This window comes from Harryflintia acetispora (assembly GCA_004340125.1).
In the GTDB taxonomy this organism is placed as follows: Bacteria; Bacillota; Clostridia; order Oscillospirales; family Ruminococcaceae; genus Harryflintia; species Harryflintia acetispora.
Genome location: SLUK01000008.1, coordinates 115,344 through 170,897 on the forward strand (window position 1 = coordinate 115,344; position 55,554 = coordinate 170,897).

General features: G+C 60.5%; 54 protein-coding genes and 2 riboswitches (1 of these 56 cut by a window edge). Of the genes, 31 read left to right on the forward strand and 23 right to left on the reverse strand.

The window, feature by feature from the left end; all coding sequences use genetic code 11:
• Positions 1-89, forward strand: partial view of a hypothetical protein gene (locus EDD78_RS09845; protein WP_132084820.1) — the 3' end only. 1,138 nt of this gene lie to the left of the window's left edge; 89 of the gene's 1,227 nt are visible here — the last part of the coding sequence; the start codon falls outside the window, past its left edge; it ends in the stop codon at positions 87-89.
• Between the two features lie 84 nt (positions 90-173).
• On the opposite strand, the gene EDD78_RS09850 is transcribed toward EDD78_RS09845, so the two are convergent.
• From EDD78_RS09850 to EDD78_RS09865, 4 genes are all read right to left on the reverse strand, one after another.
• Positions 174-434, reverse strand: coding sequence for a stage V sporulation protein S (locus EDD78_RS09850; RefSeq protein WP_079699813.1), 261 nt, complete (start codon positions 432-434; stop codon positions 174-176).
• 134 nt (positions 435-568) lie between these two features.
• Positions 569-1,333, reverse strand: a complete 765-nt coding sequence (locus tag EDD78_RS09855) for a TIGR00282 family metallophosphoesterase (protein ID WP_079699814.1) — start codon at positions 1,331-1,333, stop codon at positions 569-571.
• Between the two features lie 73 nt (positions 1,334-1,406).
• Positions 1,407-2,285 carry an RluA family pseudouridine synthase gene (locus EDD78_RS09860; RefSeq protein ID WP_165873182.1) on the reverse strand — a complete coding sequence of 293 codons (879 nt, stop codon included), beginning with the start codon at positions 2,283-2,285 and terminating at the stop codon, positions 1,407-1,409.
• On the reverse strand, positions 2,282-3,520 hold the full coding sequence (locus EDD78_RS09865) for a peptidase U32 family protein (RefSeq protein WP_132084822.1): 1,239 nt from the start codon (positions 3,518-3,520) through the stop codon (positions 2,282-2,284). The genes EDD78_RS09860 and EDD78_RS09865 overlap by 4 nt, the downstream gene beginning before the upstream one ends.
• Before the next feature lie 287 nt (positions 3,521-3,807).
• On the opposite strand from EDD78_RS09865, the gene EDD78_RS09870 reads away from it, so the two are divergent.
• Both EDD78_RS09870 and EDD78_RS09875 read left to right on the forward strand, forming a co-directional pair.
• Complete coding sequence (locus EDD78_RS09870; protein ID WP_132084823.1) at positions 3,808-4,110, forward strand: hypothetical protein; 303 nt, start codon at positions 3,808-3,810, stop codon at positions 4,108-4,110.
• Entirely contained in the window at positions 4,107-6,539 is a 2,433-nt protein-coding gene (locus EDD78_RS09875) for an Ig-like domain-containing protein (RefSeq protein WP_132084824.1), read from the forward strand. Before EDD78_RS09870 ends, EDD78_RS09875 begins: the two co-directional genes overlap by 4 nt.
• A 44-nt stretch (positions 6,540-6,583) precedes the next feature.
• Here EDD78_RS09875 and mltG read toward each other — a convergent pair whose 3' ends face one another.
• Complete coding sequence (gene mltG, locus EDD78_RS09880; protein ID WP_132084825.1) at positions 6,584-8,368, reverse strand: endolytic transglycosylase MltG; 1,785 nt, start codon at positions 8,366-8,368, stop codon at positions 6,584-6,586.
• Positions 8,369-8,604: 236 nt separating this feature from the next.
• Between mltG and EDD78_RS09885 the strand changes: the two genes are divergently transcribed.
• Entirely contained in the window at positions 8,605-8,745 is a 141-nt protein-coding gene (locus EDD78_RS09885) for a sporulation protein YjcZ (protein ID WP_117508026.1), read from the forward strand.
• 62 nt (positions 8,746-8,807) lie between these two features.
• Here EDD78_RS09885 and EDD78_RS09890 read toward each other — a convergent pair whose 3' ends face one another.
• From EDD78_RS09890 to EDD78_RS09915, 6 genes are read right to left on the reverse strand one after another with little or no spacing between them, the layout of a single operon-like run.
• On the reverse strand, positions 8,808-9,437 hold the full coding sequence (locus EDD78_RS09890) for a 5-formyltetrahydrofolate cyclo-ligase (protein WP_132084826.1): 630 nt from the start codon (positions 9,435-9,437) through the stop codon (positions 8,808-8,810).
• Positions 9,434-9,973: a DJ-1 family glyoxalase III gene (locus EDD78_RS09895; RefSeq protein WP_079699820.1), complete on the reverse strand. Its 540-nt coding sequence runs from the start codon at positions 9,971-9,973 to the stop codon at positions 9,434-9,436. Before EDD78_RS09895 ends, EDD78_RS09890 begins: the two co-directional genes overlap by 4 nt.
• A 33-nt stretch (positions 9,974-10,006) precedes the next feature.
• Positions 10,007-10,900, reverse strand: coding sequence for a DUF2156 domain-containing protein (locus tag EDD78_RS09900; RefSeq protein WP_079699821.1), 894 nt, complete (start codon positions 10,898-10,900; stop codon positions 10,007-10,009).
• Positions 10,901-10,932: 32 nt separating this feature from the next.
• Positions 10,933-11,604: a dTMP kinase gene (locus tag EDD78_RS09905; protein WP_079699822.1), complete on the reverse strand. Its 672-nt coding sequence runs from the start codon at positions 11,602-11,604 to the stop codon at positions 10,933-10,935.
• Positions 11,605-11,608: 4 nt separating this feature from the next.
• Positions 11,609-12,391, reverse strand: coding sequence for an FAD-dependent thymidylate synthase (gene thyX / locus EDD78_RS09910; RefSeq protein ID WP_132084827.1), 783 nt, complete (start codon positions 12,389-12,391; stop codon positions 11,609-11,611).
• Positions 12,392-12,420: 29 nt separating this feature from the next.
• The gene (locus EDD78_RS09915) at positions 12,421-13,560 is read right to left on the reverse strand and encodes an aldo/keto reductase (protein ID WP_165873183.1); all 1,140 of its coding nucleotides are present in this window, start codon (positions 13,558-13,560) and stop codon (positions 12,421-12,423) included.
• 320 nt (positions 13,561-13,880) lie between these two features.
• Here EDD78_RS09915 and rpe point away from each other — a divergent pair, with 320 nt between their 5' ends.
• The gene (gene rpe, locus EDD78_RS09920) at positions 13,881-14,561 is read left to right on the forward strand and encodes a ribulose-phosphate 3-epimerase (protein ID WP_132084829.1); all 681 of its coding nucleotides are present in this window, start codon (positions 13,881-13,883) and stop codon (positions 14,559-14,561) included.
• Here the strand turns inward: rpe and EDD78_RS09925 are convergent.
• Positions 14,556-15,119, reverse strand: coding sequence for a hypothetical protein (locus EDD78_RS09925; protein WP_132084830.1), 564 nt, complete (start codon positions 15,117-15,119; stop codon positions 14,556-14,558). The genes rpe and EDD78_RS09925 overlap by 6 nt on opposite strands.
• Positions 15,120-15,196: 77 nt before the next feature.
• On the opposite strand from EDD78_RS09925, the gene EDD78_RS09930 reads away from it, so the two are divergent.
• From EDD78_RS09930 to EDD78_RS09975, 10 genes are all read left to right on the forward strand, one after another.
• Positions 15,197-16,303, forward strand: coding sequence for a 4Fe-4S dicluster domain-containing protein (locus EDD78_RS09930; protein ID WP_132084831.1), 1,107 nt, complete (start codon positions 15,197-15,199; stop codon positions 16,301-16,303).
• Positions 16,284-17,279 (forward strand): RnfABCDGE type electron transport complex subunit D, encoded by a 996-nt coding sequence (locus tag EDD78_RS09935; RefSeq protein ID WP_079699828.1) that lies wholly within the window; start codon positions 16,284-16,286, stop codon positions 17,277-17,279. Before EDD78_RS09930 ends, EDD78_RS09935 begins: the two co-directional genes overlap by 20 nt.
• Positions 17,251-17,955, forward strand: coding sequence for an Rnf-Nqr domain containing protein (locus EDD78_RS09940; protein WP_132084832.1), 705 nt, complete (start codon positions 17,251-17,253; stop codon positions 17,953-17,955). Before EDD78_RS09935 ends, EDD78_RS09940 begins: the two co-directional genes overlap by 29 nt.
• Before the next feature lie 14 nt (positions 17,956-17,969).
• Positions 17,970-18,560 carry an Rnf-Nqr domain containing protein gene (locus tag EDD78_RS09945; RefSeq protein WP_165873184.1) on the forward strand — a complete coding sequence of 197 codons (591 nt, stop codon included), beginning with the start codon at positions 17,970-17,972 and terminating at the stop codon, positions 18,558-18,560.
• A 35-nt stretch (positions 18,561-18,595) separates the two neighbouring features.
• Positions 18,596-19,852: a putative glycoside hydrolase gene (locus tag EDD78_RS09950; RefSeq protein WP_132084834.1), complete on the forward strand. Its 1,257-nt coding sequence runs from the start codon at positions 18,596-18,598 to the stop codon at positions 19,850-19,852.
• Positions 19,853-19,972: 120 nt separating this feature from the next.
• Positions 19,973-22,342 (forward strand): ATP-dependent helicase, encoded by a 2,370-nt coding sequence (locus EDD78_RS09955; protein WP_079699832.1) that lies wholly within the window; start codon positions 19,973-19,975, stop codon positions 22,340-22,342.
• A gap of 12 nt (positions 22,343-22,354) precedes the next feature.
• Complete coding sequence (locus EDD78_RS09960; protein WP_132084835.1) at positions 22,355-22,933, forward strand: HD domain-containing protein; 579 nt, start codon at positions 22,355-22,357, stop codon at positions 22,931-22,933.
• A 49-nt stretch (positions 22,934-22,982) separates the two neighbouring features.
• Positions 22,983-23,459 carry a YbaK/EbsC family protein gene (locus EDD78_RS09965; RefSeq protein ID WP_132084836.1) on the forward strand — a complete coding sequence of 159 codons (477 nt, stop codon included), beginning with the start codon at positions 22,983-22,985 and terminating at the stop codon, positions 23,457-23,459.
• The gene (locus EDD78_RS09970; RefSeq protein ID WP_132084837.1) at positions 23,456-24,247 is read left to right on the forward strand and encodes a hypothetical protein; all 792 of its coding nucleotides are present in this window, start codon (positions 23,456-23,458) and stop codon (positions 24,245-24,247) included. The genes EDD78_RS09965 and EDD78_RS09970 overlap by 4 nt, the downstream gene beginning before the upstream one ends.
• A gap of 210 nt (positions 24,248-24,457) precedes the next feature.
• Positions 24,458-25,681, forward strand: a complete 1,224-nt coding sequence (locus EDD78_RS09975) for a hypothetical protein (protein ID WP_132084838.1) — start codon at positions 24,458-24,460, stop codon at positions 25,679-25,681.
• A gap of 67 nt (positions 25,682-25,748) precedes the next feature.
• Here EDD78_RS09975 and EDD78_RS09980 read toward each other — a convergent pair whose 3' ends face one another.
• Together EDD78_RS09980 and eno are read right to left on the reverse strand one after the other, a co-directional pair.
• Positions 25,749-27,533: a Na/Pi cotransporter family protein gene (locus EDD78_RS09980; protein ID WP_079699837.1), complete on the reverse strand. Its 1,785-nt coding sequence runs from the start codon at positions 27,531-27,533 to the stop codon at positions 25,749-25,751.
• Positions 27,534-27,997: 464 nt separating this feature from the next.
• The gene (gene eno, locus EDD78_RS09985) at positions 27,998-29,266 is read right to left on the reverse strand and encodes a phosphopyruvate hydratase (RefSeq protein WP_132084839.1); all 1,269 of its coding nucleotides are present in this window, start codon (positions 29,264-29,266) and stop codon (positions 27,998-28,000) included.
• A gap of 274 nt (positions 29,267-29,540) precedes the next feature.
• Here eno and EDD78_RS09990 point away from each other — a divergent pair, with 274 nt between their 5' ends.
• From EDD78_RS09990 to guaB, 4 genes are all read left to right on the forward strand, one after another.
• Complete coding sequence (locus EDD78_RS09990; protein ID WP_159449024.1) at positions 29,541-30,485, forward strand: polysaccharide deacetylase family protein; 945 nt, start codon at positions 29,541-29,543, stop codon at positions 30,483-30,485.
• 155 nt (positions 30,486-30,640) lie between these two features.
• Positions 30,641-31,180: a Chromate resistance protein ChrB gene (locus EDD78_RS09995; protein ID WP_079699840.1), complete on the forward strand. Its 540-nt coding sequence runs from the start codon at positions 30,641-30,643 to the stop codon at positions 31,178-31,180.
• A 13-nt stretch (positions 31,181-31,193) separates the two neighbouring features.
• Complete coding sequence (locus EDD78_RS10000) at positions 31,194-32,477, forward strand: carboxypeptidase-like regulatory domain-containing protein (RefSeq protein ID WP_132084840.1); 1,284 nt, start codon at positions 31,194-31,196, stop codon at positions 32,475-32,477.
• Positions 32,478-32,676: 199 nt separating this feature from the next.
• Positions 32,677-34,152, forward strand: coding sequence for an IMP dehydrogenase (gene guaB / locus EDD78_RS10005; RefSeq protein WP_181966733.1), 1,476 nt, complete (start codon positions 32,677-32,679; stop codon positions 34,150-34,152).
• A gap of 113 nt (positions 34,153-34,265) precedes the next feature.
• Here guaB and metK read toward each other — a convergent pair whose 3' ends face one another.
• The 3 genes from metK to EDD78_RS10020 all read right to left on the reverse strand — a co-directional run bounded on the left by metK (position 34,266) and on the right by EDD78_RS10020 (position 37,101).
• Complete coding sequence (gene metK, locus EDD78_RS10010; RefSeq protein ID WP_132084841.1) at positions 34,266-35,420, reverse strand: methionine adenosyltransferase; 1,155 nt, start codon at positions 35,418-35,420, stop codon at positions 34,266-34,268.
• Between the two features lie 98 nt (positions 35,421-35,518).
• Positions 35,519-35,619: riboswitch (SAM riboswitch) on the reverse strand.
• A gap of 43 nt (positions 35,620-35,662) precedes the next feature.
• On the reverse strand, positions 35,663-36,232 hold the full coding sequence (locus tag EDD78_RS10015) for an ECF transporter S component (protein ID WP_132084842.1): 570 nt from the start codon (positions 36,230-36,232) through the stop codon (positions 35,663-35,665).
• Positions 36,233-36,358: 126 nt separating this feature from the next.
• Positions 36,359-36,483, reverse strand: a riboswitch (FMN riboswitch).
• A gap of 42 nt (positions 36,484-36,525) precedes the next feature.
• The gene (locus tag EDD78_RS10020; RefSeq protein WP_132084843.1) at positions 36,526-37,101 is read right to left on the reverse strand and encodes a hypothetical protein; all 576 of its coding nucleotides are present in this window, start codon (positions 37,099-37,101) and stop codon (positions 36,526-36,528) included.
• A gap of 141 nt (positions 37,102-37,242) precedes the next feature.
• Here EDD78_RS10020 and EDD78_RS10025 point away from each other — a divergent pair, with 141 nt between their 5' ends.
• The 3 genes from EDD78_RS10025 to EDD78_RS10035 are packed head-to-tail and all read left to right on the forward strand — an operon-like array spanning position 37,243 to position 40,637.
• On the forward strand, positions 37,243-38,073 hold the full coding sequence (locus EDD78_RS10025; RefSeq protein ID WP_132084844.1) for a GNAT family N-acetyltransferase: 831 nt from the start codon (positions 37,243-37,245) through the stop codon (positions 38,071-38,073).
• A 37-nt stretch (positions 38,074-38,110) separates the two neighbouring features.
• Positions 38,111-39,826 (forward strand): ABC transporter ATP-binding protein, encoded by a 1,716-nt coding sequence (locus tag EDD78_RS10030; RefSeq protein WP_132084845.1) that lies wholly within the window; start codon positions 38,111-38,113, stop codon positions 39,824-39,826.
• Between the two features lie 4 nt (positions 39,827-39,830).
• Positions 39,831-40,637, forward strand: coding sequence for a TraX family protein (locus tag EDD78_RS10035; RefSeq protein WP_165873185.1), 807 nt, complete (start codon positions 39,831-39,833; stop codon positions 40,635-40,637).
• Positions 40,638-41,228: 591 nt separating this feature from the next.
• On the opposite strand, the gene EDD78_RS10040 is transcribed toward EDD78_RS10035, so the two are convergent.
• Together EDD78_RS10040 and EDD78_RS10045 are read right to left on the reverse strand one after the other, a co-directional pair.
• Positions 41,229-41,627: a hypothetical protein gene (locus tag EDD78_RS10040; protein ID WP_132084847.1), complete on the reverse strand. Its 399-nt coding sequence runs from the start codon at positions 41,625-41,627 to the stop codon at positions 41,229-41,231.
• A 60-nt stretch (positions 41,628-41,687) separates the two neighbouring features.
• Positions 41,688-43,025 carry a radical SAM protein gene (locus EDD78_RS10045; RefSeq protein WP_165873186.1) on the reverse strand — a complete coding sequence of 446 codons (1,338 nt, stop codon included), beginning with the start codon at positions 43,023-43,025 and terminating at the stop codon, positions 41,688-41,690.
• 340 nt (positions 43,026-43,365) lie between these two features.
• Between EDD78_RS10045 and EDD78_RS10050 the strand changes: the two genes are divergently transcribed.
• Positions 43,366-44,745, forward strand: coding sequence for a glycine--tRNA ligase (locus EDD78_RS10050; RefSeq protein ID WP_079699849.1), 1,380 nt, complete (start codon positions 43,366-43,368; stop codon positions 44,743-44,745).
• A gap of 93 nt (positions 44,746-44,838) precedes the next feature.
• Positions 44,839-45,636 (forward strand): TatD family hydrolase, encoded by a 798-nt coding sequence (locus tag EDD78_RS10055; protein ID WP_132084849.1) that lies wholly within the window; start codon positions 44,839-44,841, stop codon positions 45,634-45,636.
• On the opposite strand, the gene EDD78_RS10060 is transcribed toward EDD78_RS10055, so the two are convergent.
• Positions 45,633-46,154, reverse strand: coding sequence for a DUF4358 domain-containing protein (locus EDD78_RS10060; protein ID WP_132084850.1), 522 nt, complete (start codon positions 46,152-46,154; stop codon positions 45,633-45,635). The genes EDD78_RS10055 and EDD78_RS10060 overlap by 4 nt on opposite strands.
• Before the next feature lie 345 nt (positions 46,155-46,499).
• Here EDD78_RS10060 and EDD78_RS10065 point away from each other — a divergent pair, with 345 nt between their 5' ends.
• The 3 genes from EDD78_RS10065 to EDD78_RS10075 all read left to right on the forward strand — a co-directional run bounded on the left by EDD78_RS10065 (position 46,500) and on the right by EDD78_RS10075 (position 49,635).
• Entirely contained in the window at positions 46,500-47,096 is a 597-nt protein-coding gene (locus EDD78_RS10065; RefSeq protein WP_159449027.1) for a nuclease-related domain-containing protein, read from the forward strand.
• Positions 47,097-47,355: 259 nt separating this feature from the next.
• Positions 47,356-48,438, forward strand: coding sequence for a 3-phosphoserine/phosphohydroxythreonine transaminase (gene serC, locus EDD78_RS10070; RefSeq protein ID WP_079699853.1), 1,083 nt, complete (start codon positions 47,356-47,358; stop codon positions 48,436-48,438).
• 33 nt (positions 48,439-48,471) lie between these two features.
• Entirely contained in the window at positions 48,472-49,635 is a 1,164-nt protein-coding gene (locus EDD78_RS10075; protein ID WP_079699854.1) for a phosphoglycerate dehydrogenase, read from the forward strand.
• Positions 49,636-49,857: 222 nt separating this feature from the next.
• On the opposite strand, the gene pepT is transcribed toward EDD78_RS10075, so the two are convergent.
• Positions 49,858-51,078, reverse strand: a complete 1,221-nt coding sequence (gene pepT / locus EDD78_RS10080; protein WP_079699855.1) for a peptidase T — start codon at positions 51,076-51,078, stop codon at positions 49,858-49,860.
• A gap of 22 nt (positions 51,079-51,100) precedes the next feature.
• Entirely contained in the window at positions 51,101-51,706 is a 606-nt protein-coding gene (gene lexA, locus EDD78_RS10085; protein WP_079699856.1) for a transcriptional repressor LexA, read from the reverse strand.
• Positions 51,707-52,171: 465 nt separating this feature from the next.
• On the opposite strand from lexA, the gene EDD78_RS10090 reads away from it, so the two are divergent.
• Positions 52,172-52,717, forward strand: a complete 546-nt coding sequence (locus EDD78_RS10090; protein WP_132084851.1) for an NUDIX domain-containing protein — start codon at positions 52,172-52,174, stop codon at positions 52,715-52,717.
• Positions 52,718-53,011: 294 nt separating this feature from the next.
• On the opposite strand, the gene EDD78_RS10095 is transcribed toward EDD78_RS10090, so the two are convergent.
• Positions 53,012-53,359 carry a hypothetical protein gene (locus EDD78_RS10095; RefSeq protein ID WP_079699857.1) on the reverse strand — a complete coding sequence of 116 codons (348 nt, stop codon included), beginning with the start codon at positions 53,357-53,359 and terminating at the stop codon, positions 53,012-53,014.
• 250 nt (positions 53,360-53,609) lie between these two features.
• Here EDD78_RS10095 and EDD78_RS10100 point away from each other — a divergent pair, with 250 nt between their 5' ends.
• From EDD78_RS10100 to EDD78_RS10110, 3 genes are all read left to right on the forward strand, one after another.
• Entirely contained in the window at positions 53,610-54,353 is a 744-nt protein-coding gene (locus EDD78_RS10100) for a heparan-alpha-glucosaminide N-acetyltransferase (RefSeq protein ID WP_165873187.1), read from the forward strand.
• A 17-nt stretch (positions 54,354-54,370) separates the two neighbouring features.
• Positions 54,371-55,063 (forward strand): hypothetical protein, encoded by a 693-nt coding sequence (locus EDD78_RS10105; protein ID WP_079699859.1) that lies wholly within the window; start codon positions 54,371-54,373, stop codon positions 55,061-55,063.
• 260 nt (positions 55,064-55,323) lie between these two features.
• On the forward strand, positions 55,324-55,554 hold a 231-nt coding region (locus EDD78_RS10110), incomplete at its 3' end, for a hypothetical protein (RefSeq protein WP_132084853.1).

Consider the following 55,554-nt stretch of genomic DNA (forward strand, 5'->3'; position numbering starts at 1 on the left):
CCTCGTATCTTTCCGGCTTCGACTTCACGGGCGTTTGGGAAATGAAAGACGGCCTGCCCCGCCTGCAAGTGGAGCAGCCCCTTTCTTAAAAACCAGGGCCCCGGCCGGCCCCAAACGACAAAAAACCGGCGCCGTCAAACAATCCGGCGCCGGGTTTTATTTTGCTCCACCTGTTATCGGGGCTCCACGATCAGCTTAATGGCAGTGCGCTCCTCGTTGTCGATCACCACGTTGGCGAAGGCCGGGATGCAAATCAGGTCAATCCCGGACGGGGCGAGATATCCCCGCGCGATGGCCACCGCCTTGACCGCCTGGTTGGAGGCGCCTGCGCCCACCGCCTGCACCTCGACCGCGCCCTTTTCCCGGATGACCCCGGCAATGGCGCCCGCGACAGAATTCGGAACCGATCTTGCTGAAACCTTTAGAATCTCCACAATAAACGCTCCTCTACAAAACAACTGTCATGTATTTTGTCATGCTCTTTCTGAAACGATTGCCGCATTTCATGATCATATTGTATAACAAATACATGGGGTTTTCAAGCGTTTAAGGGAATTTAATACAATAATTATATATCTACACGATAAATTTTAGTTGTTTTGCCGGAATTATTGTCAATCTCAGCCACGATCGCGTTGATAACGACGTCCTCCGGGTCGTTCTCGAACCGGGTGGGCAGATGGGTGCGCATGCGGTGCAGCGCCAGCTCCTTCTTGACGCCGAGCACCGAGTTGCGCCCGCCGCACATCCCGAGGTCGGTGACGTACCCCGTCCCGCCGGGCAGGATGCGCGCGTCCGCGGTGGGCACATGGGTATGGGTGCCCGCGACCAGCGAGACCCGCCCGTCGAGATAATGCCCCATGCAGAGCTTTTCGCTGGTGGCCTCGGCGTGGAAGTCCAGGATGATGTGCGGGGTGCGGACTCCCTCGAGCGCCTCGTCGACCGCGTCGAAGGGGTTGCGGATGCCGTCGAGGTAGACCGTCCCCTGCAGGTTGATCACGCAGACCGAAAACGGGGGATGGTCAATGAAATACATGCCGCCCCCCGGCGCGCCCTTGTCGTAGTTATAGGGCCGGATCACGCAGGGGGTGCTCTCGAGATAGTCATAAATCTCCCGGCGGCGCAAGGCGTGGTTGCCGGTGGTCAGCACGTCGCACCCGCTGTCCAGCAGCTCCTTGGCCGAGTGGGGCAGGATCCCGTTGCCCTCGGCGCTGTTTTCGCCGTTGGCGATCACAAAGTCGATCCCCTCCTTGCGCTTAAAGGAGGGCAGGTACTGCCGCACCCGCTCGCATCCAGCGCGCCCGACCACGTCCCCGATCATCATTACCCGCATTCTGTCGCTCCCCGCCGCGCAAAGGCGCGGCCGCCGCTCTTGTGGCCAGCGGCCGGCCAGATTTTGTCCTTCGTTATTTTGCCCCGACAGAGCGCGCATACGCCTCCCGCATATCCTCCGGCAGCGGGGCGGTGACGCAGAGACGCTCCCCGCTCACCGGATGGGTGAGGCGCAGCTGCCAGCAGTGCAGCGCCTGCCGCCCGATCAGTTCGCTCCCGCTGCCATACATCGGGTCGCCCAGCACCGGGTGGCCGATATAAGCCATGTGCACCCGGATCTGGTGGGTGCGCCCGGTGAGCAGGCGAAACTGCAAAAAGCTATAGCCGTTCCCCGTCTGGAGCACGCCGTATTCGGTGATGGAAACCTGCCCGCGCTCATCCACCGTCCGGCGGATGTCCACCGGGTCGGGGCGGTATATTTTCGCCTCAACCCGCCCGTCGCCGCGCAGCTCGCCGCAGACCAGCGCGCGGTAGCTCTTCTCGAAATTCCCGGTGAGCCGGGAGGCGGCATACTGGTTCTTGGCCACCAGAACGCAGCCGCTGGTATCCCGGTCCAGGCGGTTTAAGGCCCGCAGCCGCCCGGGCGCGCCCGCGCGAAGGCAGTGGGCGGCATAGACGTTTTCCAGCGTGTCGCTTGCGTGCCCGCAGCTGGTGTGCACCGGCATGCCGGGGGGCTTGTTATAAACCATCAAATCCTCGTCCTCGTAAAGGATCTCCACCTTGCGGTTGCTGCAGAGCACCGCGCGCTCCTCCTCGCAGAAGGCGACGCTCAGGGTGTCCCCCGAGCGCAGCAGGTCCACGGTGCGCACGTGCTCCCCGTTTCGCCGCAGGCCCAGGGGATGCTGCTTGAGCTTCGTGACGGTGCGGTTGGAGAAGCCGAGCTGCCGCCGCAGATAGGTCTTAACCTGGGCGCCGTCGTACCCGGGCTCGATGGTAAAGTGCAGCTCCCTCATTCGTTCTCCTTGCATTTGCGCAGCAGCGAGCCGGGCGGGAAGGCGTTTTTGCTCGGGATGCTAAGCTCCATGGTGGCGTGGGGGCAGGCCTCGATTGCATTCCCCTCCCCGTCGCGCATGGCCGTCACCCGCAGGGATACCGGGCGCTGACCGGGCTCGAGGACCTCCAGCTCGTCCCCCACCGCGAAGCGGTTGCGCTGGGAAAGCGAGAGCCAGCCGTCCCGCCAGCCGGTGACGACGGCGGCCACCTCCCATCTGCTCACATAGCCGCCCGACTCATAATACTGCCCCTGCTGCGGCACGCCGAAATAAAAGCCGGTGCAGTAGTCCCGGTGCCGCACCCGCCTCGTCTCCTCCACGATCCACTGCGGCAGCTCGTAGTGCCCGGGATCCTTTCCCAGCACCCCCAGCGCCGCGCGGTAGGCGGCGGTGATCACCGCGACATAGTAGGCGCTCTTGTTGCGCCCCTCGATCTTAAAGGAGGACACCCCCGCCGCCGCGAGCTTGTCCAGATGCTCGATCATGCACAGGTCCCGGGCGTTGAGGATGTAGCTGCCGCTCTCGTCCTCAAAGATGGGGAAATATTCCCCCGGCCGCTTCTCCTCCATCAGACGGTAGCTCCAGCGGCAGGGCTGCGCGCATTGGCCGCGGTTGCCGTCCCGCCCGGTCATATAATTGGAGAGCAGGCACCGCCCGGAAAAGGACATGCACATCGCCCCGTGCACGAAGCATTCGAGCTCGAGCTCTTGCGGAGTCTTCTCCCGGATGACCCGGATCTCCTCGAGCGAGAGCTCCCGGGCCAGGACCACCCGCTTGGCGCCCAGCGCATGCAGCTCGCAGGCCGCGCGCCAGTTGACGATCCCGGTCTGGGTAGATATGTGCAGCTCCACCTGCGGGATCAGCCGGCGCGCCGCCATCATCACCCCGATGTCGGCGACGATCAGCCCGTCGGCCCCGCTCTCCCCCACAAAGCGCAGGTAGTCCCCGATCCCGTCCGCTTCATCATTACGCGGTAAGGTGTTGCAGGTGAGGTAGACTTGCACGCCGTTCTGGTGGCAATACGCCACCGCCTCGGCCACCTGCGTGTGGCTGAAGTTCTTTGGCGCCGAGCGCATGGTATATTCGCTGCTCCCCAGATAGACGGCGTCCGCGCCGAAGCGCACCGCCGCCTCGAGCCGCTCACGGTCCCCCGCCGGGGAAAGCAGCTCGGGAAGGGAAAGGGTTCGTTCCCGCATGGCGACCTCCCAAGTTTTGATTGATACCCATTATTATAGCAGATCGCCCGGCGGATGGAAAGCGCGCCGGACATGAAAAAGACCGCAAGCAAGGCCTGCTTGCGGTCATATTATGATGTAAACTCATATAAAGGCGGAGGAAAATCCCCAGACCCTTCCAGTTCTTTCTAAGTATATCCTGTTCTGGCGAAAAATGCAAGGGAATTTGGTGGTTTTCGGCGGGTTCCCGCGAAGAAAACGACCCCAAGAAGGCCTTGCTAACGGTCTTTCTTAAAAGGGGGATTTTCATGAAAACGAAACTGTTTGCCATCATCCTGTCCGCGCTGACGTTGTGCGTCCTGGGCGGATTTTCGTCGGGGGGAAACGGCGGCAGCCCGGAACATCCGGTTTCGGATGTTCCGGGCCTGATCGCCGCCGGGGACCGCGAGGCCCTGGGGAGAATCTACACCGTGATGTTTGAGCGCGGGGAGCTCAGCGAGGAGGAATACGCCCTCGCTGAAAAATGGGACTGGATCATCCCGGACGAAGAAAAGATACCGCTCGATGATTTCTCGATCGGGGAGGTCAGCACCGGGGTGGTGGTACCGTGAAGGAGCTCGTTTCCCGCAGGGCGGTTTGCCTCTCGTTGGCCCTGTCTTTGACCCTCGGGCTCTGCCTGCCCGCCGGGGCCACCCTCGGCGAGAGCGGCGGGGAGCGGGTGTCCCAGGGCGCCGCGCCGCGCAACACCCCGGCGGCGGCCCTCGCGCTTGCGCGCGGCGCGGCCGCCTCGGCCGGGCCGGAGAAGATCTTCATCCCGCTCTCTTCAGGTGATTCGCAGATCGCAAGTTTTCTGGTGACCGCCAAAACCGGGGATGAGCCGCCCATCGCCGGCAGCTACGACCCCGCGAAGGGCCGGGCCGAAATCCCGCTCGTTCCGCCGCCGCAGAGAGATACCGACTACGAGATCACCGTGACCTCGGTTTCCGACCAGCCCGGCCTGCGGGCCCCGGCGACAAAAACGGTGCGCCACACCTACCCGGCTGTGAAGTCGATCGCCCTCTCGGGCCCCGCGGCCCTGCGGGCGGGAGAGAGCGCCACGGTGGGCGCGGCGCTCTCTCCCCACCAGGACTATGTTTCCCCGGTGCGCTGGGCAAGCGGCAATGAGGCGGTATTGTCCATCACCCCCGGGGCGAATGACCGCAGCGTTACCATCAGCGCCCTCAAGGGCGGGACGGCGACCGTCACGGCCAGCATTTACGAGGGCGCCGACACGGTCACCGGCTCGATGAGCGTGACGGTGGTGCCCGCCGGGGGCGGGGGGAGCGAGGGGTCGGCCTTCTGGGTCACCCCCGAGAGCTACACCCTCTTCACCTCCGGGACGGCGGACGAGACCGCCTTCACCGTGGCGGCCCTCTTCTCGCCCGGGGACGAGGCCACCCCGGTGAGCTGGAGCACGGATAAAACCGGGATCGTGGAATTGCAGGAGGTCCCCGGCCAGCCGAATCAGAAACGGGTGGTGGCCAAGGCCCCCGGCAGGGCGACCATCACCGCCGCCACGGCGGGGGGCTTGCTCTCGGACAGCTGCGTTGTTACCGTCTACCAGATCGGGGACGGCAGCGGGAGCGGGGAGGACATCACGGTGAAGCCCCCGGACAACCCCGCCGACGGGAGCTACCAGTACATCGTGAACGGCAGGCTGGTGCTCTATACCAACGGCACGCCGAATAGCGCCAACCTGAGCGGGAGCATATCGGTCACCCCGTCGCCGCCCAGTCCCCCGCAGCCCGCCTGGGCGAGCGGGAATCCGGGCGTTGCGGCGGTGGACCAAAATGGGAACGTCAGGGCAGTGGCGGCGGGGGAAACGACCGTCACCGCCACGCTGGCGGGGAAGACGGGGAGCATCCCGGTGACGGTCTACACCATCGCAAACGGCAGTCTGAGTATTACCGGGGCGAAGAACCTCGTTCACGACGGCAGTCCGGCGAGCGCGGCGCTCAGCGCCGTCTATTCCGGCCTGCCCAGCGGCGCGCGGCCGCTGACGAGCTGGCAGTCGAGCAACAACGGGGTACTCTCCCTCTCGCCGGCGGCGGGGGGTTCCACCACCGCGGCGGCGCAAGGTAAGGGGACGGCGACGGTCACGGCCAGCGGGGGCGGGCAGAGCGCGACGGCGAACATCAGCGTCGGGCAGGCGGTGACGGGGATCACGGTCAGCGCCGCCACGGCAACCGTCAAGGCCGGGGAAGCGACCACGGTGAGCGCGGCGGCCAGTCCCGCGAACGCCGACAACCGGACAATCAACTGGACGAGCAGCAATCCGGCGGTAGCCACGGTAAGCCCCGGCAGCAGCGGCAGCGGGGCGGCCGTTACCATCACCGGCGTGGCAGTGGGGACGGCCACCATCACGGCGACCGCCGCCGGGAACGCCGGACTCTCCAAAACCGTGGCCGTGACGGTGCTACCCAACGCTCCCGCTCCCAGCGACCTTGGCAAAATGGTGGAGTGGGCCGGCAGAAGCTGGTGGGTGGTTGACGACCACGGTGAGGATTTCGGCGGCAACACCGGCTCGGTCGTGCTGCTGGCGAATTTCAACTATACAACCTGTGCGTATGGCTCCTCCCACGTGTACAGCAGTAGTACGGCGCGGACACAGTGCGTTAATTTCTATAACAGCTTGTCGGCGGAACAGAAAGCAAAGCTATCACCCAACAAGCTTGATAAGACATACGCATGGTTGCCGAGTTTCTTTGAAATTTACGGAAATGCTCTTTCATCCAGCGGGACATATATTGATCCCCTTTCCTCTACAAAGCAGTTCAGCTATTTTGCGAAGAACGGAGTAACAAACAGCAATTATGGTTTACTGGCTACCATATACGGCAACGCAGGCGTCAATTCATGGTTACGGTCATATTTCAATATTACTAATCCCCTCACCTCCAAATACGCTCCTTCGGTAGTCTATTCCAATGGAAGGCTTGGTTCTAGCACTGATCTAAAATCAATTTTTGCAATACGCCCCTGCGTCATCCTCAATCCCTGACAAAACGAAAGCCCCGGCTGTAAAGCCGGGGCTTTCCTTTATCCTTATTGCTGCGAGGACGACCCGTCGTCGCTGTGGTCGATGGTGGTGCCGTAGGCCTCCCCCGCGCTCTGCAGATTGAGGTTGTGCTCCTGCAGGGTGGTGGCGAAGTGGTACTCGTGCTTTTGATCGCTCAGGAAGTAGAAGTAGTTCGTTTCGGCCGGGGCGAGCGCCGCCTTGATGGCGTCGAGCCCGGGATTGTTGATCGGCCCGATGGGTAGCCCCTGGCACTGATAGGTGTCATAGGCCGCGGCCATCTCTTCATTTTTGGATGATAGGTTCGGCTCGATCTCATCGCGCACGTAGAGGTAGGTGGCGTCCGATTCCAGGCGCGGGTACTGGGCAGAATTGCTCAGACGGTTGTGGAAGACCGACGAAATGTCGTACATATACTGCACGTCGCCCGCCTCCTTCTGAATGATCGAGGCCAAGGTCAAAGTCTGATCGAGGGTCATCCCCTGCTTCTCCATCAGATCGTAAAGGTCCTGGGTCACCCGGGTGTTGAAGACGCTGAGAAACTTGTTGACCACCGACTCGACATTCTCACCCACGTAGAACTGATAGGTGTCCGGGAAGACATAGCCCTCCAGCTTGTGGTAGCGCAGCGGGTCGTCCGGAATCTTATCATAGAATTCATAACCGTACTGGCTGTCGCTGCCGAAGCTGACCGTATCGGTCACCCTGATGAACTCTTCGGCGCTGCAAACCTTGTTTTCTTCCAGCTTCGCGGCCACCTGGTTGAGGGTCTGCCCCTCGGGGAAGGTTACCCAGACGACCTCCTTTTCGGTGTTGCCCTTGGTCATCATGGTCATGATCTGGTCGTAGGCCATCTTGGTGTTGAGCTCGTAGGTGCCGGGCACATATTCCTTTTTATCCTTGAGCCCGGCATAGAGCTTGAAGGTCAGCGGCTGGGTGATGATCCCGGCCTCCTTGAGCTGCTCGGCGACCTCCCCGACGGTGGCGTTTTCGGCCACCACGAACTCGACCTTCTTATCGGGCTTGTTGATCCCGAGCATATCGCTCGCGCTCTGCAGCGCGAAGATCGACAGGAAGATGGCGCAGGCCACCGCCCCGGCGACCAGAACCAGCGCCTCCATAAACCGGGAGACCCCGCCTCCGCGCCGGCGGCGCTTTTTGGGGGGCTTCGGCGGCTCGTTTCCTCTGCCGCCGCCCTTCCCGCCGCGCGCGGGCGGCGGGGGCACGGCCCCAAAACCTCCCCCGGCGTTTCCCATCTGGCGCCGGGGCGGCTGCGCGCCCCCCTGGGAGAGCACGGGGGCCGGTGCGGAATCAGGGATCCCCGCGTACTCCTCGCTGTCGATATTGAGCTGAAAGCCCCGTCCCCGCGCGCCGGTATTCCCCGAAGCGGCGGGCGGTGCGGCGGTAGCCACCGGGCTTTGCGCGGAGCTGACAGCCTCTTCAAACCCAGCGGGGTTAAAGCCGGCGCTCCCGCCGGCTTTTGCGCCGGTATCAAAGCCGTCCGGGTTAAACCCCCGCGGATTCGGCGTGCGCTCGCCAAAGCGCGGCTGCACATCCCCCGGCGCAGGCGCCGGAACTTCCTCCCTGGGCGGCCGCGGGACATATTCCCGCACCGGCTGCCCCGAGGGCACGGGCCGCGCGGAGGGCTGATAGACCCCCCGCTCCGGTTCCATGGTCCGAGGCTGCTGTGCCGCACCCACGGGCGGGGCCTGCCGGCGCAGCGGCTGGTATTCGCCGGAGGGCGTATCCTGGTCGGGCTGCTTATCCAAACTAAAGCTGCGAATCAATTCCTGAAACTCATCCTGCTCACTCATGCTCCGGCTGTCCCTCCTGTCCTGTTGTATTTGCAAAAACGGCGGTAATTCCAAAAAGTACGCCGCAATTTTCCATTGTTTCTATCATACCGCAAAATATGTCAAGAATCAATCGAAGTATGTGAAAAAACTGTTAATTGGGAACCCCTTTTTCCCGCCCCGCATAGGATGGAGCACAGGTATTGCCCGCTTGGGCAGTCGCCTGAAAAGGAACCAAAAATCAAGGAGGTACCAAGATGTTTTGGAATGGATGCGGCGGCTGGGGAGGCTGCTCATGCGGCTACGGCAACTGCGGCGGCTGGGGGTACGGCTGGGGCGGATTCGGAATCACCGGCATCATCGCCATCGTCGTGCTGTTGGTGCTGCTCTGTAACTGAGCCTTTCCCCGCAACATAGAAGCCACGGGGCGCGCGGGCAGAGCCTGCGCGCCCGCGGCGGTTTACTGCTTCTTTTGCCCCGGCTTTTCGTGAGCCGTCCGCCTTTGGGATTCCCCCTTGTGCGGATAGAAAAACCCCTTCTCGCTGACCACCACCGAAACCGAGGCGTCGTACCGCCCGTGCGGCAGGAAGCGGTAGAGGTTTTGACGGTAGATGATCCCCACCGTCGCGCCGGGATACTTGCCGAGGAAGCGGTCATAATACCCCCCGCCGTAGCCCAGCCGGTAGCCCTGCCGGTCGTATGCGAGGGCGGGGACCACACAGATGCTGTCCTTGTAGTCCCCCAGCTTCTCGCAGCTGGTCTTGGGCTCGAGCACCCCGAAGGTGCCCTTTTCCAGCTGGTCGAACGAGCTTACATAATAAAAATCCATCAGCCTGGTGCCGTCCACGCACCGGGGCAGCGCCACACGCTTGTGGTGCTGCCAGCAGTACTCGATGATCCCCACGGTGTCCACCTCGATGGGGGTGGACATATAGATCAGCACCGTTTTGGCCCGCTGGAACTGGTAGAGCCGGCACAGCGTTTTTCGGATCTGCCCGTCCATCCCCGCCTTCTGCTCGGACGCCAGAGAACGGCGGTATTCCTTGACGAGCGCGCGGCGCTCCTTTTTAAATTGCCGGATGTCCCTCATCGGCTCATGACCGCCGCTTTGAGCTTTTCGGCCTCCCCACGCCCCTTGAGGCACTCCACCAGCGCAAGGCCGAAATCGAGCGCCACGCCCATCCCCTTGGCGGTGACGAGCTTGTGGTCCCTCTCCAAAAAGCCGCCGGTCACATCGGCGCCCTCGCAGTCCCCTTCAAAACCGGGGAAGCAGGTGACCCGTTTGCCCCGCAGCAGCCCGCGGTGTCCGAGAATCGAGGGCGCGGCGCAGATCGCGCCGACATAGAGCTCCCGCTCGAAGGCCAGGGTGATAAAATGCTGCACCCGCTCGTCCGCTTCGAGGTTGCGCGTGCCGGGCATGCCGCCGGGCAGGACGATCATCTCGAGCCCCCCGTCGGCGCACGCCTCGATGGTGCGCTCGCAGCTGATCTCGATCCCGTGCGCACCGGCTATTCGGCTGCCGCCCACGCCCACAGCCTTGACCTCCACTCCGGCGCGGCGCAGCAGGTCAAGCGGGACAAGCGCCTCCGCCTCCTCGAAGCCGGGGGCCAAAAACAGATAGACCATACCGCTATCCTCCCTTTCTGTCCGATAAAACTGTCAATCGCCGAGCCAGGTGGCCCGGTATTTTTTTAAGATGATGGCCGGGCGGTAGCTCAGTTTTGCCTTTCGCAGCCCCTCGGCCCCGGTGTCGTCCTCCCGGTTGACGTAGGTCACGTCCTTACAAAACGCCCGGCAGAATTCCCGGTTGATCAGCGCGTAAGCCCCCTGCACATCCTGGTACGCCTTCTCAATCCGCACGTCGAAGGTGTCCGGCGTGAGGCGCTCGCCCATCGAATAGGCGACGATCCGCCCGCCGGCGCGCAGCAGCCCGCCGCGAAAATCGAGCGCGAAGAAATGCTCGAAGGCATAATCCACCGCGCAGGCCTCCTGGCGCAGGCTCTCGTTTTGATCGCACCCGTAAAGGCGGCACCAATCCTTGTTCATCTCGTAGCATTCGCCGATGTTCTCCTTCGTGATCTCCTCGAAGGACCAGTCGGGGTTCTGCTCGAGAAAGCGGTTGATGTGGTTGCGCTTGGCGTGCAGCTTCTTTCCCGCCAGGGTGCGAAGGCTCTCCGAGAGATAGAGGTACTCCCGCGCGTCGTCGAGCTCCTCATAATGAAACCGCCCCGGGTACAGTTCCTCGAGCTTGGGGCGGCTTTCGTCGTCCACCGCGTAAAAGACGAAGGGCACGCCCTCCTCTTCGCTCTGCGCCTTGAGGCGCCCGATCACCGCATGGAGATCCCCCTCCCCGGCGGGGAAGAGGTAGCTCGGGCTCCCGAGTTCACTGCGCACCACCACGAAGCCGCCGACCTCGGCGGCCGTCTTGCGGTAGACCTCGGCCCATAAGACGGTGCCTGCGAAGGAATATTCGCATCCGCGGTAGCCGCTCTTTTGAAAGAGCCGGTCCACCCAGCCCTTGTCCGAGATGTCGAGGGTCTTGAATGTAATCAAATTTCTCAGGCCTTCCCTCTGAAAATGAGGGCTCAGCCGAGCACCGCCGCCGTGAGCGCGCGCACCTGGCGCGCGATGTCCTCCACCGGCAGGGGGGTGAGCGCCGCCTCGTCGAAGCAGCGCACCACCTCCCAATGAAGTCCCTTAGCCGCGTAGAGCGCCGCCTCGCGGCAGCGCGTCAGGTATTCGGTGTTGCCCTCATGGATATCCCGCTTCCCCTCATCCCCCTGGTAGCGCCTGAGCAGCAGCTTTTGGGAGACGGCGGGGTGCATGTCGAGATAAACCACTAAATCTGGTTTTGGCATTCCGAGCCTGACATATTCATAGTCGCAAAGCCACCCGGCAAAGTTTTGCCACTCGGCCTTCGGCAGCTTTGTCATCTGGTGGGTGATGTTCGAGGTGACGTACCGGTCGGCCAGGAGAATCTTCCCCTCCCGGTAGTCGCGCTCCCAATCCTGTTTGAAGCTGATATAGCGGTCCACCGCGAAGAAGCTCGAGGCCGCGTAGGCGCCCACCGCCCCGGGGTCGGGGCTGATCTGCCCGCCGAGGTACATGCGCAGCGGCGCGCTGGATTCGCTTTCATAATTTGGAAAGGAGATCTTGCGCACCGGCAGCCCCCGGCCCCGTAAATATTCCTCGAGCAGGGCGGTCTGGGTGCCCTTGCCCGAGCCGTCGATCCCCTCGATGGCGATCAGTCTGCCCATGCGCTCACTTCCCCCTTAGCTCCCCGCGCAGGAGCCGGTATTTTTCCTTCACCGCGGCCATCTGCCCGCAGGACATTTTCCCCTCCGGGCAGGGCCCGTCGGCGCAGGGCGGGCCGGCGTGCGCGAAGAGCACCGGGGCGACCGCGTAGACCAGGCGGTACATCTGCTCGGCCACCGCCCGGATCTCCCACTGGGCGCGGTTGCACAGCCGCTGCTTAAAAAAGTTGTGCAGGCTCCGGGCGTTCATGGTGACCACCATGCGGGTGTCGCAGGCGTTGGGCAGCACGAAGCGCGCGTCCTCGATCGCCATCTTTGCCGCCTTGCGCCCGGCCTCTTTGGGGTCCATGCCGCCCTTTAGCAGCTCCCGCTCGTGCTTCTCCTTGAGCAGCGAGGTGAGGGTCTCATAGCTTTTCGCGCATTCATCCATGATCCGCCCGTACTCCGCCGCCGCCTCGGGAATCCCGGCAATCTCGGGCGGGGTGACGTAATCGAACCCCTGCTTCTCCACATACCGCTGGCTCTGCACGCTGTAGGAGGCCAGCCGGTGGCGGGTGATCTGCGCGAGGAAGGCCCGCGAGACCCCATCGATCCCGAAGGTGAAGCTGGCGTGCTCGATGGGGCTCTCGTGCCCCAGGTCGGAGAGCATCTCCACAAAATCGTTCGCCTTGTGCTCATCCAGGTTGTCGAGCAGGGTCTCGATTCCGCTGCGGCTGTAACAGAGCTTGGCCGCGGCGGCCACGGTGCGCACCGGATCGGGGGTATAAGAAATCAACGTGACAATCGGCATATTGGACCTCCTCCTTTTTTCGCCCTTCGCTATTTGCGCAGGTCCTTTACGAAGCGGGCCACCTCCTGCAGCCGCTCGGGGATGTTGATCCCCTGCGGGCAGAGCGGCACGCATTTTTTACAATTTTTACAGCTCTGCGGCCCATGGCCCTCATCCTGTTTGCGCCCGTACCAGGCGAGGTATTCGTCCTTGTTGCCCAGCAGGTGGTACTTGCCGTAGTGCTCGAACTGGTCCGGGATCTGCACCCCGAACGGGCAATCCATGCAGTAGCCGCAGCCGGTGCAGGGGATCTGGAACTTCTCCACCAGCCGGCGGCGCACCGCGTCCACCGCCGCGCGCTCCTTACCATCCAGCGGCTCACGGGGCGAGAAGGAAGCGACGTTGTCCTCCATCTGGGCCATGTTGGACATGCCGGAAAGGACGATGGTCACCCCCGGCAGGTCCCCCAGCCAGCGCACCGCCCAGCTCGCCTGGGAGCGGGCGGGGTCGAGGTCCGTCAGCTCCCCCACGATGTCCGGCGGAAGCTGGGCCAGAAGCCCCCCGCGCACCGGTTCCATCACCACGCAGGGGATGTCCTTTTTCAGCACGGTTTGATAGAGTTTCTCCCCTTCGAGCTGCTCCCAGTCGAAATAGTTGAGCTGGATCTGCACGATGTCCCAGTCGAAACTCTGCATAATCTGCTCGAACACCTCGGGGGTGTCGTGGAAGGAGAAGCCGAGCTTGCGGATTTTTCCGAGGCGCTTTTGCTCGGTGAAAAACTCGAGCATGTGCAGCCGGCGCACCTTCTCCATGCGCTCGGCGCTCAGCGCGTGCAGGAGATAGACGTCGAAATAGTCCACTCCGCAGTTTTTAAGCTGCTCGGAGAAAATCCGCCCGAGGTCCTCCTCGCTCTCGCACAGCCAGACGGGGAATTTGTCGGTGAGCAGGTATTCCTCCCTCTTGTGGCGCCCGAGCGCCTCGCCCAGCGCCTGCTCGGCCGTATGGTCGTGGTAGGGGTAGGCGGTGTCGAAGTAGTTGGCGCCGTGTGCGATGGCGTAGTCCACCATCCGCCCGACCTGCTCACGGTCGATCGAGGAGGAAACCTGTGGGTCCAGCAACGGGAAGCGCATGCCGCCCACTCCGAGGCGCGGCAGGGAAAAGTCCCAATTTTTCGGTGTGATTCGTTCCATATCGCTCATCCGCCTTTCCGCATAGTACGTTTGTCACAATTCGCACCAATCATATCATAAAAGCGACGTTGATTCAATCTCCGCGCAGAATGTAAAGCCCCAAACCAGTCCCGCGGGACCGCTTTGCGAATGAAGGAGGTTTCATGGGGAAACCGGCAAGGCAAGGCCCCGTGTGCGGCGGTTGCCGGCTGCTCCATGTATGGTGAACAAACTGTGAATATTGGTTTTATGGGCGTGAAAGGTTGATTTTGAGCGGTTTTTATTATACAATAAACTAGCTTTCTTCCGACTTGCAGCCATTTGAAAGGAGCCCAAAGCCCATGCATGATTTCCCGATCCTGATCGCCCCCTCCATCCTTTCCTGCGACTTCGCCGCCATGGGCGAGGATTGCCGCGCCATGGAGCGCGCGGGCGCCGACTGGCTGCACGTCGACGTGATGGACGGCCACTTCGTCCCGAACATCTCGATCGGGGTGCCGGTCGTAAAAAGCCTGCGCCCGGCGGTAAAGCTGCCGCTGGACGTGCATCTGATGATTTCAAAACCGCTCGATTACCTCGGGGCCTTCCTGGACGCCGGCGCCGACCTGATCACCTTCCACATCGAATCCGAGTCCGAACCGGCGCTGGCCATCGCCACGATAAGGAAGCGCGGCAAGCGGGCGGGGCTTGTCCTGAAGCCCGCCACGCCGGCCGAGCGGGTCTTTCCCTTTCTGCCGCTCATCGACGTCGTGATGGTGATGACGGTCGAGCCGGGCTTCGGCGGGCAGAAATTCATGCCCGGCATGCTTCCAAAAATCGAGGCGCTGCGAGAGGAAGCGCAGCGGCAGGGCCTCCCCCTTCACATCGAGGTGGACGGCGGGATCGACCCCGCCACCGCGCCCTTGGCGGTGCGCGCCGGGGCCGACGTGCTGGTCGCGGGCAGCGCGCTCTTTTCAAAGCCCGATTACGCCGGAGCGGTCCGCGATCTGCGCGCCGCGGCCGAAGCCGGCCGCGGTTTATAGGTACCGGGAGACCGCGTCGATGGCGTCCCCGCAGCGGATCGGCTTCGCGTGCTCGCAGACCAGCTCCTCGAGCAGCTCGCCCCGGCCGAGATAGCCGCCAAATTCTCCCAGCAGCTGGGCTGCCCCGGCGCGGGGCCCGTCGATCGGGGTGACGCTCAGGATATACCCGCCCCGGTAGTACAGCGAAGAGCGGTAAATCCGGTGCGACATGTGGGTGAAGACGGCTTTACACCCCTGCACGAGCTGCGGCAGGCCCGCGAACCAAAACAGGCGCGGGACGAGCTGTCCCTCCTTGATCCGGTAGCGGCTGGGCTCGCGCAGCCCCGAGAGGACGAGCTCACACCCGCCCGACTCCCCGAGCGTCGCCTCGATGAGGACGCGCTGCCCGACGCCGTGCAGGCCGGTTTTCTCCTGCAATTGCCAAAGGAGGGCGCCCAGGGCCTTTTGCAGCCCCTCCCCGCCCAGCAAAAGTTCTTCATAGCTCAACCCCAGGGCGGTCATTTCGCTTTGCTTCAGGGTCACGCGCACCCGGCCGCCCTCAAACGGTTCGATCTTCATCTATCTGTTCCTTTCGCCCCAGGCGGCTTTGCTGCCGCCGGGCCATGTGATATTGCAGTAATAAAGGAGGCGTCGCTTTGGCGTTTCATTTTCTATCAAAAGGGCTGGTGCTCGAGCAGCACAAGGAGCCCGCCCTCTCGCGGGATTTGCGGGAGCTGATCGTCCCCGGCAGCGCGCGGCCTCTGCCGCTTCCAAAAGCTGAAGACCCGGCAGCGCTTTCCCCCGAGGAGATCATCGCCTTTGCCGACGCCGCGGGAATCATCGACGAGCGCGACTCGCTCCCGCTGGGGGAGAAGCTGCGCGCGGCGCGGCGCGACGGCGGCACCGCTATGGTGGTGGCCGACGCCATCGACGACGAGCCCTATGTCTCCAGCCAGCTCGGCCCGCTCTTCAAGCTCTCCTCCCAGGCGGTGGGCGGCCTGCTCTTCGCGGCCAAGGCCGCCGGGGCGCAGGAGATCATGATCGGGGTATATAAAAACGTCTATGATCTCCGCCTGCGGATCCCCAATACATTGTATGGCGTCAAAATAAAAAGGATTACCGGAAAATATCCGGCCGAGGCGCGCTCCTCCTTCCCTGAGGGCGGGGAAGGGGTGCTGCTCGTCGGGGTCTGCGCCCTCATTCACCTCTACCGGGCCATCCACAACCACACCGCCCAGACCACCAGCTTTCTCACCGTGGCGGGCAACTGCGTGGCCAACCCCGCCAACCTCGAGGCCACGAACGGCCTGAGCGTCTGGCAGGCGCTCGAGCGCTGCGGGCTGCTCGAGGAGCCGGCGCGGGTTGTCATCGGCGGACCGATGACCGGCATGAGCATCCTCGACCCCGCGCACACCCCCATCAGCGCGACCACCCGCGCGGTGCTGGCCTTCCTAGACAACCCGCGCGAGCGGCACTACAGCTGCATCGGCTGCGGAAAGTGCGCCAGCGTCTGCCCGCAGGAACTCTCCCCGCTCTTCCTTTACAAGTCCTCCAAGCAAAAATTGGTCGGGATGCTGCGCTTTTACGACGTGGAGCGCTGCATTGGCTGCGGGACCTGCAGCTATGTCTGCCCGGCCAAGCTCGAGCTCTCGGCCGAGATCCTGAGCGCCAAGCGGCTGGTGGAGGGGCTGGATAAAGCACAGCCGCAAACGCAGCCCCAAGAGGGGACACAGGAGGATCAAAATGATACTCAAAGCGTATAACCCGCCGCATATCCGAAAGCGGGACTCCAACCGCTCGATGATGGACGACGTGCTGATCGTCCTAATCGCGCTCTACCTGATGGCCTTCTATTATTACGGGCCGCGCGCGCTGCTGCTCGGTCTGCACGCGGCCGGGGTCTCCATCGTCTGCGACCTTGTCTGCAAGCTGCTGCTGCGCCAGAAGCTGAGCCTGCGGGACCATTCCTCTCTGGTGACGGCCCTGCTCCTCCCGCTGCTGCTGCCCGCCTCGGTGGATTACGCCGTGGTGGCGGTGGCGGTGGCCTTCGCGCTGGTGGTGGTCAAATATCCCTTCGGCGGGGTGGGCCACAACCTTTTTAACCCCGCCGCCGGGGGCTTCGCCTTCGTGGCCATCTGCTTTCCCAAGGCGGTCTTTTCCTACCCGGTTCCGCTCGAAGCGCTGAACGCCTTCGGCAGCTTCACCGGGCGGCTGGTCACCTCGGCCTCCTATACCCTCAAGGCGGGCGGCGTGCCCACCGGCGGGGACTTCCTGAGCATGCTGCTGGGCAACACCCCCGGGCCGATGGGCGCGACCAACGTACTGGTGGTCTGCGCCTGCCTGCTCTATCTTGTCGTGCGCGGCTCGGTGCACTGGCAGATGCCGCTGTGCTTCCTCGGCACCTGCGCGCTTTGGGCCGGGCTGTTCCCGCGCGCGCCCATCCCGGGGGGCGCGTCGGTGATCTACGAGCTCTTCTCCGGGTGCCTGATCATGGGGGCCGTCTTCATGCTCACCGACCCGGTCACCTCGCCCAAGCGCGCGAGCGCCTGCGTGGTCTATGCCGTGTTTGCCGGGGTGATCACCATGCTGTTCCGGCGCTTCGGCGGCTTTGAGGAGTCCTTCGCCTTCTCGCTGCTGCTGTGCAACGCCCTGGCGCCGATCTTCGATTATCTGGACGAATTATTCTACCGCGCGGTAAGGAGGGGTCGCTTTGTACCTGCAAAGAACAAGAAAGCATAACCGCCTTGTCCGCCGCTTCTCGGGGCTCTTTTTCGACAACCCCGTGCTCTCGCTCGGGCTGGCGCTGCCGCTGGCCATCAGCGCGACCAACTCCCTGCAGGGCGCCTTCTGCGTGATGATCGGCATGTGGGCGACCACCCTGCCGGTCATGCTCTTCTCCTCCCTGCCGCCGGTGCGCCGTTTCCTGCCGTTGTGGGCACGCTTCCCGGTCTATGTGCTGCTGGCGGTGGCGATCCTCATCCCGGTGGAGCTGCGCCTCTCCCCCATCTACCCGGTGGTGCTCAACTCCCTTGGCGTCTACTTCCCGATCATCGCGGTCAACACCATCATGCTCTACCGCTGCGAGCACGTCGGGGTACGCTGCGGCGTTCTGCACACCCTCATCGACGGGGTGCTCCATCTGCTGGGCTTCTCGGTGGTGATGGCCCTGCTCGCCTGTGTGCGCGAGCTCTTCGGCTACGGCTCCGTCTGGGGGATCCCGGTCACGGGGATCACCTTTAAGCTGAGCGGGCTGCTCATCCCCTTCTCGGGCTGTATCCTCCTCGCCTTCCTGGCGGCGGGCAGCCGCTATATCGGGCGGCTTTGGCGGGTGCGCAACTACCGCGCCGACCTGCGCGACGGCCAGACCCCCGCCGAGGGGGAGGACGAGGACCTCGACGACGATCTCTTGATTTAGAAATGGAGGCTGCTATGGAAGCGATCGGTTTATTTTTCCTCTACGCGCTGGTGGCAATCTTTCTGGAGAACGCCGTCTTCACCCGGATGCTCGGCGTCGGGCGGATGGTCTTTCTGGGCACCCCAAAGCGGATCCTGGCCCACGGCGCGGCGCTGACCGTCATCACCTTTTTCGGCTCCATGCTGTCCTTCGCCGCCAACTATCTGCTGTATGACTACAACGTCGCCGTCTCGCTGCGCGCGCTGATCTACCTGTGCTGCCTGACGGTGGTCTATCTCATCCTCTACCTGCTCTGTGACAGGCTGCCGGGCAAGATCTTTACACCGATGAAGAAGCTGCTCCCCCTGTCCACCTTCAACTGCGCTTCGCTCGGCGCGCTGGTGCTCACCACCGCACAGCAGCACAGCTTCTTTTCCACCGTGGGCTTCGGGCTGGGCACCGGGGTCGGCTACACCCTGGCGCTGCTGCTCATCTACACCGGGCGGCGCCGGCTGGAGCTGGTCACCCTGCCGCGCGCCTTCAAGGGGATGCCCATCCACCTGCTCTATATCGGGCTGGTTTCGCTGGCCATCTACGGCCTGATCGGCCACCAGCTGCCCACCTGACGATTTGTCGGACTTGACCTTAGGAGGTGCCGTCCTTGCGCAAGGGCTATAAGATCAAACGCTACAACCGGATATACCGGCGCCGCCCCGGGGGGCTCACGCCGGTAAAGATCGTCCTGCTGGTGCTGGCGGCGGCGCTTTCGGCGCTGCTGGTTTTCAGCCTCTACGGGCCGGTACACGACTTTCTCAGCGGCCGGCTCTCGTCCACCATCGGCGCTTCGGGAGGGGAGGAGGCCGCGTCCCCGTCAAGCGGCGAGGAGGCGTCCCCGCCGCCGGCGGCACCCGCGCCCGCCGCCCCGGCCGCGCAGAAGAGCGATCCCCCGCCGGTCACAGGGCTGCGCGCCTGCTATATCCCGGCGAGCCGCCTGCTGGCGGGCGAGGCGCTCTCCTTTGTCGAGGGCACCGGGGTTGAAGGGTACAACGCCGTGATGATCGACCTCAAGGACACGGGCGGTTCGGTGCTTTACCGCAGCAATCTCGAGCTGGTCGCCCAGGCCGGCGCACAGTCGGAGAACGCCGTGGACCTCGGCGCGCTCTGCGCCGAGCTGCATGAGGCGGGATACCAGGTGATCGGGCGGGTGCAGGCCTTTTGCGACCCGCTGGCCCCGAAGGGGCAGGAGATGGCCGCGGTCAAATACATGAATTCCGATTGGGGCTGGCTGGACGCCGAGGCCGAGCGCGGCGGCAAGCCGTGGCTGAACCCCTACTCCCCCATCGCGCAGAGCTATATCACCGACATCGCCCTCGAGGCGATCGGCGCGGGGGTGGACACCATCCTGCTCGATTCGGTCCAATTCCCCGAGGGGTACGGACTCCAGTACGCCACCTATGGCGAGTGGTCGCAGAGCAAGCCGAGGGACGCCGTGCTGCGCGAGTTCGTGCAGTCGGTGCGCGAGCAGGCCGCCCAGCGGGGCGGCAGCCTCCTGTGCTATACGAGCGCCGACTCGGTCTTCGGGCAGAACAACGCCCGCTACGGGGAGAGCAACCCCGCGAACCTCTTTGGCGGGGCCCTCGCGGTAGGGGTCATGCCCGCCAGCTTCGGCGAGGTCTATGAGCTCGAGGGCTTCCGGCTGCAGGCCCCGGCCACCACCCCCTTCGACACGGTGCAGGCGGTGCTGGGCAGGGTGAAATCCTCGGCCCCCAGCGTGCAGACACTGGTGGCCTGTCTGCAGGGGTATACCGACAACACGCTCGAGGGCGCGTATAACCGGCAGTATACCGCCGCCGACGTGGCCGAGCAGATACGCGCCGCCGGGGAGGCCGGGATCGACAGCTACATTGTCCTCTACTGACATGGGTTTCATCGAAAGCCGCAGGCGCGTCTGCGGCTTTCGCGCTTTTCTGAGGCCTTTTTATTCTTTTCGTCCTGTGCTATAATGGATGCTTGCAAACCGATTGGGAGGTAACAACACATGCCAAACGAAGGCGCGCGCTATCCCGCGCTGAAAAAACAGATTTTGGAACAATACTTTTCCCGGATGAACCCCCGCCAGCGCGAAGCGGTCTTCACCGTCAGCGGCCCGGTGCTCATCCTCGCGGGTGCTGGCAGCGGCAAGACCACCGTGCTGATCAACCGCATTCTCAACCTGGTCCGCTTCGGGGATGCCTACCACTCCGATTACATACCGCCGCTGGGCGAGGAGGATTACGCCTTTTTGGAAAGCTGGGCCGAGGGGGCAGGCGGGGACGAGGAGCGCCTCTGCTCGCTGATCGCTTCCCGCCCGGTGCGGCCCTGGAATATCTTAGCCATCACCTTCACCAACAAGGCCGCGGGGGAGCTGCGCGAGCGGCTCGAGCGCACCCTGGGCGAGGCGGCCAGAGACATAAACGCCGCCACCTTCCACAGCGCCTGCGTGCGGATTTTGCGGCGGTATATCGAGCGGCTGGGCTATTCCCCGAGCTTCACCATCTATGACAGCGACGATTCGATCCGGGTGATCAAGCGGCAGATGGACCTCTGTGGGGTCAGTGACAAGAACCTCAAGCCCCGCACCCTGCTCTCGGTCATCTCCCGCGCCAAGGACGCCATGCTCACCCCGCAGGAGCTTATGAAAAGCTCAAACGACTACCTCACCCAGACGGCGGCCAAGTGCTACCAGGGCTACCAGCAGGAGCTGCGCCACGCCAACGCGGTGGATTTCGACGACATCATCCTGCTCACGGTGCGCCTGCTGCAGGAAAACTCCGACGTGCTCGAATACTACCAGAACCGCTTCCGCTACATCATGGTGGACGAATACCAGGACACCAACCTCCTGCAGTATAAGCTGATCGCCCTGCTCGCGGGCGGGCACCACAACCTGTGCGTGGTGGGGGACGACGACCAGAGCATCTACAAGTTCCGCGGCGCCACCATCGAAAATATCCTCCAGTTCGAGGACCAGTTCCCCGGCGCCAAGGTGATCCGGCTCGAGCAGAACTACCGCTCGACCAAGACCATCCTCGCCGCGGCCAACGGGGTAATCCAGAACAATACCGAGCGCAAGGGCAAAAACCTCTGGACCGAAAATGGCGAGGGGGCCAAGGTCCAGGTGGTTCGCCTGTCCGACGAGCAGGGCGAGGCCGCCTATATTTGCGACACCATCGCCAAAAACGTGCGCGAGGGACAGCATTTTTCGGACCACGCCGTCCTTTACCGGATGAACGCCCAGTCCGCTTCGATCGAGCGGGAGCTGACCCGCAGCGCCATCCCCTATAAGATCATCGGCGGGCTGCGCTTCTACGAGCGCAAGGAAATCAAGGACCTGATCTCTTACCTGAGTATCATCAACAACCCCTCGGACAACCTGCGCCTGACAAGGATCATCAACGAGCCCAAGCGCGGGATCGGGGAGGCGACCATCAGTGCCGCAAACGAGCTGGCTCTCTCGCTCGGGCTCCCGCTTTTCGAGGTGCTGCGCGCCGCCGACGAGTACCAGCCCCTCTCGCGCAAGGCCCTCTCGCTGATCGAATTCACCAGGATGATCGACTCCTTCATCGAGGAGGAGGCAGGGGGCCTGCCGCTCGACGAACTGTTCGACCTGGTGCTCGAGCGCTCAGGCTACATGGCCGCGCTCAAGGCCCAGGGCACCCTCGAGCAGACCAGGATCGAAAACCTGGAGGAGCTCAAGACCAACATCCAGCACTATATGCAGGAGAACGAGGAGCCCACCCTCTCTGGGTTTTTGGAGGAGATCGCGCTCTACACCGACCTCGACAGCTACAACGACAGCGACGACCGGGTGATTTTGATGACCATCCACTCGGCCAAGGGGCTGGAATTCCCCAACGTCTTTGTCGCGGGCGCGGAGGAGGGGATCTTCCCCGGCAGCCAGTCGATCTACGACCCGCAGCAGATCGAGGAGGAGCGCCGCCTGGCCTACGTCGCCTATACCCGCGCCAAGGCGGCGCTGCATATTACCTGCTGCGCCCAGCGGATGATCTTCGGCTCGACCACCCGCAACATGATGTCCCGCTTCATCAAGGAGCTGCCTAAGGAGACCTACGAGCTGGACGACAAGACCGTCTCGCGCAACCTGCTCGAGGACGTCCGCCCTCAGCGCACGCAGAAAAGCGCGGCGAGCGTCTCCCGGCGCCTTGGCGCCGGCATGCCGGCGCGGAAGGCGGACAGCGCCAGCTACAGCGAGGGCGAGCGGGTCGAGCACCCGGTCTACGGCGCTGGCACCGTCCTCTCGGTCAAGCCGATGGGTGGGGACCGGCTTTTGGAGATCGCCTTCGATTCGGTGGGCACCAAGAAGGTGATGGCAAACTACGCCAAGCTCAAGAAGCCGGCCGAGGTATAAGGAGGAACGGCAATGAGAGAACAGTTTATCGAAATATTTAACGAACATGTCAAGCGCGAGGGGGCAAGCCAGCTGCTGAGCTGGCTGCAGCGCACCGACTTCTTCACCGCCCCGGCGAGCACCCGCTTCCATCTGGCGCAGGAGGGGGGCCTCTGCCTGCACAGTCTGAACGTCTACCGCCGGCTCTGCCAGAACCCGCAGGCCGCCGCGGAGTATTCCCCCGAGACGCTGGCCGTCTGCGGGCTGCTGCACGACATTTGCAAGGCCGATTTCTACGCGGTGAGCACCCGCAACGTGAAAAACGAGCAGACCGGCCAGTGGGAGAAACAGCCCTTCTATACCGTCAACGACCAGCTCCCCTATGGGCACGGCGAGAAGTCGGTCTATATCATCAGCGGCTTCATGAGGCTGAGCCGCGAGGAGGCGATGGCGATCCGCTGGCACATGGGCGGGTTCGACGACTCGGTCAAGGTGGGCAGCTTCGCGCTCTCGGGCGCGTTCGAGCGCTACCCGCTGGCGGTCCACCTGCATGTGGCAGACTTGCAGGCGACCTATCTGGACGAAGTGAGAAAGGATAAGTTTGAAAGATGAATCTTTCAAACCCTCGGTTTTTTTGCCTAAGAAAGGAATGATTATCATTATGGCAATCGAAGCGGTACGGGAGTATTTTTCTTCCCTTGGGATGCTGGAGCGCATCCACGAATTCACAGTCTCCAGCGCGACGGTGGAGCTTGCCGCCGCCGCATTGGGGGTAGAGGGGGCCAGGATCGCCAAGACCCTATCCTTCCTGGACGCGGACGGCGGGTGCATTCTGATCGTCGCCGCCGGGGACGCCAAGATCGACAACCCGAAATATAAGGCGGCGTTTTCCTGCAAGGCCAAGATGCTTACCCCCGAGCAGGTGGCGGGGCTGACCGGCCACGAGATCGGCGGGGTCTGCCCGTTCTGCAACCCCGGCGGGGTGCGCACCTACCTGGACGAGTCGCTGCGGCGCTTCGATACCGTCTATCCCGCGGCGGGCAGCGCCAGCTCGGCCATCGAGCTGACCCCGGACGAGCTCTTTGCGCTGTCGAAGGCGGCCGGGTGGGTGGACGTCTGCAAGGGCTGGCAGGCATGAGGCGGCTTGTGCCGCTGGTGCTGAGCGGCCTGCTCCTGCTGGCCGGCTGCGCCGGCGCGCCCGGACAACAGAATGATGTTCCCCCGCCGGGCGCCGCGCCGGAAAGCGCCCCCGAAGAGCCCGCGCCCATGGCGGGCGCGCCGCGGGACGAGCTGCTGGAGCGCCTGAGCGAGGCGGCAAACAGCTTCGTCAACGGCGAGGACTTCGTGCCCTGGCAATATAACCTGGGGCTTTATGACTTCGACGGGGACGGCTCCCCCGAGCTGATCGTGGGCAGCTACGGCAACTTTTCGGGCACCCATACCCTGCTGCGGCTGACGGAAGACGCATACGAGGTCGTAGGCGACTACGAGGTGCCGAACGGCAGCTGCGAATTTTACCCGGCCGCCTCGGGCGATGGGCTCGTACTCATTGGCAAGGGCGGGCACGGGACGCAGGAAATCGTCCTGGAAAGCGCCCTGCGCCTGCTGCCAGAGCCGGATGAAGCGGGCGGGCTGCTGGACGTCTGGCAGCGCACCTACACGCTCTTCGGCGGGGACGACGCGCAGAGCGCCTGCACCGTCACCCATAACGGCGAGGAGCAAGCCGCCTGCCAAAGCCCGCAGGACCCCGAGGCCGCCGCGTTCGACGCACGGTTCGCGCACGGGGACACCCCGGCCTTGGTGGCGATGGAGGAGGAAGCCTTCTTCGCCGGTACCGAGGACAACGGGGAAATCCTCCTGCCGGTCCCGCAGGAGGAGCTGCGCACCCGGATCGACGCGCTGTTGGAGCGGCTGGAGAAGGATTAAAAATGACCGTTAGCTAAGCAAGCTAACGGTCATCTTTCTGTAATTTCATTCGCCTCTCCCGGGAAACGCTTCCAGGAGTTGGAACCTATGCCCTAATTATACCCGATTCTGGGAAAGGTTGCAAGGGAAAATGGCGGTTTCCTTCCCCATCCGCCTGCCGGCAGGACCCCAGGATTGCTTATCTAGCGGTCTTTTGGGGAGGTTTTATTGATGAAGCGAATGGCATGTTCCCTGCTGCTGGCAGCCTGCCTGGCGGCTATACTTTTTCTTCCCGCGGCCGCGGACGAGGCGCGGGCCGCAGTCCAGGCCGACGAATACGGGGTCAACATCCCCTTCACCCCCTCGACGCGCACTGGCCGCTATGTCTTCGCCCTCTACGAGGGGGCGGCGGCCGACCCGCAGGCGCTGCTGGCCCGGGAGGAGCTGACTGTCCAGTCGGCGCGCACCGTCTTCCTCCCGGCCCCGATCTCGCTGGCCGAGCCGAAAACCTATACCCTCACCGTGACCGCCCTTCCCATGCCGGGCCGGGAGGGGCTGGACCGCGAGGCGACCAAGTCCGCCGCGCTCCAGACCGCTCGCGTCTGCGGACATCCTGACGACACCGGCGCTTTCCTAATGGGGAACGGCAGCGCGCAAAACCCCTACCAGGTCGCCAGTCCCGCCCAGCTGGCGCATCTGCAAAAGCACACCGGTTCCCATTATAAGCAGGCCTGCGACATCGACATGGCGGGGGTGTCCTGGCAGAACTTCGACTTTAACGGCACCTACGACGGGGACGGCTATGTCATCCGGAACCTGACCAGTACCTCCTCCGGCAAGCCCGCTGGGCTGTTCGCCACATTCAGCGGCGCGCTGATGAACCTGGGGATCGAAAATGCCAACATCGCCATGACGGGAGGATCATGGCACGCCGGCACCCTCGCCGGCCAGGCCAGGGATGCCACCATTTCGCGCTGCTACTCCAAGGATTGCACCGTCAGCACCACCGCCGGTTATGACGCGGGGGGAATCCTCGGAAACGACAGCACCAACATCGTAATCGAGGACTGCTACGCACTGGGCGGCGTCTATTCCGGCGTCCGCCACGCGGCAGGCATTTCGGGGGACTTCAACGGTGACAGCACCGCCAACACCATCCGCCGCTGCTACGCCATTCCCGCCAAATTGTCGGGCACGCAGGGAAACGGGATGATCGCCGGGTTGTGGGGGAAGGCAAAAATGGAAAACTGCTATTTTCCCAACGACACCGCCTGCGGGTCCACCACCGCCACCGCCTCGGGCAACGTGGCGGGCGCCTCTGGCTTGCCGCTGGCCTCCTTCACAAACGCCGCCAGCTTTTCGGGGTGGGACATCGGGGGGAGCGGCAGCGCCTGGGTGATGGGCGAAAACGGGCCCGAGCTCAAGGTTTTCGCACAGCGCCGCGCGGGGGGCTAAGCGCGCGGCGTCCCATCACCCAAAAGCGCCCCGGCCAAGAATCTTTGGCCGGGGCGCTTTCTCTGTTTCACCCCTGCGGGGCGATCCGGGAATAATATTTCTTGTCGTAGTCCTGGTAAAGCTCGGCATAGGTCTTGGAGGTGCCCAGGTGGACCTCGCGCAGATAGTCGTGCCGGTCGATCCCCTGCTCGGCATTCTGATGGGTGATGACATGCACCCCAACGTTCGAGCAGTGGTCGGCGATACGCTCCAGGCTCGAAAGGGTCTCGACATACGGGAAGCCCGCCTCGATCGAGCAGCTCCCGTCCCGCAGGCGCAGGATGTGCCGCTCCTTGAGCGTCTCCTCCACCAGGTCGATCACCTGCTCGAGCGGCTCGATGGTGGCGGCCACCGCCACGTCCTGTTCCTCGAAGGAGCAGATCGCCTTCTCAATGATCTCCCCCACCGCCTCGCTGAGCACCTGCAGCTCACCCAGGGCCTTCTGGGAGAAGTTGGCCTTGTCATCGTACAGGCGCAGCGCGCACTGGGCGTTGTTCATCGAGTAGTCGCCTATTCGCTCAAACTCGCTGATCACCTGCAGCGTCTGTGAGACCTGGCGCGACTCGCTCTCGGTGAGCTCGCGCTCCGAGAGCTTGAGCAGGTAGATTCCCAGGCGGCTCTCCAGCTTGTCGATGGTGTCCTCGTTCTCGCGCATACGCTCCTCCCGCTTGAGGTCCAATTTTTCAAATTGCTTGATCGAATTGCTGAAGTTCTTGAGCGCGAGCTTGCCCATCTGCACCGTGGCCTTATGCACATATTCCAGCGCCAGGCCGGGGGAGACGAGCAGCCGGTCGTCCAGCTGGACCACCACGGCCTCTTCCTCGTCCTCCCCGGTCGGGTCGTCCTTGATCATGGTGCAGACGATCCGCTCCAGGAGCCCCACGAAGGGCAGGAAGAGCAGGGTGATGGTCACGTTGAAGATGGTGTGGAAATTCGCGATCCCGCCCATCGAGATCGGGTCGTTCCAGAACGGGAAGCCGATGGTATATTGGAACAGGTAGGTCGCCGCCAGGAAGATGACGGTACCCAGGATGTTGAAGGTCAGGTGGACCATTGCGGTGCGCTTGGCGTTCTTGGAAGCGCCGATCGAGGCCAGGATCGGGGTGATGCACGTACCGATGTTCTGGCCCATGATGATCGGGAAGGCCGATGCACAGGTGATCACCCCGGTGGAGGAGAGCGCCTGCAGGATACCGACCGAGGCGGAGGAGGACTGGATGACCGCGGTCACCAGGGTCCCGACGATCACGCCGAGGACGGGGTTTTCAAACATCGAAAAGAGCTTCGCGAAGCCGGGCATGTCGGCCAAGGGGGCCACCGCGTCGGACATGGTGATCATCCCGGTGAAGAGGATGCCAAACCCCAGCAGGATCTGCCCGACGTCCTTTTTGACGGTGCGCTTGGAGGACATGAAGAGCAGCACGCCGATGATGGCGAACAGCGGCGCCAGGGTGGTGGGCTTAAAAAACTGGATGAGGAAGTTGGAGCTGTCCACCCCGGCCAGACGCAGAATGTGCGCGGTGATGGTGGTACCGATGTTCGCGCCCATGATGACCCCGATGGCCTGGCGCAGCTTCATGACCCTGGCGTTTACCAGGCCAACGACCACCACCGTGGTGGCCGAGGAGGACTGGACCGCCGCGGTGACCAACGCGCCGAACAGCACGCTCGACAGGGTATTCTTGGTCAGCTTCTCCAGCGCGCTCTCCAGCCGCCCGCCCGAGACCTTCTCCAACCCTGAGCCGAGAATCGACATTCCGTACAGAAAGAGGGCCAGCCCGCCCAACATGGTCACCAAGCTGAAAAAATCCATTGATCTTCCTCCGTTTGTCCGAAGATTTTACCGTCCCTTGACCCGGTTCTCTCATTTTGATTATAACAGCCGCGAAAGAAATACTCAACAATTTTTAAAAGAAAATTTATACCCTCATAAATAATTGTACTTGTTATAAAGAAATCCACAGGGAAATCATTGGGTTTCCAAAGGGTCCTTGACCCTTTGGCGGGTGTGGGCAGAGCCCACGGCCTTTTCCGGGTCGCTGCCATCTTGCCGCCACAGAAGCCTCCCATAGATCAGGAAGGGGAGCAAAAAGCTTCCAGTGGAAGGCTTTTGCGTGGGGAAACCCTATCAAGGGGTTTCCCCATGACCATTTTTCGCGACAGGAAAATAGCTTTTCCGCCCCCTGCATTACAAGCATTCGGGGCAAAAAAGCTATCTTTTTCGATACAAATCGTATATAATATTAATAAATATACTATTTGTTCCCTATTTCGCGGCTATCCGCCATACCGGGCCGAGCAGCCGAGCTGCTCCTCGATGCGCAGCAGCTGGTTGTATTTCGCCACCCGCTCGCTGCGGCAGGGCGCGCCGGTCTTGATGTACCCGGCGTTCACCGCCACGGCCAGGTCGGCGATGGTGGTGTCCTCGGTCTCGCCCGAGCGGTGGGAGATGATGGTGCGGAACCCCGCCTTCTTGGCCATCTCAATGGCGTCCAGCGACTCGGAAAGGGTGCCGATCTGGTTGACCTTGATGAGGATCGCGTTCCCCGCCCGAAGCTCGATCCCCTGGCGCAGGCGCTCGGTGTTGGTGACGAACAGGTCGTCCCCCACCAGCATGGCCTTCGAGCCGAGCTTTTCGGTCAGCGAGGCCCAGCCGATGAAGTCCTCCTCCCCCAGCGGGTCCTCCAGCGAGCAGATGGGGTAGCGCCCGAGCAGATCCTGCCAATAGGCGATCAGCGAATCGGTGTCGTAGCTGCGCCCGAGCTTGGGCAGGCGGTAGCCGTACTCGGCGGTCCACTCGCTCGCGGCGGCGTCCAGCGCCAGCATGAAGTCGGTGTGCATCTCGAAGCCCGCGCCCTCGACGGCCTCGATGATCAGTTCGATGGCCTCGCTGTCCGACGAAAGGTCCGGCGCGAAACCACCCTCGTCCCCGACCCCGGTCGAAAGGCCCCGCGCGCGCAGCAGGCTTCCCAAGCTGTGGTAGACCTGCGCGCACCAGCGCAGCCCCTCCGAGAAGGACGCCGCGCCCACCGGCATGATCATGAATTCCTGGATGTCCACATTGTTCGAGGCGTGCGCGCCGCCGTTGAGGATGTTCATCATCGGCACCGGCAGGGTATCGGCCCGCACCCCGCCGAGATACCGGTAGAGCGGCAGCCCGAGCGCCCGGCAGGCGGCCCTGGCGCAGGCGAGCGAAACACCGAGGGTAGCGTTGGCGCCGAGACCCCGCTTGTTCTCGGTGCCGTCGAGCTCGACGAGCGCCCGGTCGATCGCCCGGATGTTGGCCCCGTCCATCCCGTAGAGGGCGGGCGCGATGGTTTTGGTAATGTTTTGTACCGCGGCGAGCACCCCCTTGCCGCCGTAGCGGGAGGAGTCACCGTCGCGCAGCTCGTGCGCCTCGAACTGTCCGGTGGAGGCGCCCGAGGGCACCGCCGCCCGGCCCACGTCCCCGCCCGACAGGCGGACCACGCATTCCACCGTCGGGTTCCCCCGGCTGTCGAGGATTTCCCTTCCCTTTATCGAAACGATCTTGCACGGATATTCCATTGTATTGCCTCCTTTGGTAGACTATAGTTGTAGTATGAACGAACGGATGGGATTTTATGTACATCCTGCCATATTTTTGAGCTGTCTACGGCAGGTTTTTGCCGGAAAAATTATCCTTTCGCTGAAATTTTACGCTAAGACAAATAAAATGACCCGCGCCAGACAGAATATTGAAATGTGGAGACGGTTTCGCCGTAAAGCTGTCCCCGCTCCTACAAAAATGTGCTAAAATGAAGGCAGGAAGTTATCCCTTTCTGCTCCAGGAGGAATGAACATGAAGATTTTCAAAACTGTGCTCGCACTCTCGCTGGCCCTTTGCATGCTGGCCGGATGTACGGGCCGAAACGATGACAAGAACGGCTCGTCCTCTTCGGCCCCTTCGATTTCCAGCTCGTCGTCCAGCTCCATGCCTGAACCGAGCTCCAGCAGCGAAGCGCCCGAGAGCAGCAGTTCCTCGTCCTCTTCCTCGATGGATTCCTCGAGTGAAGCCGCAGCCGCAGCCGGGAGCGCCGATTTTTCACAAATCGGCGCTCTCGACCCGGCGGCGGTCACCTGGGGCCCGGGCCGGCAGGTGGATGAGGAGAACCGTCCCACCGCCCCCATCGCACTGCAGGAGCAATACGGAAAATACGGCGCCATCTTCATTGGAAACAAGGATGAAAAGAAAATCTACTTAACCTTTGACCAAGGGTACGAAAACGGCTACACCGCCAAAATCCTCGATACGTTAAAGGAAAAGGAGGCGCCCGCCGTCTTCTTTCTGACCGGGCACTATGTGCGCACCGAGCCCGAGCTGTGCCAGCGGATGATCGACGAGGGGCATGTGCTGGGCAACCACACCGACAACCATCTCGACGCCACCGAGGCCCCCCTCTCCGAGGCGCAGGAGGACCTGCTCTCGCTGCACAATATGGTAAACGACCAGCTTGGCTACGCCTGCCGGTATTACCGTTTCCCCGAGGGGAAATTCAGTGAGCAGGCCCTGGGGCTGGTGCAGATGAACAGCTATAAGCCGGTGTTCTGGAGCTTCGCCTACGCCGACTGGGACCCCGACAACCAGATGGCGGAGGCCGACGCGCTCGAGCAGCTGAAGAGCCACCTGCACTGCGGGGCGATCTACCTGCTGCACTCGGTCTCCTCCACCAACGCCGCCGTGCTCGGCGACTTTATCGACGCGGCGCGCCAGGAGGGCTACGAGTTCGCCAAAATGGAGCTCTAGCGTCCCTCGTCTTCCCTACTTTATGAACGGAACAGGCAAATTTTTCTTTTGCCTGTTCCGTCCTTTATTTTTCGGGGAAAACGGCGTTTTCCCGGTTGACCTTTGGTTTAACAGTTGTTACAATAGAACCATCAAATGAAGGGTGGTGAACGGCCTTGGAAGGCTCTCACAAGTGGGTCGCGCTCGGGTACAGCATCCCGATCAACCCCTCGCGCAACCGGGTCTACGTCTGGCGCAAGCTCAAGGAGTTCGGCGCGGAATATTTTAAGCAGGGCGTGGCCGTTCTGCCGCAAAACAAAAAGAATGTCGCGCGCCTCAGCCGCCTCGCCCAGAAAATCGGCGAGATGGGTGGGGACGCCCAGCTGGTGGAGCTGCGCTTTCTGCGGGCCTCGGACGAGGCCGCGCTGATCCAGAAATTCAAAAAGCAGTCGGACAGCGAATACGTCGAGCTGCTGCGCGAGTGCGCCGACCTGTTCGCCCAGCTCGGACAGCACGCCGGGCAGAAGCTGAGCGAATACGAGACCGAACAGCTCAAAAAGGTGGTCAAGAAATATTCCCTGGCCAAGAGCCGGGACCACTTCCAGTCCGGACGCTCGGGGGAGTTCGAGCAGAAGCTCTACGGGGCGATCGATTCCCTGCGCGCCTCGGCGCAGGACTTTGCCAACCAGCTGTGCCGCACGCTGGACAAGCTCTGAGCGGAGGATTTTGATGAAACGTCTTTTTCTCTCCCTTTGCTGCGCTCTTCTCTTTATCTTTGTCAGCTTCGCCCCCCTGGCCGCTTCCCCGGTCCGGGAGGTGTTTTTGCAGGTGCGCACCCCCGGCGGCGCGCCGGTGGCCGGCCTGTCGGCGTCCTGCGACTATGGCTCGGGCGAAATCCTGGAGTCCTCGCTCACCCCGGACTATATCAGTATGACCGGCCCCGAGGGCCGTTTTCCCTGCGGGGAGCTGCTTGTCGGCAAGCGGTATACCGTCACGCTGCAGGACTACTACCGCTTTCCCGCGATTGTCCGCCAAAGCGTTTCCTTCACCGTCCTGCCCGGAGACGGCCCTCAGACAGTGGAGGCCGTTTGGAAGGAGCAGAGCCCGGCAAAAAGCCTGGAAGCGCTCTCAGAAAAGGTAGTGCTGCGCTTTGTCGATGCCACCGGGAACCCGGTCTGCGGGCTCTTCCTCTCGGGCGGCAGGGACAACCCGCCTTTGCCCGCCGCGGGACAGAAGGCCAACCCGGGCACCGACGGGCAGCTCGGCTACAACGACCCGGACGGGAAATATGTGTTCATCAGCCCCGCGCGGGACAGCTATACCGTCACCGTTTCCCGCGCCGAGGGCCTGCCTTCGGTGGGGGAGCAGACCTTCTGCTTCGACGCGTCGGTGGGCGGCAGCCGGGAATATGTGCTCCCCCTGCGCAGCGACCCGTCCGTGCCCGGTCCATACGCGGACCCGCAGAGCTCCCCCGCCTGCCAGCTGCGGCTGAAAATCGTCGATGCCGCCGGGCGTCCGGTGCCCGACCTGGTGGTCTCGGGGGAGCCGGAAAACCCAAAGGCGCTTCGCATCGAAGCCAGGAAGACCGATCAAAACGGCGAGGTGCTGCGACAGGCGGGGGTCTACGAGCGTTACCGCCTCACCCTGTCGAACCCCTACCGCAAGGAGGGGGTCCAGCGGCAGGAGTACCAAGTATGGGGACTGCCCTTTACAGGGGTGCGGGACTACACCCTGGTCTGGAACGGCGAGGCGCCCCGGGAGAGCCTCGCGCGCCGGGCGGACAAGCTGATCCTCTGTTTCCGGGATGCCTTTGGCGCGCCGCTGCCCGGCCTTTCGGTGCGCGCCGACCCGCAGGAGGGCGGCAAATCTGAGGAGGGCTACACCGACTACGAGGGGAAGTTCATCCTCCTCTCCCCTGCCGAGAGCTACACGCTGCACGTTTGGGGCAACGGGCAGGAGAAGCGCTTTACCGCCGGCACGGACGGCGGACAGGAGCAAACGATTATCTTGTAAACCAAAGGGGGGAAGGGGCCGCGGCTCCCTCCCCCTTTTCATCAACCTGCCCAATCCCGCGGGAATCTGTCTGCGAAAGAAGGACAAAAATGCTATTGAATAATGGGGCGTTTGGTGCTAGAATGGAAAAAATATCGAAAAACGATTGTGGTTTGGTGCAAGAGGAATGGAAATCGGCGATGAAAAAGGAGGATAATCTATGCTGAATACCGAATTTTCGGGCAAGTTCGCCAAGGAGGGCCTGACGTTCGACGACGTGCTGCTGATCCCCGCGAAGAGCGACGTGCTCCCCAAGGAGGTCGACCTGCGCAGCGAGCTGGTCAAGGGGATCACCCTGAACACCCCCGTCATGACCGCTGCGATGGACACCGTGACCGAGGCCAAGATGGCCATTGCCATCGCGCGCGAGGGCGGGATCGGGATCATCCACAAGAATATGTCCATCGAGCGGCAGGCCGACGAGGTGGATAAGGTCAAGCGCTCGGAAAACGGGGTCATCGTCAACCCGTTCTACCTCTCACCCGAGCACTTTGTCTTCGACGCGGACGAGCTGATGGGCAAGTATAAGATTTCCGGCGTGCCGATCTGCGAGGCGGATGGGAAGCTGGTGGGCATCCTCACCAACCGCGACCTGCGGTTCATGACCGATTTCAACGTCAAGATCAAGGACGTGATGACCAAGGAAAACCTGGTGGTCGCCCCGGTCGGCACCACCATGGCCCAGGCGCAGGAGATTCTGCGCAAGCACAAGATCGAAAAGCTCCCCATCGTGGACGACGGCGGCTACCTCAAGGGGCTGATCACCATCAAGGACATCGAGAAGGCAGTGCAGTACCCCAACTCCGCCAGGGATAAAAACGGCCGCCTGCTCTGCGGGGCCGCCATCGGCGCCACCGCCGACGTGCTCGACCGCGCCCAGGCGCTCATCAATGCGCAGGTGGACGTGCTGGTGCTCGACTCGGCCCACGGCCACAACAAGGACATCGCCGTCGCGGTCGCGAAGGTCAAGAAGGCCTTTCCGAACGTGCCGGTCATCGCCGGCAACATCGCCACCGGCGCCGCGGCCGAGGATCTCATCGCGGCGGGCGCCGACGCCTTGAAGGTCGGGATCGGGCCCGGCTCGATCTGCACCACCCGGGTGGTCGCGGGGATCGGCGTGCCGCAGATCACCGCAGTCTACGACGTGGCCTGCGTCGCCAGCAAGCACCACATCCCGGTCATCGCCGACGGGGGGATCAAGTATTCCGGCGACATCGCCAAGGCGATCGCCGCGGGCGCAAACGTCGTGATGCTCGGCTCGCTTCTGGCGGGCTGCGAGGAGGCCCCCGGGGCCGAGGAAATCTTCCAGGGCCGCCGCTTCAAGGTCTACCGCGGCATGGGGAGTCTGGGCGCGATGGCCTGCGGCAGCAAGGACCGCTATTTCCAGGGGGACAACAAGAAGCTGGTCCCTGAAGGGGTCGAGGGCCGGGTGCCCTACAAGGGAAGCGTCGCCGATTCCATCTACCAGCTGCTGGGCGGGCTGCGTTCCGGCATGGGCTACTGCGGCTGCCGCAGCATCGACGAGATGCACGAGAAGGCGCAGTTTGTGCGGATCACCGGCGCCGGGCTCAAGGAGAGCCACCCGCACGATATCTACATCACCAAGGAAGCGCCGAACTACTCGGTGCAGATCTGAGGATAACGTAAAACCAGGGCTTCGATCGCAGCGATCGAAGCCCTGGTTTTTTTGTGGGGCGCCGCCCCACGCCCCGCCCAAGGGGATGATTCCCTTGAGAATCCCACATAAAACTATATGTTTTCCAGCAGTTCCTCCACCCGGTCGGTGCGCTCGAAGCTGACATTCAGCTCCTCGCGGCCCATGTGGCCGTAGCTCGCCAGCGGCTGATAGCGAAGTGAGCGCAGCCCGAGCGAGTCGATGATCGCCGCCGGGCGCAAATCGAAGGTGCGGCGCACCGCCGCCTCGATTTCATCCGTCGGGCGCTTCCCGGTGCCGAAGGTGTTGACATTGACCGACACCGGCTCGGCCACCCCGATGGCATAGGCGAGCTGCACCTCACAGCGGGAAGCGAGCCCCGCCGCCACGATGTTCTTGGCCACGTACCGCGCGGCGTAGGCGGCGCTGCGGTCCACCTTGGTCGGGTCCTTGCCCGAGAAAGCGCCGCCGCCGTGGCGGCCCCAGCCGCCGTAGGTGTCCACGATGATCTTGCGCCCGGTCACGCCGCTGTCCCCCATCGGGCCGCCGACCACGAAGCGTCCGGTCGGGTTGATGAAGTAGCGGGTGCGCTCGTCGCAGAGCCCTTTCGGCAGCACCGGGGCGATGACCTGCTCCAAAATATCCTGCCGCACCTGCCCGATGTCCACCTCGGCCGCGTGCTGGGAGGAGACCACCACCGCCGAAATGCGCACCGGGGTGTAGCCGTCGTACTCCACCGTCACCTGGGCCTTCCCGTCCGGGCGCAGGTAGGGTAAAGAGCCGCGCCGTACCTCGGCCAGCCGCCGGGTCAGCCTGTGCGAGAGGCTGATGGTCAGCGGCATGTACTCCGCCGTCTCGTCGCAGGCAAAGCCGAACATCATCCCCTGGTCCCCGGCGCCCACGCTGCCGGCGCCCCCGGAGCCCAGCGAGACCCCCATCGCGATGTCGGGGGACTGCCGGTCCAGCGACGTGAGGATGTTGCAGGTGTTCCCATCAAAGCCGTATTCGCTCCGGTCATACCCGATGTCGCAGATCACCCGTCTTGCCAGCGCCGGGATGTCCACCTGTGATTTGGAAGTGATTTCCCCCATGATCAGCACCATGCCGGTGGTGGCGGCGCACTCGCAGGCCACCCGGGACTGGGGGTCCCCCTGCAGCATGGCATCGAGCACGGCGTCCGAAATCTGGTCGCAGATCTTGTCCGGATGCCCCTCGGTCACCGATTCCGACGTAAAGAGATAGTTTGCCATTTTTGTTTTCTTCCTTTCCGCTTCCCTTATCAGATTGTTTGGCAAGATGTTTCAGACGCAAAAACAGCGCCCGGAAAACCGGGCGCCGCTCTATCTTAGCCTCATCTTCCGGAGTTTTCCGCAGGATTTGGCACCTTGCGCTCACACGCAGGTTGCCGGGCTTCACAGGGCCTGGTCCCTCAGCCGCTCTTGATAAGGATGTATTTAATTTTTATTTATTTTACACGGTTCCCGCCCTCTTGTCAAGAGCGCGCGGGCAGCCCGCCCTCCTCGTGGCGCACCAGCCGCGCGATCGGCTTGTAGACAAGGTAGGTGATCAGGGCGTTCGCCCCGGCCTTGATCAGGTTGAAGGGGAGGATCACCGGGAGCATTAGCTCCAGCACCGCCTGCCGGGGAGCGCCCATGAAAATCGGGGTAAAGATCAGGTTCCAGAGCGCCATCACCGCCGTCATGGTCACGACCCCGGCGGCCAGCGCGATCATCGCCCCGCCGCGGGTGTGCTTTTTGCGGTAGATGTTCCCGGCCAGGATGGCGAAGGAGCCGGTCGCGCAAAAGTGCATGAGGATCCCGATGATGCCGGACGAGGCGCTCACCGTGGTGCCCTGGATGATCGAGACCACCAGCGTCAGCGCCAAACCCGCGCCGGGGCCGAAGAGGAAGGTGCCGATAAAGATCGGGATGTCCGCCGGGTCGTACTCCATCCAGGGCGCGGCCGGGAAGAGCGGGAAGTGGACGATGGCCACCAGCACGATGGAAAGTGCGGTGAGCATGGCCATGGTGGTGAGCTTGCGGGTGGTCTGGCTTGCTTTCATGATGTTCTCCTCCAGTTTGGGGCCTGTTCTGGGGTGCGCCGCCCTCCCGGAATCCTTTCCCGGAAAAACGGAAAAGCCCTTGGGAAAATCCCCAAGGGCGTCAGCATATCCGCGGAAAACCGCCTCGTGCTGCTTCTTTCATCCGGACTATACCGTTGGTATGGGAATCACACCCATTCAGCCGAGGCTTTCGCTTCGGGTCGCGGACTATCACCGCCAGTGGGGAATTTCACCCCGCCCTGAAACAGACGCTGTTAAATTTTTATTTATTATATTCTATTCGCCCCGGCTTGTCAAGATTCCTCGGGGAACTCGATCCGGCGGAGCTGGCGCACGTATTCGACTTCCCCATCCGGGCCCCGCCGGTGAAGCAGCAGGTCGCCTGGTTTAAAGTCGACCCCCTTGCGGGTATAGCCCTCCTCGATCACGGTCACGTCCCACGCCTCCGAGGTGCCGAGCGTCTCGTCGGTGATGGTAATCACCCCGTCCTCCACCGTATACTCGCTGCAAAAGAGGGTATCGAAGCCGTTTTCAAAGTCGTCGATGGTCCAGTTCAGCGGGCTGTCCGACATGGTGCTGTAGCACACCCCGTTTTCATCGAAGGCGAAGAGCTGGTAGTCGTAGTCCCAGGGCACCACCTTGGTCTCCTCCTCGAGCAGCGCATCGCTCCATTTGACATATTCCCAGTAGCCGATGAGGTCCTCCTCCAGCGCCTGCTCACCCACGTTATAGTCGCTCTCGCTCACCGTTTCCTCGGCGGGCGCAAAGCCCGAGGCGCCGAGAGGGATATCCCCGCTCGCGCTCTTGGTCACGCATCCCGAAAGGGCCAGGCAGCCGGCCGCAAGGATGGCTGCAAGCAGTCTTTTCATGCCGTCATTCCACCGCTTCTTTCCTGATTTTGGTTCGTCTATCCTTCGTTATTATATACTGATTGCGACATTCTTGCAATATTCTTGACAGTTTGTGTTAAAATAGAAGAAGCGCTTTGATTCATTTAGGAGGGATTTCGCTTGTCTGATGTCCGCCTGTCAAAAACAGGAGACCTTCCCGCCCTGCGCTCCCTGTTCGGACAGGTCTTCGAGGAGGATGAGGCGGGGCTCGACCTCTTCTTTTCGCACTGCTACCGGGAGGAAAACGCCCTCGTCGCCGAGGTGGACGGGGCGCTTTGCGGGATGTTTTACATCCTGCCCGCCCAGCTGCTCTGCGCGGGGGAAACCCTTGATGTCGCCTACCTCTACGCGCTGGCGGTGGAGGAGCACATGCGCGGGCGGGGGATCGCCGGGGAGATCATGCACGAGCTGGACAGGCTGCTGCCCGCGCGGGGCTATGCCGCCGCGCTGCTCAAGCCGGCCGAGGAGTCCCTCTACGGCTATTACCGCCGCTTCGGGTTCGACCATGCCTTTTATGTGAAGCGCTTCCCCTTTTCGGCCGGGGGGCCGGGGAAGGTCGTGCCGATCCGGCTCGATAAGCTCCCCCGCCCGCGGGAAAGCTACTTTTCCTGCCGTCCCCTCTTTTTATGGAATCAGGGGATGCTGCGCTTCGCCGAGGACTTCGGCCGCCACGGCGGCGGGGGCACCTGGCTCATCGAGACGCCGCAGGGCGGCGGCTACGCCCACGGGCGGATTCGGGAGGGAAAGCTGCTCGTGACCGAGCTCGGGTGCGAAGCCGGGAGCGAGCCGGCACTCCTCGGCGCGCTGGCGTCCCGCCTCGGGCTGCCCGGCGGAGCGGCGCTGCTGCCGCCGGACGCTCCCTTCGGCGAGCGGGAGCCCACCGCGCTGCTCAAATGGTTCATCCCCGCGCGGGAGACAAAGGACGGTTACTTCTCCCTCGCGTTCGACTAGTCCCGGCTGACGAAACATTTACTGCAAGGAGGACATCATGCTCAAACGTTTTATTTCCTACTACCGCCCGCACTGGAAGATGTTCGCCATAGATATGTGCTGCGCCTTCGTCATCTCGGCGGCCGACCTGTTCTATCCGGTGGTCAGCGGCAATATCATCGACGAATACATCCCCCAGAAGAACCTGCGCATGCTGCTGATCTGGTGCGCGCTGCTGCTGGGGATCTACATTCTGCGCAGCGCCCTGAACTATGTGGTGCAGTACTTCGGCCACATGGTCGGGGTGCGCATGCAGGCGGACATGCGGCGGGACCTCTTCTCCCATTTACAGTCCCTCCCCTTCTCCTACTTCGATAAAAACAAGACCGGCGCCATCATGTCGCGGATCGTCAACGACCTGATGGAGATCAGCGAGCTGGCCCACCACGGGCCGGAGGACGTGTTCATCTCGATCGTGACCCTGGCCGGGTCCTTCGTGCTGATGTGCATGCGCAACATCCCGCTGACTTTAATCATCTTCGCCTTTATCCCCTTCCTGGTCTTCTTCGCCATGCGAAAAAGGATCAAGATGAACAACGCCTTCGCCCGCCGGCGGGAGGAGGTGGCCGGGATCAACGCCACGGTGGAAAATTCGATCTCGGGGATCCGGGTGGCCAAGGCGTTCCAGAACCTGGACAACGAGCTGGAAAAGTTCGCCTGCTCGAACAATTCCTTCGTGGACGCCTGCCGCCAGAGCTACCGGGCGATGGCCGAGTTCTTTTCCGGGATGGACCTGCTGAGCAACCTGATCATGGTGGTGGTCCTTCTCTCGGGCGGCCTGTTCGCCATCTACGGGCAGATCACCCCCGGGCAGTTCGCCTCCTACATCGTCTTCGTCAGCATGTTCTTTAACCCCATCAAGCGCCTCATCCAGTTCGTCGAGCAGTACCAGACCGGCATGACCGGCTTTAAGCGCTTCTGCGAGATCATGGACGAGCACCCCGAGGACGACGACCCCGGCGCGGTCGAGGCTCGCGACGTGCGGGGGAATATCCGCTTTCAGGACGTCACCTTCACCTATGAGGGGGACAAAAACCAGATCCTCCACCACCTGTCGCTCGACATCCGGGAAGGGGACACCGTCGCGCTCGTCGGCCCCTCGGGCGGCGGCAAGACGACGCTGTGCCACCTGATCCCCCGCTTTTATGAGATCAACTCCGGCGCGATCACCCTCGACGGGGTGGACATCCGCCACCTTAAGCGCGCATCCCTGCGCGCCGCCATCGGGATCGTGCAGCAGGAGGTCTTCCTCTTCACCGGCACCATCCGGGACAATATCGGCTACGGGCGAAGCGACGCGGGTGAAAGCGAGATCGTCGAGGCCGCCAAGCGCGCCAACATCCACGACTACATCCTCTCCCTGCCCGAGGGGTACGACACCTACATCGGCGAGCACGGGCTCAAGCTCTCGGGCGGGCAGAAGCAGCGCATTTCGATCGCGCGGGTCTTCCTCAAAAACCCGCCCATCCTGATCCTGGACGAGGCCACCAGCGCTCTGGACAACGTGACCGAGCAGATGATCCAGTCCGCGCTCGACGAGCTCTGCCGCGGGCGGACCACCATCGTGGTGGCCCACCGGCTCTCGACGATCAAGAACGCCGACCGGATCGTGGTGCTGACCGACGAGGGGATCAAGGAGCAGGGCACCCACGACGAGCTGCTCGAAAGAGGCGGCATCTATGCCGGGCTCTACCGCTCACAGTTCAGGGCCTAGGGCGATGATGGAACGTCTACTGAAAAGGGGCCTTTGCGCCTTCGAGCTCAAGGTCATCGCGCTCGTCTGCATGACCTTCGACCATGTCGCCTTCTTCCTCTCCCCCGCGCTGCCCATCCCCTGGTGGTTCCGGCTGATCGGGCGGATCGCGGCCCCCCTCTTCATCTTCCTGAGCTGCTGGGGGTTCGATTACACCCACGACCGGGTGCGCTATATCCGCCGGATGTTCTGCTGGAGCGTCGGGATGGACCTCTGCACGGCGGTGATCAACTTCCTCACAGCCGGCCGGGCCGAGGTGAGAATCGACAACCACATCTTTTCCACCCTCTTTTATATCCTTTACTATCTCTACTGGATCGAGCGGCTGCGCGCACGGGAGATGGGGAGGAGCCGGCCCGCGAAGCCCCTGCTGGCCATCGCTCTGCCCTTCGTGCTGCCGCCGGCGGCCTCCCTCCTGCTCGCCATGCTCACGGCGAATCTTGGCAAGGGAGCGCTGCGCAGCCTCCTGCTCGGGGTGCTGAGCGCACTGCTGCCCTGCCCGCTCTTCGTCGAGGGAGGCGTGCTGCTCGTCGCCTTCGGGGTGATCCTCTACTACCTGCGAAACCGCCGGCGGGGGATGATCATCTTTTACTGCGTCTTCTCCCTGCTGACGGGCGGGCTGCAGAGCTTCATGATCCTCGCGCTGCCGCTGCTGCTGCTCTATAACCACCGGCAGGGCCGCAGGATGAAATACTTCTTCTATCTCTACTACCCCTTGCACGCCTATCTGCTCTACGGCTTGCAGCTTTTGCTGCTCGCCCGGGGGGAATAATTTTTTACGTGCTCGACAAGGGACACACTTTTTTCTTCGGGACAGAAGTTAAGGTTGCGTCCCTCTCAAAGTATTGAAAGCGCCGTTTTCAACATCTCCATATGAGTGGTTCTGAAATCCAGACGCTCTCTTTTCTAATTTTTGTTGTTATTCGTTTCAGTAATAAATTATACACCGAAGGATACAAAAAGCGGCTAACCCGCAGGGTAGCCGCTTCAAGACCTTACACCAATATGGAAACACCTTTTTCAATACCCATTCCTTACAATTTTAGCTTTGAAGATACTTCAGGAAATCGCATTATTTGCAAAACACACAAAAGAATAATCACGTTAACTTAGCAGTATTAAGAAAAACAAGTACAAATTAAGAATTAATCAAAACACTGCCAGAAAGCCTCCGATCATCACTTATGTATTACGATATGCAGTTCTGGTAGATTGCCTCGTACCGTTATTCGTATAAACGGTGTGATTACTATCCCAAGCGATAGGACCATTACGATTTTCCTCCAATCTTGAAGCAAAAGTCTAACCAGAGTACATAAAGTTTTTCCGTGCTACAAAAATCATTTTTGTAATATTAGTATTATTATATGTGCAACAAGCCTTTAAGCCAGTTGAACACATTAGCACCCGCATTCGTTAGCTTGGTTATTTGACATTGTTTTAAATATTGTGGAGTAATAACGTTTTTTAAAATTGTCATTGTGGGTTCCAATGAATAAAAATATTTTTCAATATCCAACGACTTTTTAGTTTTTTCTATATATTCTGTAATACGCAAACCGTCTATTGCACGTTTATCACAAACAATAAATATATCAGCACAGTCTTTTATTATTTCAAAAGATTCTTTGTATGTTTTTTGATCAGGAATCTGTATGGACACACCTAAAGTATGGAACGCTGATAATATTCGCTGACCCATATGACTATTTTGATTGCCTAAAAAAGCGAAACGTGTTCCTTCTTTAAAACAAGCAATCAAATCCCTAATCTCAACAAAAAAAACATATTTCCTGTATTCTTGAAAATTTTTGTTAGCATCTCAAAAAACAGATAAATCTTTTTCTTTTTTCTCATAATATTTTTGCAATTCTAAATTCCAATATTTGTCAATTATATTTTTGATTTCTTCTGCGTCGTAATACACATGAAAACAAAAGGACAGGCCATTTCTTTCAAGTGCATTAACAAACCTTACGATTCCGTAAAATGATGCTCTTAGAGGGCTTTCATAATCAAAAGATAACCTAATATATTTAAGATTTAATTCCTGTAAAATACTTATAATTCCTTCAATATTTTTATCACTATCGTTAATTCCTGGTAATATATTATATTTAAGTTCCATGCGGCCTTGTTTTCTATATCTTCTTAAGTTTTCTAAAACTTTCTCGAATAAATCCCTTCCCTTTACTATTTTAAAAGTTTCCCGTGTCCCACAATCTAAGCTCAATCTAAGTTCGCTGTCATTTTGTTTTAACGAATTAGCTATTTGATCATCAAAAATAAAACCGTTGGTTAAAAAGGTGGAATCAAACCCGGCTGTTGCTTCTAATAAAATATCCTTAAAAGGAGTAACTGTTATTTCTGCAGTAGCAAACTCAAATCGACAATTACTATCCAATAGATTATTTTGCTTTAAATATTGAATCATTTCTGCAATCATTTTTGGATAACAAGAGTGTTTAGCAGCCTCGTAATTATTATTTTCTCGAGTTGGAACACTGCAATAAATACATTCTGCCTGACATATAGAAGGGTAACAGCTTATATTTATTAGGCTGAATTGTTCAACGCCATATCCAATATCAGATATATGATTAGGGATGACCTGCAAACGACAACAATTTGCACACGCTTTAGCATATTTGGTATCGCCAATATTATTAAGGCTTTTTAATATATTTTCTCTTGTTTTTAAAATATTAGCAATTGTTTCTTGTGATGTACTCGAATATGGAAATAACGGTAAGGTTTTATGAAAATTATTATGGGCTCCACAGCAAAAGCCTATTTTATCATTGTAGAATCCCAAGTGATGCTGAAGTAAATCACATGTAGTAATGTCCTTGGAATAAAAAGAATACTTGACCCCTTTTTCCAATAAACGAGAGGCAATATCCATACAACGGGGATATTCATCAGTAATAATTACCATTAATTTTGATTTGTCTTCAGCATTAAGCATTTGTGGAGTATTAACTTTAAATCTATACTTGTTATCTAAAGTACTAACATTTTCTACCACACAGTCATCGTCTACAAAATATAGTGGAAAAATATCATTATTAATTAAATATTCAAGAGCGTATATTCCGTTATTACCCGTACCAAATAAAACTACCTTTTTATTTGTTAATTCTTTAATAAAATAATCCATTTCCCCATCCATCCATTCATTAAATTTCATTTTTGTCTATTTACAGTTTATATACTATAGTATTTTTTGTTAAAAATCAATATATGTTAAAGCCAGATAGCCAGAAGCGACAAAAATAACAATTGATTTTACAATAATGACGCTACGTAATAGCGCAATATTAAATATTATATAAGTGTATAATTACACAGTCGTCCTAATGAAGTCAACCTAGCTTTCATCCGAATAATTATCGGAAAAGGAGGCAGGGCGAATCCGCTTGACTTCTGGTCCGATTCGCCGTAAAATGAAACAGTATATCGAGTCCAATAAGAAAAATTTATATGACGGAGGGTTTCGCGTGCTTTCCAATACAGAAAAAACGATGGAAAAGATCGTCAATCTCTGCAAGAACCGGGGCTTTGTCTACCCGGGCAGCGAGATTTACGGGGGGCTTGCCAACAGCTGGGACTACGGCCCGCTGGGGGTGGAGTTCAAAAACAACGTCAAGCGCGCCTGGTGGAAGAAATTCGTGCAGTGCTCGCCCTACAACGTGGGGCTGGACAGCGCGATTTTAATGAACCCCGAGGTGTGGGTGGCCTCCGGCCATGTGGGGGGCTTCTCCGACCCGCTGATGGACTGCAAGGACTGCAAGACCCGCCACCGCGCCGACCAGCTTATCGAGGCCCAGGCGGGGATCTCGCCCAACGGCTGGAGCGACCAGCAGATGATGGACTTCATCAAGGAGAAGGGGATTTCCTGTCCCGAGTGTGGGTCAAAGAACTTTACCGACATCCGCAAGTTCAACCTGATGTTCAAGACCTTCCAGGGCGTGACCGAGGACGCCAAGAGTGAAATCTTCCTGCGCCCCGAGACCGCGCAGGGGATCTTTGTCAACTTCGCCAACATCCAGCGCACCACCCGCAAGAAGCTGCCCTTCGGCGTCGGCCAGATCGGCAAGAGCTTCCGCAACGAGATCACGCCGGGCAACTTCATCTTCCGCATCCGCGAGTTCGAGCAGATGGAGCTCGAGTTCTTCTGCAAGCCGGGCACCGACCTCGAGTGGTTCAAGTATTGGAAGGATTACTGCCACAACTGGATCCTCTCGCTGGGGATCAAGGACGAGAACCTGCGCCTGCGCGACCATGACCCCAAAGAGCTTTCCCATTACTCCAAGGCGACCACCGACATCGAGTACCTCTTCCCCTTCGGCTGGGGCGAGCTTTGGGGGATCGCCGACCGCACCGACTTCGATTTGACGCAGCACCAGGAGCACTCCACCAAGTCCCTGGAATACTTCGACCAGGAGGCCAACGAGAAGTACATCCCCTATGTCATCGAGCCCTCGCTCGGCGCCGACCGCGTGGCGCTGGCCTTCCTGTGCGAGGCCTACGACGAGGAGGAGGTCGGCGAGGGCGACACCCGCGTGGTCATGCATCTCCATCCGGCGCTGGCCCCCTACAAGGCCTGTGTGCTGCCGCTGTCCAAAAAGCTGGGCGAGCAGGCGGGCAAGGTCTATGAGCGCCTCGCGGACCTCTTCCCGGTGGACTACGACGACGCCGGCTCGATCGGCAAGCGCTACCGCCGCCAGGACGAGATCGGCACCCCCTTCTGCATTACCTACGACTTCGAGAGCGCCGAGGACGGCTGCGTGACGGTGCGCGACCGCGACACCATGCAACAGGAGCGCATTGCGATTGACGCGCTGCCCGGGTATCTCGGGGACAAGATGCATTTTTAAATTCCCCCAAGCCAAAATGAAAGTGCGTACCGCCCAAGGGCGGTACGCACTTCTTGCAGCTGATAGAGTTTCCGAGAAAGGATTTTAAAACACATGCTCCAAAACATTTTCGATTCCCATGCCCACTATGACAGCCGGCAGTTCGGCCAGAGCGATCAGGGCCTGCCCGACCGGGACGCGCTGCTCGGCGCCATCCTCCCGCGCGCCGGGGTGCGCCGGGTGATGAACGTGGGCAGCGACTACCCCTCCAGCGTGCAGAGCCTGCGGCTGGCCAAGACGTATCCCTTCGTCTCCTGCGCCGTGGGGGTCCACCCCGAATCGGCCAGCGATCTTGAAAACGGATGGCTCGAAAAGATCGAGGCGCTCGCCGGGGAGGGCGAGGTGCGCGCCATCGGGGAGATCGGGCTGGACTACCACTACGAGCCCTACAGCCGCGAGGACCAGCTCGTGGTCTTTAGCGCCCAGCTCGAGCTGGCGGGAAGGCTGGGGCTGCCGGTGATTGTCCATTCCCGGGACGCCGTGCAGGACACCATGAACCTGCTGCGCGAGTACCGCCCGCGTGGGATCGTGCACTGCTTCTCCGGCTCGGCCGAGACGGCGAAGGAGGTGGTCGCGCTCGGAATGTACGTCGGCTTCACCGGGGTGGTGACCTTCAAAAATGCCAAGAAGGCCCTGAAGGCCGCCGAGGCGGTGCCGCCCGAAAGGCTGCTGGTGGAGACCGATTGCCCCTACATGGCCCCCGAGCCGCACCGCGGGCAGCGCTGCGACTCCTCGCTGCTGCCCTTTACCATCGCGGCGCTGGCCAAAATAAAAGGGGTCGGCGAGCAGAAGCTCGCCGACCTGACCTACCGCAACGCCTGTAAAGTTTACGGCCTCCCCGACGACCTTTAGGTCTCAGTGGAGGGGATATAGCGGCTGATGATCTCCATGGCCGCCTCGTTGTCCTCGAGCATCAGCATGATCAGGTAGGAGCCGTAGCGGTAGATCTCAGCCTCCTGGGCGATCTTGTGCGAATCGAGGATATCGTAGCTTTCGCTCTTGCGCACCCGGTCGAGCTTGATCGTCTCGAGGTTTTCGCGCACGACGTCGTAGCTGGATTCGTAGGGCTTGATGATATACACGTCCGCGATCCCATAACGCCCGGAGGAGTAGCGCACGTAGTACTCCTCAATGTCGTTCCACAGATCGAACCCCAAGGTGTCCTCCATCAGGTCGTCGTCGGCCACCGCGACCTCTTTGATATCAATGTCGCGGTAGATCTCTTCGATCGCCCCTTCGGGGTCCGCCGCTATACTGACCTTGGGCAGGTCCTGCTGCTGCGGCGCCTCCTCACTCTCGTTTGCGCCGCAGCCGAAGAGCGGCAGCGCCACCAATATCACCGCCAGAAGGGCGGAACATATTTTTTTCATCCAAAACCTCCGCGCCGCCTTCGGGCGGCATTGTTCTTCGCGTGTGGGTATTCTCCCGGTCCCCGGACGGGACAGGGCGATATTTATAAGTATAGCTTTTTTGAGACCGGTGTCAAGCGCGGCGGAATATCCACGCCCCCGCACCCGTAAAATGAACAGGGAGCTTTGCGGCGGCCGCCCAGGATTTTTCCCGGTCCAAAGAAAATGGGCCGCGGCCAAAAGCAAAGGGGCGCGGCGGCGATTCCCGGCCCAAAGAAAAAAAGCGCGCCCCTTCTTTACTTTTCACCGGGAAATCGTTATACTTAGTAGTAACGCGATTTGACTGATGAAAGGGCTGGAAGTAACTTGCAGCAGTATGGAATTTGGATTGTAACCGGCGTGCTCGCCGTCGCGCTCCTGATCGGGGCGTGGTATCTCTACCGCTACCTGCTCTACCGCAGCGGGAAGCTGGGGAAGCAAAAGGTGTCCGCGGCGCTCAAAAAGTTCGGCGTCATCCGCAACTTCAAGGTGGTGGACGACCTCAACCTCTCGTATAACGGCCGGGCGGCCCACATTGACCATATGCTGATCGGCTTCTTCGGGATCCTGTTCGTCAGCACGGTCAACGATACCGCCGAGTATTACGGCGACGCAAAAAGCGAGGGCTGGACCCAGGTGACGGCCAAAACCCGCAAAAAGATGCCCAACCTCATGCAGGAGAACCTGCACAACATCGACGTGGTGCGGGAAATCTTCTCGAAGAACGACATTTATAACATCCAGATGGAAGGGGTCACCGTCTTCTGCGGCAGCGTCAAAAAAAGCCTGATCGGGATCACCGGGGCGCAGGGGCTCATGACCTTCAAAAAATTCAAGGCCTATCTCGGCAAAGCCAAGTTCGATAAGGACAACGACGTGGACGTGCCGGGGCTCTACGGGCTGATCATGAAGTATAAAGTGTAAGGACGGCCGGGACGCATCTGCGTCCCGGTTTTCTGGTACCCGCTCCTGCGGGACGGTCAGGGTTTCCGATTGTCCATCTCAAAAAGACAAACGTTTTGTGCAGAGCGACATATTTTGCAAAATCCATTGACTTTACCCGGACCCGCACCTATAATAAGAAATATATCATCGCGCTAAAGTGCTGATATACAGCCCGCTTTACGCGGGCGCGGGGCGCTCTCGCGTCACGCAACAAAATGATGACTGGAGGCAATGTTTTATGGCTAGGGTTTACAATTTCTCCGCAGGCCCGTCCATGCTGCCCGAGGCGGTGCTGCGCCGGGCGGCCGACGAAATGCTGGACTACGGTGGATCAGGGCAATCCGTGATGGAGATGAGCCATCGATCTAAGGAGTACGGAGAGATCATCGGCGGCTGTGAGGCGTTGCTGCGCAGTACGATGGGGATTCCGGACAACTATAAGGTGCTCTTTTTGCAGGGAGGCGCGTCCAGCCAGTTCGCCATGGTGCCGCTCAACCTGCGCAAGGGGGGCAAGGCCGACTTCGTGCTGACCGGGCAGTGGGCGAAAAAGGCCCATTCCGAGGCCAAGAAGTTCCTCTGCGCCAACGTGGTGGCCGACAGCTCGGACAAAACCTTTTCCTACATACCCAAGCTGGATCCCCAGAAGTTTGATCCGGACGCCGACTATTTCCACATCTGCTACAATAACACCATCTACGGCACCCGCTTCCATGCGCTGCCCGACACCGGGAAGGTGCCGCTGGTGGCGGACATGTCCAGCTGCATCCTCAGCGAGCCTGTCGATGTCTCCCGCTTCGGCGTGATCTATGCCGGCGCGCAGAAGAACATGGGCCCGGCGGGGCTGACGGTGGTGATCATTCGCGAGGACCTGATCGGAAACGCCGACGAGAGCGTGCCGACCATGTTTAACTACAAGACCCATGCGGACAACGATTCGATGTACAACACCCCGCCCACCTATGCGATCTACATCTGCAAGCTGGTGCTCGAGTGGCTGCGCGACGAGATGGGCGGCCTTTCGGGGATGAAGGCCCAGAACGAGCGCAAGGCCGGGATGTTCTATGACTACCTCGACTCCTCCGCCCTCTTCAAAGGGACGGTCGACAAGGCGGACCGCTCGCTGATGAATATCCCGTTCGTCACCGGCGACGAGGAGCTGGACAAAAAGTTTGTCAAGGAGGCGGCCGCCGCGGGGTTCGTCAACCTCAAGGGGCACCGGAGCGTCGGCGGGATGCGCGCCTCGATCTACAACGCCATGCCCGTCGAGGGCGTTATCAAGCTAATCGAATTCATGAAGGAATTCGAGCGCCAGAACGGCTGAGCGCCGCTTCTGAAATAGAAGGAGGAACCCGACTTGTATCAAATCAAGCTGCTCAATAAAATTTCTCCCTCGGGGCTGGATGTCTTCCCCAAGGGGCAGTACTCCTACGCCGAGGAGGCGCAGAGCCCCGACGCGATCATGGTGCGCTCGGCCTCGCTGCACGAGTATGAATTCGAGCCGTCCATCAAGGCGGTGGCCCGCGCGGGCGCGGGGGTCAACAACATCCCGATCGACCGGTGCAGCGAGCTTGGCATCGCCGTCTTCAACACCCCGGGCGCCAACGCCAACGCCGTCAAGGAGCTGGTGGTGGCCGGGCTGCTGCTCTCGGCGCGCAAGGTGGTGCCGGCCATCGAGTGGCTCTCCACCATCAAGGACGAGGGGGACGCGGTCCCGGGCCTCGTCGAAAAGGGAAAGGGCAAATTCGCCGGGCCCGAGCTTAAGGGCAAGAAGCTGGGCGTCATCGGGCTGGGGGCCATCGGCGTGATGGTCGCGAACATCGCCCGCCACTTCGAGATGGAGGTCTACGGGTACGACCCGTACATGTCGGTCTCGGCCGCCTGGGCGATCTCGCGCTCGATCAATCACGCCTCGTCGGTCAAGGAAATCTTCGAAACCTGCGATTTCATCACCCTGCATGTGCCCCAGACCCCCGAGACCAAGGGGATGATCAACACCGAGTCGATCAGCACCATGAAGCACGGGGTGCGCATCCTCAACTTCGCGCGCGGCGGGCTGGTGGTCAATGCCGACATCCTCGCCGCCATCGACGAGGGGAAGGTCGCCTGCTATGTCACCGACTTCCCGAGCGCCGAGCTGATCGGCCAGAAAAATGTGGTGGTCATTCCGCACCTGGGCGCCTCGACCCCCGAGTCGGAGGACAACTGTGCCACCATGGCCGCCGAGGAGCTGCGCGAATACCTGGAAAACGGGAACATCAAGAATTCGGTCAACCTGCCCTCCCTGTCGATGGAGCGCAGCGGCAAGGTACGCCTCGGGGTCATCCACCGCAACGTGCCCAACATGATCTCCCAGGTCACCCAGACGCTGTCGGACGCGCACATCAACATCGGGAACATGACCAATAAATCCCGCGGCGACTACGCCTATACTCTGGTGGACGCGGACAGCGACCTGCCCGCCGGACTGATCGACACCATGCAGAAGATCGAAGGCGTCATCCGGGTCACAATTTATTAACCCCTCCCGGGGGTTCCAAGGGGTGTGACACACCCCTTGGCAGAGGTTTGGAGACGGCGTCTCCAAGGTCTTTATTCGTCAAGGCCCGGAAGAGGGGAATCAAACGCTCCGGTGGAGCGTTTGAGGGGAGGAACCCAAGGGGGTTCCTCCCTTCTTTTCTTACACCCCAAAAGGGGAGGGAACGGCTTTTGCCGTTCCCTCCCCCTTTTATCCCTGATCCGCTCAGCCCTGGCCGGTCACGAGCCGCAGAAGCAGCTCGACGATCTTCTCCATCGACTGCACCGAAATATACTCGTAACGCCCGTGCATGTTGTGCCCGCCCGCGCAGATGTTCGGGCAGGGCAGGCCCATGTAGGACAGGCGCGAGCCGTCGGTCCCACCGCGGGTCGGCTCGACGATCGGCGTGATCCCGAGCTCCACCATCGCGGCCTTTGCCGCCTCGATGAGCTCAAAATGCGGCTCGATCTTCTCGCGCATATTGTAGTAGCTGTCCCGCAGCACCAGGTTCACCGTCCCGGCGCCGTACTTCTCGTTGAGGTAGTCGGCGATCGCTTGCAGGGTATGCTTGCGTTTTTCAAAGAGGCCCCGGTCGTGGTCCCGCACGATGTAGTGCAGCCGCGTGCGCTCCACCGACCCCTCGAAGCCCTCGAGGTGGTAAAAGCCCTCGTACCCCTCGGTAAAGGCGGGGGCCTCCTGGGGCGGGAGCATGCTATGGAATTCCATCCCGATCAGGATGGAGTTTTTCATCTTGTGCTTGGCGCTGCCGGGATGGATGTTCACTCCGCTGATCTGCACCTTGGCATCGGCGGCGTTGAAGGTTTCAAAGCTCAGCTCCCCGAGCACCCCACCGTCGACCGTGAAGGCGACATCCGCCCCGAAGGCTTTCACATCAAAGAAATCCGCCCCCCGGCCGACCTCCTCGTCGGGGGTGAAGGCGATTTTAAGCGGCCCGTGCGGAAGCTCGGGATGGGCCATCAGGATTTCGGCCAGCTGCATGATCTCGGCTACCCCGGCCTTGTCGTCCGATCCGAGGAGGGTGGTCCCGTCGGTCACGATCAAATCCTGTCCGACATACTGGCCCAGCGACTCGAACTCCTCCCGGCGCAGCACGATCCCCCGCTCACCGTTCAGCACGATGTCCCCGCCGTCGTAATCCTTTACGATCCTGGGCCTGATGTCCTCCCCCGAAATGTCGGGCGAAGTATCCATGTGGGCGATCAGTCCCAGCACCGGGCCCTTCCTCTTGACGGTGGCGGGGATGGTCCCCATCACATAGCCGTTGTCGTCCATGCGCGCGTCCGCGATCCCCAGCTCCTTCATCTCGCGCACCAGCTCCTCGCCCAGCGCCTTCTGCTTTTCGGTGCTGGGGAAGCAGTCCTGCTCGGGCAGGGACTGGGTGTCAAAGGAAATGTACTTCAAAAAACGCTCGGTCACATTGCTCACAGGAATCCGCCCCTTTCTAAAATCACTCAAGATACCGCAAAACCGCGACCACCTTGCCCAACACCGACATCTCGCTGACCAGGATCGGCTCCATCGTGCTGTTGCGCGGCTGCAGGCGGTAGTGCCCGTCCTCGCGGTAAAACTCCTTGACGGTGGCCTCGTCCTCGATGAGCGCCACCACAATGTCCCCATTTTCAGCCGAAGGGGTGCGCCGGGCGACGATGTAATCCCCGTCGAAGATCCCCGCCTCGATCATGCTCTCCCCCTTGATTTGCAGCGCAAAGAGCTCGTCGTGGGTGTAGCGCCCGGTCTCAAAGGAGATGTATTCCCCCGTCTCCTGTACCGCCAGGATGGGCGAGCCCGCCGTGACCACGCCGAGCATGGGCACGCGCAGCGTCTGGGTGCCCTGCCCGCCGGGATGGAGCACCCGGATGGAACGGTTCTTGGCGTTCTCGCGGCGGATATAGCCGCCCTGCTCGAGCTCGTTGAGATATTTGTGCACCGTAGAGGTGGATTTGATATGGAGCTTCTGGCAAATCTCCCGCACCGAGGGCGGGTATCCCTCATTGTCGATGTTCTCTACAATGAAGGCCAGCACCTGCCTGTGTATGTCGCCGATCGCGCCCATAAGACCCCTCCTTCGCTTTCTTGGCAATCGCCACTCTGTGGTTATTATAGCATACTCATGCGGCAAACGCAAACATATGTTTAAATTTTCTTTAAGCCTCCTAAAACGGATTGTTCAGAATTCATCGAATGTTATTTAAACGTTTATTCACAACGCTTTAACAAACAATTCCTGCAACCTTGTATAATAAAAGCATACCCGGTGGATATGAAGGACCTGCCGAAGGGAACGGATTATCCAAACGCTATGCCGCAGCGTTTCGGGTATTGCTCTACCCTCCTCAAAACACACCTCAAACAAAGAAAAAAGCCGCCATACGTATGGCGGCTTTTTTCTGTCCCGCGTCTTTTAAACGGCGCGGAGGCGTGCTATAATTTTTACATTGCCACTGGAAAGTTAAAACAGGCCGGGAGGGGAAACGTTTGCGCCCCGACATAAGCTCCCGGAAAAGGAATGGTCATCAACATGCCCCATTTTGAAAAACAGCTGTCCACGCGCTCCATTTATGATGGACGGATCGTCCACCTGCGCACCGACACCGTCGAGCTGGAAAACGGCGAGCAGACGCTGCGCGAGGTGATCGACCATCCGGGCGGGGTGGGAATCGTCGCGCTCGACCGCGAGGACAACGTGCTGCTGGTACGGCAGTTTCGCTACCCCTTCTCGCAGGAGCTGCTGGAAATACCGGCGGGCAAGCTGGAACGCGGCGAGGACCACTACGTCTGCGGCCTGCGAGAACTGCAGGAGGAGACCGGCTATTCGGCCAAGACCTTCCAGTATCTCGGCTGCCTCTACCCCACTCCGGCCTATCTGACCGAGATTACCCATCTCTACTACGCCCGCGACCTAACCGCCGGCGGACAGAAGCTGGATGAGGACGAATTTCTCAGCGTGCTGCGCCTTCCCTTCGCGCAGGCGGTGCAGATGGTGCTCGACGGCGGGATCCCCGACGCCAAAACCCAGGTCGGCCTGCTGCGGGTGGATGCCTTGCGCCGGCAGGGCAAACTCTGATTTGTGATTGGGTACAAAATATAGAAACCACGAAAGGCGGCTCTGTACACAGCCGCCTTTCGTGGTTTTTACATCCCCGCCTATTGGTATGGTTCACCTACACAAACCATACCAATAACTATAATATATTATCTTCCAAATGTTTGCAATTGGTTTTTCGAATTTATTTCTAAGTGTTTTTAACAAATATTAGTAATAATTTTTGGATATATCTCACAATCCTATCGCCAAGTTCGACCATTTTCTCCTGTGATTCGAGAAAATGCCCCGGGTACGAACACTGCGCGAGGAAAATCATTCCTCCTCCGGGCCGAACAGCCAGAGCAGGAAGGTGACCACCATCGCCGCGGCCGAGACCGCGATGGCCGTTTTCCGCAGGATCTCCAACCGGGTCACCCGCAGGAAGGTCTGGGTGTGGAAGCCGTCGGTGACGATCTGGTCGAACTCGTCCTCGAACTCCTCGGTCGAGACAACAAGCGCCGGGCCGTACTTCGGGGCGATCACATCCACCGACAGGTCCCGCTTCCCCCGCCCGGCCCTGTGCAGGGAACGCATGATATATCCGGCGGCATATTTCGCCGTGAGAGACACGGCCAGCATCGCCGCAGAAATTTTCATCAGCAGAATTCTTTTCTCTCCCAATGTCCGGCGCCCCCTTTCATTTTCTCTTCCTTCACTAACTTTGCCAAAAAGGATTAAGCCCATTCCCTTAGGCCCAAACTTTTATCGGGCAATTCGCCGCTGCTATTATAGTAACACAGGAGCGCGCATAAAATCAATGCGGACCGGATGAATTTATTGCGGCGGGAGAAAAAGTATGGTATACTCAAATTGGAAATTATTTCTTATTATCCGCTGCAAAAACCGGCGGCGGGAGAACAGGACTGCTAAGATGGACAAGCGTTTAAACGGGCGGGTCTGGCTGCTTGACGAGATTCGTGGGGTCGCGATCCTGCTGATGGTGCTTTACCACACCGGGTACGACCTGGTGGCCATCTTCGGGCTGGACTTTCCCTTCTTTTTTTCGCGGGGGCTCAACTTTGTGCGGGATCTGATGGCCGGTACCTTCATCCTTCTCGCCGGGTGCGCCTGCCGCTTTTCCCGCAACAACCTGCAGCGGGGACTGAGCGTCTTTCTGTTCGGTATGGCGATGACGGCGGTCACCCTGCTCATCATCCCCGAGCAGCGCATCCTCTTTGGGATTTTACACCTGCTGGGGCTGTCGATGATCCTCTTCCCCTTCCTGCGGCGCGCGCTGGACAAGCTGCCGCCGCTGTGGGGGTTCCTGCTCTTCACCGCGCTGTTTTTGCTGCTCTTTCGCGTTCCGGCGGGACAGGTGCTCGGCCTGCCCCTGCCTAGCGCGCCGTATGAGCTGCGCTTTTTGTTCCCGCTGGGGTTCCCTGCCCCCGCCTTCTATTCCAGCGACTACTTCCCTATCGTCCCCTGGATGTTCCTCTTCTTTGCCGGGAGCTACGCCGGAATCCCCATCAAGGCCGGCAGGTTCCCTTCCTTCTTCTACCGCCAGCACAGCGAACCGCTGTGCTTTATCGGGCGGCACACCCTCTGGATTTACGTGCTGCACCAGCCGATCATCTACGGCTTGCTCAGCCTGATTTTTAACGTCCTTCTCGCATAACACGGTCAAAGGGGGAATTGGCCATCAAACGGATCATTCTGCTGCTCACGGCGGTCTTTCTGCTCTACAACCTCGAGGCTCACCTGCGCTTTGAGGTCAGCTTTCCCCTGCCTGAGCAAAGCGGCATCGAAATCTACAACCAGTTTCTCTCTTCGCTGCAGAGCGGGGTCATCCAAAAGCGCAGCACCATGCTGCGCAGCAAATACGACCTGGTCAACACCGAGGAGGAAAACATCCGCTTCTCCCGCGAGGGCGGGCGGCTCTATCTGACCTATCAGCACCGTTACCCCGCGGTGTTCTGGAGCTGGCCGACCCCCAATTACTACGACTCCGACCGGTATTATTACCAGCTCAAGGGGGACTGGTTTTACGACCGGTTCGGCTATTTCGACGACCAGGTCCGGCTCGGATATTTTTCCATCCCGCCCGAGGTGCTCGACGGGTTGAGCCTGACCAAGGACCTGGTCGAGCTGTCGGGGGACGGCTACCGGATCACCCTGGTGGCCGAGAATGAAAGCGGCAGCGTACACAATGAAATCGTCATGCAGGCGAGCGCCGATGGGATCATCCACCGGATCGTAATCAGCCAGTACGGCGATAAGCGGGACGGCGGCCAGCGCCCGCTGCTCGGCCGGCATACCATCCATTACAGCCATGTAAATCAGCAGGTCCCGATCAAAAAGCCGAAAGGCCTCAGCACCCGGATATAAAGCACGCCCCGGCCGCATGGCTGGGGCGTTTGTAGGATAAGAATTTGACCGTTAGCATAGGTTGCTAACGGTCGTCTTTTTATCTGTTTTTAGAAGGAAACGCGAAAACCTTGCCGGTCCCCTCCGATTTTATCCTAATTATATCCTGTTCTGGAACGGATTTCAAGCCAAAACCTTAATTTTTGCTCCTTCCCCTCAGCCAAATGACCGAGAGCAACCTATGCTGTAGGTCAATTTATTTTGATTGAGGGGGCCATATCATGAAAAGGATCGTTATCGTTTGCACCGCCGTTTTGGCGCTTGCCGTATTGGGCGGCTTCACGCTGGGGGACAGCGGGGCGCGGGAGCATTACGCTGGTCTGCTCCGGGAGGGAATCATCACCGAGGCTGAATTTATGGTGGGCAGCATTTCTGCGGAAATGCAATTGCCGGCTGACGCCGGCGGCCCACCTCATGGGGGGAATCATCCCCCCATGGACCCCCTAACTCTC

Bases quoted from the DNA above. Each gene is read 5' to 3' on its own strand.
- EDD78_RS09935 (WP_079699828.1), top strand. From the start codon at position 16,284: ATGATACTCAAAGCGTATAACCCGCCGCATATCCGAAAGCGGGACTCC.
- EDD78_RS10090 (WP_132084851.1), top strand. From the start codon at position 52,172: ATGCCCCATTTTGAAAAACAGCTGTCCACGCGCTCCATTTATGATGGA.
- lexA (WP_079699856.1), bottom strand. From the start codon at position 51,706: ATGGGCGCGATCGGCGACATACACAGGCAGGTGCTGGCCTTCATTGTA.
- EDD78_RS09915 (WP_165873183.1), bottom strand. From the start codon at position 13,560: ATGGAACGAATCACACCGAAAAATTGGGACTTTTCCCTGCCGCGCCTC.
- rpe (WP_132084829.1), top strand. From the start codon at position 13,881: ATGCATGATTTCCCGATCCTGATCGCCCCCTCCATCCTTTCCTGCGAC.
- serC (WP_079699853.1), top strand. From the start codon at position 47,356: ATGGCTAGGGTTTACAATTTCTCCGCAGGCCCGTCCATGCTGCCCGAG.
- EDD78_RS10060 (WP_132084850.1), bottom strand. From the start codon at position 46,154: ATGAAAAAAATATGTTCCGCCCTTCTGGCGGTGATATTGGTGGCGCTG.
- EDD78_RS09895 (WP_079699820.1), bottom strand. From the start codon at position 9,973: ATGGTCTATCTGTTTTTGGCCCCCGGCTTCGAGGAGGCGGAGGCGCTT.
- EDD78_RS10045 (WP_165873186.1), bottom strand. From the start codon at position 43,025: ATGGATTATTTTATTAAAGAATTAACAAATAAAAAGGTAGTTTTATTT.
- metK (WP_132084841.1), bottom strand. From the start codon at position 35,420: ATGGCAAACTATCTCTTTACGTCGGAATCGGTGACCGAGGGGCATCCG.
- EDD78_RS10015 (WP_132084842.1), bottom strand. From the start codon at position 36,232: ATGAAAGCAAGCCAGACCACCCGCAAGCTCACCACCATGGCCATGCTC.
- EDD78_RS09970 (WP_132084837.1), top strand. From the start codon at position 23,456: ATGAGGCGGCTTGTGCCGCTGGTGCTGAGCGGCCTGCTCCTGCTGGCC.
- EDD78_RS09980 (WP_079699837.1), bottom strand. From the start codon at position 27,533: ATGGATTTTTTCAGCTTGGTGACCATGTTGGGCGGGCTGGCCCTCTTT.
- EDD78_RS09860 (WP_165873182.1), bottom strand. From the start codon at position 2,285: ATGAGGGAGCTGCACTTTACCATCGAGCCCGGGTACGACGGCGCCCAG.
- guaB (WP_181966733.1), top strand. From the start codon at position 32,677: ATGCTGAATACCGAATTTTCGGGCAAGTTCGCCAAGGAGGGCCTGACG.
- EDD78_RS10100 (WP_165873187.1), top strand. From the start codon at position 53,610: ATGGACAAGCGTTTAAACGGGCGGGTCTGGCTGCTTGACGAGATTCGT.
- EDD78_RS09960 (WP_132084835.1), top strand. From the start codon at position 22,355: ATGAGAGAACAGTTTATCGAAATATTTAACGAACATGTCAAGCGCGAG.
- EDD78_RS09925 (WP_132084830.1), bottom strand. From the start codon at position 15,119: ATGAAGATCGAACCGTTTGAGGGCGGCCGGGTGCGCGTGACCCTGAAG.
- EDD78_RS09965 (WP_132084836.1), top strand. From the start codon at position 22,983: ATGGCAATCGAAGCGGTACGGGAGTATTTTTCTTCCCTTGGGATGCTG.
- EDD78_RS10055 (WP_132084849.1), top strand. From the start codon at position 44,839: ATGCTCCAAAACATTTTCGATTCCCATGCCCACTATGACAGCCGGCAG.
- EDD78_RS09990 (WP_159449024.1), top strand. From the start codon at position 29,541: ATGAAGATTTTCAAAACTGTGCTCGCACTCTCGCTGGCCCTTTGCATG.
- EDD78_RS09945 (WP_165873184.1), top strand. From the start codon at position 17,970: ATGGAAGCGATCGGTTTATTTTTCCTCTACGCGCTGGTGGCAATCTTT.
- EDD78_RS09955 (WP_079699832.1), top strand. From the start codon at position 19,973: ATGCCAAACGAAGGCGCGCGCTATCCCGCGCTGAAAAAACAGATTTTG.
- EDD78_RS09890 (WP_132084826.1), bottom strand. From the start codon at position 9,437: ATGAGGGACATCCGGCAATTTAAAAAGGAGCGCCGCGCGCTCGTCAAG.
- mltG (WP_132084825.1), bottom strand. From the start codon at position 8,368: ATGAGTGAGCAGGATGAGTTTCAGGAATTGATTCGCAGCTTTAGTTTG.
- EDD78_RS10030 (WP_132084845.1), top strand. From the start codon at position 38,111: ATGCTCAAACGTTTTATTTCCTACTACCGCCCGCACTGGAAGATGTTC.
- EDD78_RS10035 (WP_165873185.1), top strand. From the start codon at position 39,831: ATGATGGAACGTCTACTGAAAAGGGGCCTTTGCGCCTTCGAGCTCAAG.
- EDD78_RS09870 (WP_132084823.1), top strand. From the start codon at position 3,808: ATGAAAACGAAACTGTTTGCCATCATCCTGTCCGCGCTGACGTTGTGC.
- EDD78_RS09905 (WP_079699822.1), bottom strand. From the start codon at position 11,604: ATGGGCAGACTGATCGCCATCGAGGGGATCGACGGCTCGGGCAAGGGC.
- EDD78_RS09855 (WP_079699814.1), bottom strand. From the start codon at position 1,333: ATGCGGGTAATGATGATCGGGGACGTGGTCGGGCGCGCTGGATGCGAG.
- eno (WP_132084839.1), bottom strand. From the start codon at position 29,266: ATGGAATATCCGTGCAAGATCGTTTCGATAAAGGGAAGGGAAATCCTC.
- EDD78_RS09975 (WP_132084838.1), top strand. From the start codon at position 24,458: ATGAAGCGAATGGCATGTTCCCTGCTGCTGGCAGCCTGCCTGGCGGCT.
- EDD78_RS10000 (WP_132084840.1), top strand. From the start codon at position 31,194: ATGAAACGTCTTTTTCTCTCCCTTTGCTGCGCTCTTCTCTTTATCTTT.
- thyX (WP_132084827.1), bottom strand. From the start codon at position 12,391: ATGCCGATTGTCACGTTGATTTCTTATACCCCCGATCCGGTGCGCACC.
- EDD78_RS09885 (WP_117508026.1), top strand. From the start codon at position 8,605: ATGTTTTGGAATGGATGCGGCGGCTGGGGAGGCTGCTCATGCGGCTAC.
- EDD78_RS10020 (WP_132084843.1), bottom strand. From the start codon at position 37,101: ATGAAAAGACTGCTTGCAGCCATCCTTGCGGCCGGCTGCCTGGCCCTT.
- EDD78_RS09865 (WP_132084822.1), bottom strand. From the start codon at position 3,520: ATGCGGGAACGAACCCTTTCCCTTCCCGAGCTGCTTTCCCCGGCGGGG.